Source organism: Mycobacterium sp. UNC410CL29Cvi84, assembly GCF_000686745.1.
Lineage (GTDB): Bacteria > Actinomycetota > Actinomycetes > Mycobacteriales > Mycobacteriaceae > Mycobacterium > Mycobacterium mucogenicum_B.
Genome location: NZ_JMLM01000014.1, coordinates 113904 through 169622 on the forward strand (window position 1 = coordinate 113904; position 55719 = coordinate 169622).

Below are 55719 nucleotides of genomic sequence, written 5' to 3' on the forward strand. Positions count from 1 at the left end.
GACTCCATCGGCGCGGTGCCGCCGATCAACGAGTCGCACGTCGAGATGGACGCCGCGTGGGCGCTGTACGAGGCCTACATCAAGATCCTGACGGGCGAGGTCGACACCGCGCTGGTCTACGGCTTCGGCAAGGGCAGCGCCGGCACCCTGCGCCGGGTGCTGGCCCTGCAGACCGACCCGTACACCGTCTCGCCGCTGTGGCCGGACGCCGTCTCGATGGCGGGGCTGCAGGCCCGGTTCGGCCTGGACGCCGGCAAGTGGACCGCCGAGCAGATGGCGCAGGTGGCGCTGGACTCGTTCGCCGTCGCCGAGCGCGTCGACCGCCTCGAGTCCGCAGCCAGCGTCAGCGAGCTGCTGTCCCGGCCGTTCTTCGCCGACCCGCTGCGCCGTCACGACATCGCGCCGATCACCGACGGCGCGTCCGCGATCGTGCTGGCCTCGGCCGACAAGGCGCGCGAACTGCGCGAAAACCCGGCCTGGATAACCGGTTTCGAGCACCGCATCGAGACCCCGATCCTGGGTGCCCGTGATCTCACGGTCTCGACGTCGACCGCCGCTTCGGCCGCCGCCGCCACGGGCGGGGACCCCGGTTCGATCGACATCGCCGAACTGCACGCGCCGTTCAGCCACCAGCAGCTGATCCTCACCGAGGCGATCGGGCTCAAGGACTCGACCAAGATCAACCCGTCGGGTGGCGCGTTGGCCGCCAACCCGATGTTCTCCGCCGGCCTGGAGCGCATCGGCTTCGCCGCCGAGCACATCTTCAACGGCTCGGCGAACCGCGTGCTGGCCCACGCCACGAGTGGTCCTGCGCTGCAACAGAATCTGATTGCCGTCCTGGAGGGTAAGAACTGATGGCGAACAAAGCTGCCGTCCTCGGTACGGGACAGACCAAGTACGTCGCCAAGCGTTCCGACGTCTCGATGAACGGCCTGGTGCGCGAGGCCATCGATAGAGCGCTCGCCGACTCCGGTTGCACCATGGCCGATATCGACGCCGTCGTCGTCGGTAAGGCACCGGACTTCTTCGAGGGCGTCATGATGCCCGAGCTGTTCATGGCCGACGCCACCGGCGCCACCAACAAGCCGCTGATCCGCGTGCACACCGCCGGTTCGGTGGGTGGCTCGACCGCGATCGTCGCCGCCAGCCTGGTGAAGTCCGGCAAGTACCGCCGCGTGCTGACCATGGCGTGGGAGAAGCAGTCCGAATCGAATGCCATGTGGGCACTGTCGATTCCGGTGCCGTTCACCAAGCCGGTCGGCGCGGGCGCGGGCGGCTACTTCGCCCCGCACGTGCGGGCCTACATCCGTCGCTCGGGCGCACCGGAGAACATCGGCGCCATGGTCGCGGTCAAGGACCGGCTCAATGGCGCCAAGAATCCGCTGGCGCACCTGCACCAGCCCGACATCACCGTCGAGAAGGTGATGTCGTCGCAGATGCTCTGGGACCCGATCCGTTTCGACGAGACCTGCCCGTCGTCCGACGGTGCGGCCGCGCTGGTGATCGGCAACGAGGAAGTGGCCGACGCCCGCGTCGCCGAGGGACATCCGGTGGCCTGGATCCACGCCACCGCGCTGCGCACCGAACCGCTGGCCTACTCGGGCCGCGATCAGGTGAACCCGCAGGCCGGCCGCGACGCGGCCGCCGCCCTGTGGCGCGATGCCGGGATCACCAGCCCGATCGACGAAATCGATTGCGCCGAGGTCTATGTGCCGTTCTCGTGGTACGAGCCGATGTGGCTGGAGAACCTGGGCTTCGCGCCCGAAGGTGAAGGCTGGAAGCTGACGCAGGCGGGCGAGACCGCCATCGGCGGCAAGATTCCGTTCAACGCCTCCGGCGGTGTGCTCTCGTCGAATCCCATTGGCGCATCCGGCATGATCCGCTTCGCCGAGTCGGCCATCCAGGTCATGGGTAAGGCCGGCGACCACCAGGTCGAGGGCGCCCGCAAGGCACTGGGCCACGCGTACGGCGGTGGCGCACAGTACTACTCGATGTGGGTCGTCTCGAGCGACAAGCCTGGAAAGAACTGACATGACGGTTTCCGATCCGAATCATCCCGCGCACCTGGCCGGCAAGCGGTCACGCGATGCCGTCGCCGCCCGCGACAAGGAGGCCTGGCTGGCCAACTTCGCCGACGACGCCATCGTGCAGGACCCGATCGGGCCGTCGTTCCTCGATCCCGAGGGCAAGGGACACCGCGGTAAGGAAGCCATCTCGGCCTTCTGGGACAAGGCAATCGCGCCCACCGACAGTCTCGTGTTCAACTTCGAGACCACCTACCAGTGCGGTGACGAGGAAGCCAACGTCGGCAACATCGTGACCACCATCGGCGGGCACGACTTCACCACCCACGGCGTCTTCACCTACCGCGCCAACGAAGCCGGGCAGCTACTGGCACTGCGCGCCTTCTGGGAAGCGCCGCGTACCTCGTGATTTGTGCACGATTTTCCGCGCTCGCCGCGGAAAATCGTGCACAAATCACCGGTTAGAAAGTCCAGGAACCCGACGGCTGCAGGACGAAGCCGTGGCCGCCGTCGGTGGTGTCGATACAGGCGGTGACGCCACCGGCGACCACGCCGCATGTCGTGGTCGCCAGAGTCACCTTCTCCCCGGGCGCCAGTAGTGGCGCGCCGGCCAGATCGGCCGGGACGTCGCCACGGTAGTTGCTGACCGTCCCCGCATTGGCCGCGTGCAGCTGTGCCACCCCGAAATCACGTGGCGCCTTGGCGGTGGGATCGACCGTGACGCCCAGACCCGCCATCCCCGGCACCGGCCCGTAGCACCGCACGACCGGCCCGGTGCCGGACAACGTGCTGAGCAGACACGCCAGTCCGTCGGGCGTGGAGAACTTCACCATCTGCTGATCGGTGCGCTGGTACGTCGTCAGGTGCGTGTTCGTGACGACGTTGAAGCCCGTGAAGTCGGGGAAGTTGGGTGGCGGCGCGGCGTGCGCCGACGGAGCCGTCAGCGCGATGGAGGCACCGGCCAGGACGAAGAGCGGCAGCTTCATGCGCCCAGTCTTGGCCGAACGTCGGCCGGATTGTCCGATTTCGGCGAAATCCGGGCTCTACAGCTCTTCCAGCCCCGCCAGGTAGCGCTCGGCCAGCTCGCGGTAGGCCTGCGGGTTGGTGTTGATCCACGTCTCGGCGCCGGTCCCGGCGATCGGGCCGCGAATCTTGGCCGGCGAACCCACGACCAGCACCTCGTCGGGGATCTTGGTCCCGGCGACCACCAGCGAGTGGGCCGCGACCAAGCTGCGCCTGCCGATCACCGCGCCGTCGAGGATGGTGCTGTTGTTGGCGATCAGCGCTTCGGCACCGACATGGGCGCCGTGCACGACGCACAGGTGGGCGATGGTCGCGCCGGGCCCGATGTCGACCGGAATGCCCGGCGGGGCGTGCAGCACGGACCCGTCCTGCACGTTTGCACCATTGCGGATGACGACGGGCGCGTAATCGGCGCGCAGAACCGCGTTGAACCACACCGAGGCCCCGGCTTCGACACGAACATCGCCGATCAGGACGGCGGTGGGGGCGATGAACGCCGTGGGGTCGACGACCGGGCTTCGGCCCTCGAACGAGTAAAGCGGCATGACATAGATATACCGCAGGTCGGGACGCTTGCATTGCGCTGCACCGAGGAAAAACTGTAACGTGTTCTAGTTACTAGGCACAGATTGGGAGGCCAAGGTGAGCACCGAAACCGCGGGGGTTCGCGAGATCGATACCGGCGCGCTGCCGGACCGCTTTGCCCGTGGATGGCACTGCGTGGGTCCTGTGAAGAACTTCCTGGACGGCAAGCCGCATTCTTTCGAGGCGTTCGGCACCAAATTGGTGGTGTTCGCGGACTCGAAGGGCGACCTGAAAATCCTGGACGGCTACTGCCGCCACATGGGCGGTGACCTGTCGCAGGGCACCATCAAAGGGGACGCGGTCGCCTGCCCGTTCCACGACTGGCGCTGGGGCGGGGACGGCAAATGCCAACTCGTGCCCTACGCCAAGCGCACGCCGCGCCTGGCCCGCACCCGCGCCTGGCAGACCGACGTCCGCGGCGGCCTGCTGTTCGTCTGGCACGACCACGAGGGCAACGCCCCCACCGACGAGGTCCGCATCCCGGAGATCCCCGAAGCCGCCAGCGACGAGTGGACCGACTGGCAGTGGAACTCGATGCTCATCGAAGGCAGCAACTGCCGCGAGATCATCGACAACGTCACCGACATGGCGCACTTCTTCTACATCCACTACGGCCTGCCGACGTACTTCAAGAACGTCTTCGAAGGCCACATCGCCAGCCAGTACCTGCACAACGTGGGCCGACCCGACATCGGCGGCATGGGCACCCAGTATGGCGAAGCGCACCTGGATTCGGAAGCCTCGTACTTCGGGCCGTCGTTCATGATCAACTGGCTGCACAACAACTACAGCGGCTACAAGGCCGAGTCGATCCTGATCAACTGCCACTACCCGGTCAGCCAGGACGCCTTCGTGCTGCAGTGGGGCGTCATCGTCGAAAAGCCCAAGGGCATGGACGAAAAGACCACCCAGAAGCTCGCCGACGCCATGACCGACGGGGTCAGCAAGGGCTTCATGCAGGACGTCGAAATCTGGAAGCACAAAACCCGCATCGACAACCCGCTGCTGGTCGAAGAAGACGGCGCGGTCTACCAGATGCGCCGCTGGTACCAGCAGTTCTACGTCGACGTCGCCGACATCACCCCGGACATGACCGACCGCTTCGAGTTGGAGATCGACACCACCGTCGCCAACGAGAAATGGCAAGGCGAAGTGGCCGAGAACCTGCGCCTGCAGGCCGAGGCCAAGGAATCCGCAGAGCAGACCAGCTGATGACCCAGCACGGCGGGCGGGATCAGGCTCGGAGCCCATTTGTCGGCACCGCCGACGAAGCCGAGAGCCTGGCCCGTTCGATGCTGCAGCTGATGGGTCATGGCGAAGACGACGACCACGCCCATCCCGCATCCGATGCACCGGCGAACGGATCCTGGTCCAAGGCAACGGATTTCGCCGGTGACCCGGTGCGGCTGGCCGCGGTTCGTGAAGCCACCGCGGCCGACCGTCAGCGGTACCTGACCTCGGGCCTGGTTCCGGTGGACTGCCGGTTCTGCCACTCGACGGTATCGGTGAAGAAGTTGGGTCCGGAACACACTGCGGTGCAGTGGAATTCGGAGGCGACGCAGCGATGCGCGTATTTCAGCGAGATCCGCGCCGAAGGCGGCGACCCCAGCCGCAGCCGCTCGTGCCCGAAGATGTCCGACAGCATCAAGCATGCGGTCGCCGAGGGGTGCCTGGAGGAGTTCTCCACCGCCCCCTCCCCCGGCGACGGCTGAGTTTCTCTCGCGCAGAAACGCGAAAACCCCCTGAATCGGTTTGATTCAGGGGGTTTTCGCGATCATTCGGCCGTTACAGGTTGGCGAAGCGCTCCTTGACCTGTTCCTCGGTCAGCCCGTAGTCGGACAGCGAGTAGGTGTGCTTCGGTGCGCGCGGACCCTGCTGACTCTGGGCGTGGCTCTCGCTGATGGCCTCGCGTGCGGCGTCGGTGAACTCGATGTCGAACGTGCGGTAGATGCCCTCGACGGCGCCGACCGGGTCCTTGATGAACTCGAAGTAGTCGACATCGCAGAACTGCTTGGGATCATGCTTGGCCCGTTCGGCGTTGAACAGCTCCAGGCCGCGCGACCAGGTTTCCATCGAGTCGTCGCCGATCACCTTGCCGGTGAACGTGTTCGACCAACCCTCGGTGGTGTGCTGCGCGAGCGAACACATCGACGCCATGATGGTCTCGGCCGGCCGGTGGCATTGCACCACCAGTGCGTCCGGGTACACCTTGAACAGCGCATCCAGCGCGAAAAGGTGGCTGGGATTCTTGAGCACCCAGCGCTTTTCAGGCTCGTTCAGCCCGATCAACTGTAGGTTCTTGCGGTGCCGCTGGTAGGACTTGGTCCAGTCCTGCCGGGCCAGCCACTGCGCGTACGACGGGACGTGCGCCAGCGTCTCGTAGGACACCGAGTGCAGCGACTGACGCAGCAGCTGCCAGCATTCCTCGACCTCGTCGGCTGTCATGAAGTGCAGGCCCGTGTAGTCCGGGTTCTCTTCGTGAGCCTGCTTGAACCGCGCATCGAGTGCACTGAAAACCGGGTTGTCCGCCCAGGTTTCGCGCGGCGGCCGCGGCTGCGGGAACTCGGCCAGCCACATCTCCAGGCCCTGGTGCCGGGGGTCGGCCGTCAGCAGCCGGTGGATCACCGTGGTGCCGGTGCGCGGCAGGCCGGTGACGAAGATGGGCCGCTCGATGGGCACGTCGGCGTGCTGCGGGTACTGCTTGAACGCCGCGTTGGACACCAGGCGGGCCACCAGCGCGTTGCGGGTGAAGAACCGCTGCATCTTGCTGCCGAGCTCGGTCAGGTCGGCCTCGCGCTGGTACGAATCCAGCAGCACGCCAAGAGCTTCCAGGTAGTTGTCGTCGTCGCCGCCGAAGTCGTCCAGGCCACAGGCCTTGACGGCCGAGGCGTGCAGGTCCTCGACAGTGCCGACGTTGGTCCGAAGTGCGCTCATGCCTTGTACTCCCCGCAGTTGACGTCCAGCGACTGGCCCGTGATGCCACTGGACAGGTCGCTGGCCAGGAACAGGATGGCAGAAGCCACCTCGTCCTCGGTCGGCAGCCGCTTGAGGTCGGAGCCGGCGGCCGACGCCGCGTAGATCTGCTCGACGGTGGTGCCGTACTTCTGGGCTTGATGGCTGAAGTAGCCCTCCAGGGTTTCGCCCCAGATGTAGCCCGGCATCACGGAGTTCACCCGGATGCCCTTCTCGCCCAGCTCGGTCGAGAGGGTCTGGGACATGGCCAGCAGGGCCGACTTCGCCATCTTGTAGGCGCCGTACTTGGCCTGCGAATGCCGCACGACCATCGAATTCACGTTCACCACCGAGCCTTTGGCGGTCTCGAGCGCCGGGGTGAAGCCCTGGGTCATGCGCAGCGCGCCGAACACCGTCAGCTCGATCGCATCGCGCATGTGCTCAAAGGTCGTGTTCGCGAAGGGTTTCATCGACGGCACCCGGAACGCGTTGTTGATCAACACGTCCGCCTTGCCGAACTCCTCCGTGGTGCGGGCCACCACGTTGGCAACCTGCTCCTCGTCGGTGATGTCGGCGCCCACCACCAGTGCGCGACGGCCCAGCTCCGTCACCTCCTTGGCGACGACCTCGAGCCGCTCCACCGTGCGGGCCACCAGCACCAGGTCGGCACCGTTCTCCGCACATCGGCGCGCCAGCGTCGTCCCGAGCCCAGGCCCGACGCCGCTGATCACCACCACCTTGCTCGTCAGCAGTCCGCTCACGGTCAGCCCACCATCCTCTCGCCAATAAGCTTCTGGCGCAGCGCAATCCGCGCACGCCAATCTTCTTCGGAAATCTTGTTGGTCTCGTAGAACGGCAGCTTCGACGCCACCTCATCGAGGCCCACGACCTCGCACGTCGGGCCGTCCTCGGCCGTCAGCTCGCGGGACACCCGCTGCCAGCGGAACTGCAGATAGCCCTTGGCGTGGCCCAGGGTCTCGCACCAGTTGGTCACGCCCGGGTTGCTCTCGGACACCACGATCCGGATCTTGCCGTCCGGATCCGCCTGTGCCTGAGTGCCGTTCAACGACGTCTGGTGGTTGATGTAGTCCAGCGAGATGTACCAGAGGCTGCCGAGCTGGAAGCCCAGATAGGGCGCATCCGACACCGGCAGCGTGATGACCATGGCCTGGTCGGGCGTCATATCGTAGTGCCCGACGGACGAGTACTGGGTGGCCAGCCCGCCGGGGGTCAGCCGCGGCGCGGTGAGCGTGTTGACCGGCAGGTTGTCGTAGAACCACTTCGGGAACTGCAGCCAGGTCTTGACGCGCTGTACCAGCTGCTTGCCGGCGACCGCGTACCGCTTCTCGATCAGCTCGCGGGTCAACGGCTCCGGTGCGGTGCCCGCGGTGTCGGTGCGAGAGATCGCGAACGAGCCGCGCTGCGCCGACCAGTCGTTGTAGACCTCGCGGATCACCAGCTGCGCCGGGGTGGCCGGGGTGAACCGCCACTCGAACGTGCCGTCGGCGGCGATGTCGAGCTTGCGGTCGTCGAACGCCGTCTCGCTGTCCGGCACGTTGGCGTCGGTGTACTCACCGCCGAGCAGCTGGAAGCTGACGTCGGTGGTGGTGCCGCGACGCCCGGTGACGACGTACTCGTGGCCCGGCTGCACGCGCGTCCCGAAGTACATGGTGTCGGGGTTGTCGAGGCCCATCTTCTCGAACGGGCCGGTGCCGCTGTGCAGGAACGGGTGGTCCTTGTCGAAGTCGAACGCGACGTGCGTGCACGATGCGATACAACCGGCGAGGTATTGCAGGCCTTCGAGCAGATCGGCCTCGGTTTCGATGAACGGCGCCGCGGCGACAAGGCGCTCCGCCTCGGCGACGGCGTCGACGAACGACTGCGTGAACATACGGTCAGCACCCTTCCGTTCCAATATTGGAACGCATCGGTAGATATTCCGACTGAAGAGTAGAACGTGTTGCAGTTCGTCGTCAATGCCGCGCAGGTCGGCAGGAACGGCTGAATTACCGGCCGCCGGTCCATATTTGGACCGATGTCGTACATTCCTTGCCATGACTGACACCGGCCGCGCGTCGCCGCCCACCGCCCGCGTCGTCGCGGTGCTGGATTTCCTGGCCAGTCACCCCCAGGAACAATTCGGGCTGTCCGAGTTGGCGCGCCGGCTCGACCTCAGCAAGCCCACCTGCCTGGGCATCGTCACCACGCTCGCCGATGCCGGTTATCTGGTGCGTGATGCCGCCGAGAAGACCTACCGGCTGGGCCCGCGGTTGATCACGCTGGGCCACACCGCACAGGAGTCCATGCGGATCAGCCCGGCCGCGCGGGCGGAACTGCGCCGGCTCTCGGAGGCGTTCAACGCCACGGCGGCGTTGTCGGCGGTCGTCGACGACCGCATCACCCTGCTGGAACTCGTTGCCCCGCACGGCAGTCCGGAGCCGGTGCAGGTCGGGCAGAGCTATCCGTTCGCGCCGCCGGTCGGCCTGATGTTCGTGCTGTGGGATGAGCGTGCGGTGCGCGACTGGCTGGCCAAGGAGCCGACGATCCCGCTGCGCACCGACAGTGCGCGGCTGGAACGGGTCATCACCGAGTGCCGCGAATCGGGTTATCTCGTGGAGCGGCTGACACCGGGCGGCCGGCGGCTGTACGCCATGATGGCCGGCATGTCGAGCAACCTGCCCGACGAATTACGGGTTCTGCTGGGCGAACTCGTCTCCGACATCGGTGAGCGCGTATATCTGCCCAGCGAATCGAACACGGCGGCGGGTGCCCGGGCCAAGCACGACATCAGCGTCATCGCCGCACCGGTGTTCGACCATCACCAACGCCAGGTGATGGTGCTGTCACTGCAGATCGGCCATGCCCTGACCGACGCGGAGATCAGTAAGCGAGCACGCGGGCTGGTTGCCACCGCCGCGACGCTGACGGCGCAACTCGGCGGGTCCCAGCCCGGCCGAACGTGAGCTCATGCGCGAAACCCGTTGACGGATAGACGCATTCGCTCACGTTCAGCCAGCGACGACTAGACGCCGTTGAGGACGGCCAGCGCGTCGGTCGGCGCGACCTGCAGGCCGCAGCGGTCCTTGAACGCGGCCAGCGGGGCCTGGATGCCGCGCAGCGCGTCGGCCTCGTCGGGGTGGGCCTTGAAGTAGTTGTCGAACTGGCTCATGGCGGCGAACGCCGACTGCCGGGTGGCGTCGAGCAGTGCGGCATCGGCATCCGGGTGCGCGGCGAAGTAGTCCGACAGCTGCAGCGTGACCGAGCTGATGGTCTTGGCGAGCGTCGCGGTGCTGCAGTCGGCGACCGTAGCCGCGGGGGCGACGGTGGTCGTCGTCGTGGTAGACGGTGCGGTGGCGGACGTGGTCGGCGTCGCCGAGGTCGTCGGGGTCGCGGCGGTGGTCGCGGTCGTGGTCGGCGAAGCGGTGGCCGACGTCGTCGGCGACGTCGGGCTCACGGGATCGGCCGATGCACGCGGCACGACAAGGGCGGCACAGGCGGCACCCAGGGCAATGAAGCCGAGGGTGGAACGGCCGAACGTAACGGCACGAGTCATGGAATCCTCCTTTGTTCTGGCCGCATCCGTCTTCCCCGGCCTCTGGGTATGTTTCGCTCAGCCCGGTACAGCTGTTACACAAGCGGCCAAAGTTGCAGGTCAGCATGGCCCGAAGCGGCAAATATTCGCTTTCGTGAATTAGCTCGGCTGTGCTGGTATTGGGGCATGCGCGCTTCGCCCTGGCCACTGGCGGAACTGGAGGTGATCACTCCGGTTCTGCGGCTCTGCCATGTGACCGACGAACTGGCCGACCAACTCGCCCGACTGGCCGCCCAGGGCATCCACGATCCGGCCACCATGCCGTTCTCGGTCCCGTGGACCGACGCGGTCTCCCCCGAACTGGAACGCAACACCGTCCAGTACTTCCGGCAGACCCGCGCCGAGGTGTCGACGGAGCACTGGGACGTGCCGATGGCCGTCATCGTCGGCGACGCAGCCGTGGGCGTCTGTGTGGTGACCGCCGACGGCTTCCCCGCCCGCCGGACCGTGTCCACCGGTTCTTGGCTGGGTCGTCGATATCAGGGCCGCGGCCTCGGCCGGGAGATGCGCACGGCCGCACTGCAGCTGATCTTCGCCGGATTCGACGCCGACCTGGCTACCACCCGGGCCTGGCACGACAACGCGGCGTCACTCGGCGTCACGCGGTCGCTGCCGTACGTACAGACCGGCTCGTCGCGGCAGTCGCGGCGCGGGGTCTTCGACACGATGCTGGAGTTCACCATGACGCGCGACCAGTGGAAGACCTTGCGACGCGACGACATCCAGTTGGTGGGCGTCGACGCCGTACTCGATCAGCTGGCGCTGCGCCGGAACTGAACCGATGGACACCAGAAAATTGGTGTCCGGAACCGGTGCGCCAGGCTCATAGGCTCGAGTAGTGACGTATGACGACGCGGAGTGGCACTACGACAGCGTCGGGGAACTCGACCTCGATGTGAGCGCGGCGAGCACCCACATCGGGATGTTCATGGCCTGGTTGGCGTTGCACGGCCTCACCCAACCTGATTGCAATCCAACCGAATTGCAGAGCCGGACCGTCACGCCCGGCGAGTACCTGCGGCGATACTGCGTCAATCAGATCGATCCGTCGATGCTGACCGACACCGGAAACGCCTTCGCCGCCGCCGGTTACCGGGCCTACCTCTCGCACTATCGCGACGTGCCGGCTGTCGCTCGTCATGGCGAGCGGTACGGCGAACCGGACACCTGGGAGACCTACGACGAGGTCGCCCCGATGATCGACGAGCTGTACGCCGAGTGGCGTTCCGCCGTCAGCTGACCGCCGCGATCGCGAACGGCAACACGGCGGGCGCCCCAGCGGTGCGCAGCACCTGCGTCGCCATGGTCATGGTCCAGCCGGTGTCGACGAGATCGTCGACCAGCAGCACCGGACCGCTCACGTCCAGCGTGGGCGCCTCCCACGAATCCACCAGCGCCGCAACCCGGTACGCAGAATTAGCCGCCGTCACGGGACGCCGCTGCGGCCGGTAGTACAGCGTGCCCAGGTTCTGCAGCCGGCCCAGCTCCGCCAGCCGGGTGACGAGCGAACCGATCAGCTGCGGATGCCGCTCGGAGTCCAGACCCATCACCGCCACCGGACGGTCCTTCCAGTTCCAGGCCTTGAGGACCGCCACCGCCGCCTGCACCACGGCGTCGGGGACCTCGGCGTCGGGCCCGTCGAGCAATTGGCGCAGCCGGGCGCCCCACCCCAGGTCGGTCAGTCGCCCGATGACGCGGCCCGGCTCGGCGCCACCGGATATGCGTCCGGACAACCCGATTCCCAGGGAGCCCAGCCCCGTCGGCCACTGTTTACGCGGGGCGAGCTCCACGCCGGGCCGCATCAGCTGGTCCCGCACCGTCGACGCGGCCTCCGCATCGACGTCGGCGGCGTAGCGCGCACCCGCACAGTTGTCGCACCGGCCGCAGCCCTGGCCGTCGAGCTCGGGATCGTCGAGTTGGCTGCGCAGGAACACCATTCGGCACTCGGTCGTCGCCTGGTAGTCCAGCATGGCCTGCTGCTCGCGCTGCCGCGCGGCATCCAGATTGCGGTAGCGCTCCTCGTCGTACGACCACGGCTCGCCGGTACTGATCCAGCCGCCCTTGACGCGGCGCACCGCACCGTCGACGTCGAGCACTTTGAGCACCATCTCGAGCCGGGACCGGTTGAGGTCGACCAACGGTTCCAGGGCCGCGGTCGACAGCGCCCGGTCCGGTTCGAGTTCGCCGATCACCTTGCGTACCAAGGCTTCCGACGGGAACGCGACCGACGCGAAGTACCGCCAGATGTCAGCGTCCTCTTTGCCCGGCAGCAGGATCACCTCGGCGCTCGAGGTGGCGCGGCCGGCACGGCCAACCTGCTGGTAGTACGCGATGGGTGACGACGGAGCGCCCAGGTGCACGACGAAGCCCAGGTCCGGTTTGTCGAACCCCATGCCCAGCGCCGAGGTGGCGATGAGCGCCTTGACCCGGTTGTTCAGCAGGTCGGCTTCCAGCTGTTCGCGTTCGGCGGCTTCGGTGGATCCGGTGTAGGAGGCGACGGTGTGGCCCTGTTCGCGCAGCAGCGCGGCGATGTCATGTGCCTGCGACACCGTCAGGGTGTAGACGATGCCCGAGCCGGGCAGCGAATCCAGATGCGCCGCAAGCCATGCCGCCCGCTGCGCCGGTCCCCCGGCATGCACCACCGACAGGCGCAGCGACTCCCGGTCCAGGCCTCCGCGCAGCACCAGGGTATCCCCGCCGCCGACGCCCAGCTGGGCAGCCACATCCTGCACCACGCGGTCGTTGGCAGTCGCGGTGGTGGCGAGCACCGGTATGCCCGAACCCAACTCACCGATCAGGGTGCGGATGCGCCGGTAGTCGGGCCGGAAGTCGTGGCCCCAGTCGGAGACGCAGTGCGCCTCGTCGACGACGACTAGGCCGGCGTCGGCGGCCAGTGCGGGCAGGACGGCGTCACGAAAGTCGGGGTTGTTCAAGCGTTCCGGGCTGACCAGCAGCACGTCGAGGTCTCCGGAGGTGACCCGCTGGTGCACCTCGTCCCACTCGGTGACATTGCTGGAGTTGATGGTGGCGGCGCGGACGCCCGCGCGTTCGGCCGACGCCACCTGGTTGCGCATCAGCGCCAGCAGCGGCGAGACGATGACGGTCGGGCCGCGGCCGGCGGCCCGCAGCAGCTTGGCGGCGATGAAGTACACCGCGGACTTGCCCCACCCGGTGCGCTGCACCACCAGCGCTCGGCGACCCTGGACCACCAGGGCCTCGATGGCCACCCACTGGTCGTCGCGCAGCACCGCGCCGGGGCCGGCGAGCTGTTCGAGCAGGGCCTGCGCGTCAGTACGCGTAGGTGTTGCGGGGCTTGGGGATGGGCTCGGCACTGGTCACTTCCATGGTCGGGACGAAATTCGTGGACGGATTGGACGTCCCGGGTACCACCTTGCCCTGCACCTTCAGCCAGGTGTCCTTCGGGTGCGGACCGGCCGCGCCGGTCAGGTGGATGCGGGCCAGTTGCGCGTCGGCGGCGCAACACACGATCACGACGCGGGCCAGGTCGTCGCCCATGGTGAACCCGGTGACGGTGATGGTCCGTCCCTCAAGGCTTTTCGTGGAATCCGCGGCGGCCCGCAGCACGACCTCCGGTAGCGACACCACACCGTCGGCCGGCAACGGTGGAAATGCCCGCTTCGGCGGCGCCACCGCCGCGGTGACGGTCTCGGCGCCGACGGCACTCATCGGTGGCACGGCGACGAACGCGGTGAGCGCCACCGGGATGAGCAGCAGCCACGCCAGCAGCCCGCGATGGTGATGCCCGCCGGGCGGCCCATGACGCAGGTCCCGCACCAGGCACACCACAGCGAGCGCCACCAACAGGACGGCCGCCACCACCAGCCACGGGAACAACGCCGGTTTCACGAAATTGAGGTAGGTGCCCTTCACCGCGATCAGGCCTGTGCTCAGCCCGATCAACAGCACCAGGATGTTCTGGGTCTCCCGGCTCACGACGCGCCCCCGAGCAGCAGCAGCCCGACGGCCGTCGCGCAGACCGTGGCGACCACCAGCGTCAGCGGCGCGAATCGCACGGCGAACGGCCGGCCGAACACACCGGCCTGCATCGCGAACAACTTGACGTCCACGGCCGGCCCGACCACCAGGAACACCAGCCGCGGCACCAACGGGACCATGGTCAGGCTCGCCGCGACGAAAGCGTCGGCCTCCGAACACAGCGCCAGCACGACGGCCAACAATGCCATCGTCACCACGCCGACCACCAGGTTGCCGGCCACCTGCTCGAACACCCACGGCGGCACGGCCGCACGCAGCACCGCCGCCGCGCCGGCACCAACGACGAGGTAGGCCGCGGACTGCAGGAAGTCGTGCCGGGCCGCCTCGGTGAAGACAGTGAAGCGCGACGCCCCCTCGTCGTGATGGGTGGGCAGCGTGCGGGTCACCCATTCGGTGCGGCCCCAGCGCTGCCACAACAGCCCCATCACCACCGCGGTCAGGAGCGACGCCACGCAGCGTGCCACCACCATCTGCGGCTGGCCTGGGAACGCAACCGCCGTCGCCACCAGCACCACCGGGTTGATCGCCGGTGCGGACAGCATGAAGGTCAAGGCAGCCCCCGCCGTCTCCCCGCTGAACAACCGGCGCGCCACGGGCACCGAACCACATTCGCATCCGGGCAGCGCGGCGCCGCCGACACCGGCCACCGCCACCGCGAGCGCCGGCCGGCGCGGCAGCCGGCGGGCCAGCCGCTCCGGGGTGAGGTATGCGGCGACCAGGCCGCTGACGATGACGCCCAGCACCAGGAACGGCAGGGCCTGCACGAAGACGCCGCAGAACACCGTGGCCGCGGTGGCCAGGCGGGCGTGGTCGGTCAGGACACCGCTGACCCACGAGCCCGACAGCGCCAGTGCGGTGAGGGCGATGAGCAACAGCTCCATCGACCCGGCCCGCCGCCGGCGCTCCGGCGCCAGTGTGGATTCGTCCCCGGCCATGCGCCCATCTTGCCGGGGAAGTCTGACAAGTCGCTCGCTACGTCGCTTGTGGCTGGGTGGGCACGACCGGGATCCGGCCCGCGCTCGCGCCGCCGTCGACCGCCAGGTCCGCGCCCGTCATGTACGACGACGCGTCCGACGCGAGGAACGCCACCACCTCGGCGACCTCCTCGGGCGCGCCGACGCGCGTGAGCGGCGCACCCGGGTGCCCGCCGAGCCCGCGTTCGATCGGCAGGTGCGCCACCATCGGGGTGTCGATCATGCCGGGGTAGACGGTGTTGACCCGAATTCCCATGGGGCCCAATTCGATTGCGGCGACCTTGGAGAAGCCGCGCAGGCCCCACTTGGAGGCGCCGTAGGCGCTGTAGCCGGCCAGCCCCTGCAGACCGGCCTGCGAGGACACATTGATGATCGAGCCGCCACCGACCGCCTTCATGGGTTCGACGACGGCCTTGGTGCCCAGGAACGGCCCGATCAGGTTGACGCGCAGCTGCCGCTCCCACGACTCGGCGGTGTGGTCCATGAGCGGTTCGACGGTGCAGATAGCCGCGTTGTTGACCAGCGCGTCGATGCGGCCGAACGCACTGAGCGCGAGTTCGACCGTTGCCCGCCAATCACTTTCGTTGCCGACGTCGTGCCGCTGGAAGCAGGCGGCGGCGCCGATCGACGCGGCGACCGCCTCTCCCTCGTCGACCAGGACATCGGTGAGCACCACCTGCGCGCCGAGTGCGGCGAACAACCGCGCCTCGGACTCACCCTGACCGCGCGCCGCGCCGGTGATGATCGCGACCTTGCCGGCCAGGTTCATGACTAGTCGCTGTCCTGGTCGATGCCGGTCAGCATGAGCTCGGAGACCCGGCGCGGGGTCTCGGTGAGGTACGCCATCGCCGCGATGCGCTTGGGCAGGATGACGTGCTTCTTCTCCTTCTCGACGGCATCGGCGATGGCCTCGGCGACCATGTCGGCGTCCAGCGGCTCCTGCGGGATCATCCGGAACTTGAGCGACCGTTCGATGGTGCGGCGCGCCGGGCCGAACGACCGGATGTGGTCGATCATGTCGGTCTTGACCTCACCGATCTGCACCAGCGTGGTGTTGACGGGCTTGTTGCGAAGCTCGGAGCGGATGCCGGCGGTGAAGTGGCTGAGGCCGGCCTTGGAGGCGCCGTACAGGGTGACGCCCGGTCCGGTGGAGATGGCGCCCATCGAGGACACGTTGACGATGTGGCCGCGGCCGCGCTTGATCATCCCCGGCATCACCTGGCGGCACAGCTCCATGGGCGCAATCAGGTTGACCTGCAACAGGTCTCGCACATCCGCCGACGACGCCTCGTAGAAGCGGCCGACGCGGTCCACACCGGCGTTGTTGATGATGACGTCGACGGGACCGTCGGCCTCGACGCGGCCGATCAGCTCTTCGACCGCCGCCGGATCCATCAGGTCAGCGGGATATGCCTTGCCGCCCAACTCCTTTGCGAGCTCTTCGAGCTGCTCGGCGTTGCGGGCGACGAGTGCGACGTCGGCACCGCGGCGAGCCATCGCCTGCGCGATGTTCCGGCCCAGACCACGGCTGGCACCGGTGACCAGAACCCGGCTGTTCCTCAGTTGCATATCCCTACTCCATTCAGTCAGACACCGACCCGGCGGAGCCCTCGGGCTCCGCGTCGCGACGCCGAGTCAGCTCATGGTGAGCACGCTAAACGGGGTGTGAGCCGAAATTCAGAGGTAGTTCCCGATCACCGAGACAACATGTCCGCTGGCTCACATTTTTGGCCTCATAGTGACGTATGCGACGTTTATCGGGCGAGGACAACAGCTTCCTGGCGTGGGAGAGTGCCGTCCAGCCGCAGCACACCATCAAGGCCGTCGTACTCGATCCGGCCCAGGGCCACGAGCCCATCACCTTCGAAGCCGTGCGCGCCGCGCTGCCCGGTCTCGTCGACCGCGTCGAACCCCTGCAGTGGCAGCTGATGTCGCCGCGTTTCGGCGCCGGCCGGCCGTGGTGGATCACCCGGGCCCGCGGCGACCTGAACTACCACATGAAGCGCGCCACCGCCGCCGCACCGGGAACCGATCGCGAGCTCGGCGCGGAGATCGCCAAACTCTTCGAAGAGCCGCTCGTCCGGGACCGCCCGGCCTGGCAGATGTGGTACATCGACGGCCTGGCCGACGGCCGCGTCGCCCTCGTGCTCAAGATCCACCACGCGGTGGCCGACGGTATGGCGTCGCTGAACCTGCTCGAGCAGTTCTACAGCCAGGACCCCGCCGACCGGCTGCCCGAGCCGTCGGCCCGCCCGGCGCCCGACGAGCACCGCCCGCCGACCGCCGAGTGGCTGCCGATGGTGGCGCGCCAGCAAGTCAAGTCGCTGACCAAATTCCCGAAGGTCTTGGCCCGCACGGCGAAAGTCACGCGCACCATCCAGAACCGGCAGAAGTCGGGCAAGCCCGGCTACGCCGAGGCCTTCATCCCGCCGGCCCTGCCGTTCAACGAGCCGCTGACCGCGGGCCGCGGCTTCGCGTTCGTGAACGTCGAGATGGATCAGATCAAGCGGGTGTCGAAGGCGTTCGGCGTGAGCGTCAACGACGTCTTCCTCGCCATGTGCAGCACCGTGCTTCGCGAGTACCAGGCGTCCCGCGGCCCCGTCGGGGACGACACCATGACCGCCGTGGTGCCGGTGTCGATGCGCCCGCAGGACAGCGACCGGTGGGGTAACAAGGTCGCCCGCTGGAACGTCGAACTCGCGACCAACATCGCCGATCCGGTGGCACGGCTGAAAGCCATCTCGGCGAACACCGCCACCGCGCGCGAGGTGCAGAGCGAGCGCGATGCCTGGCTGCAGCACGACTGGATGGAGTACTGGCCGCTGTTCAAGGTCTACTCGCGGGTGCTGCCGACCATCGGGGCAAAGGTCAAGAAGCGCCCGATGTTCAGCATGATCGCGTCGAACATGCGTGGCCCGCAGAAGACGTTGTACTTCGGCGGCGCCCCGGTCGAGAAGCTGATCTCGACCGGCCCGCTGGTCTTCCCGATGGGCATGAACATCACCGGCTGGAGCTACGAAGGCGGCATGCAGATCTGCGTGCTCACCTGCACTGACCAGGTCAAGGATCCGCACGCTATCGCCGACCGGCTGCCCGCGGCACTGGCCGAGCTGGTGGCCCGCTGCGAGACCGCGACGGATTCCGTCACCAGCTGATCCGGCTACGCAAAACGCCGGCCGCCCCTTTCGGGACGGCCGGCGTTTTCGCTTGCGGCAGTTAGGCTTTGCCCTCGGCACGCTCGCGCTGGATCTCGAGCGCGATGTCGATCAGCTGGTCCTCCTGGCCACCGATCAGCTTGCGCTGGCCGACACGGAGCAGCAGCTCGTGCGCAGGCACGCCGTAACGTTCGCCCTGGCGCACCGCGTGCTTGAGGAAGCTCGAGTACACGCCCGCGTAGCCCATCACCAGTGCGTTGCGGTCCAGCAGGCACTCGGCGGGCATCGCCGGGGCGACAACCTCTTCCGCGGCGTCGGCGATGTCAAAGAAGTCGATGCCGGTCTTGACACCGATCTTGTCGAAAACGCCGACCAGCGCCTCGACCGGCGCATTACCGGCACCCGCACCAAACCGGCGGCACGAGCCGTCGATCTGCTTGGCACCGGCACGCACAGCCTCGACCGAATTGGCAACGCCCAGACCGAGATTCTCGTGTCCGTGGAAACCAACCTGCGCATCCGAACCCAATTCGGCGACCAGAGCGGCCACCCGGTCGGCGACACCTTCGAGCACCAACGCACCGGCGGAGTCCACGACGTAGATGCACTGGCAGCCGGCGTCGGCCATGATGCGGGCCTGCGCGGCCAGCTTCTCGGGAGAGATGGTGTGGCTCATCATCAGGAAGCCCACGGTCTCCAGGCCCAGTTCGCGGGCGAAGCCGAAGTGCTGGATAGAGACGTCGGCCTCGGTGCAGTGGGTGGCGATGCGGCAGATGGAACCGCCGTTGCCCTGCGCGATCCGGATGTCTTCCTTGGTGCCGACACCCGGCAGCATCAGGAAGGCGATCTTGGCGTTCTTCGCGGTCTCGGCCGCGATGGTGATCAGCTCCTGCTCCGGGGTCTTGGAGAACCCGTAGTTGAAGCTCGAACCACCAAGTCCGTCACCGTGGGTCACCTCGATGACCGGGACGCCGGCGTTGTCGAGGGCGCCGACGATAGCGCGCACCTCGTCAGCGGTGAACTGGTGGCGCTTGTGGTGTGAACCGTCGCGTAGCGAGGTGTCCGTCATCCGGACGTCCCAGGCGGCATCAAAAAAAACATCGCTAGAGAAGATGCTTCCCGACTCAGGTGCGGTGCTCATGCCTTAACTCCCACGATTTCCTTGGCGATCTCCTCGCCCACCTTGGTGGCCGCGGCGGTCATGATGTCCAGGTTTCCAGCGTAGGTCGGCAGATAGTCGCCGGCACCTTCCACCTCGACGAAGATGCTGACGACGTGCTGGCCACCGTTGACCACCGACGGCTCGTCGAACTGCGGCTCGTTGAGCAGCCGGTAACCGGGCACGTACGTCTGCACCTCGGCGACGACGTCCTTGACCGACTGCGTGATCGCAGCGTGGTCGGCATCTTCGGGGATGGCGCAGAAGATGGTGTCGCGCATGATCATCGGCGGTTCGGCCGGGTTCAGGATGATGATGGCCTTGCCCGCGCGGGCGCCACCGATGTTGCGCACGCCGGCGCTGGTGGTCTTGGTGAACTCGTCGATGTTGGCCCGGGTGCCGGGGCCGGCCGAAGCCGACGACACCGACGCCACGATCTCGGCGTAGGGCACGCCGCCCTGCGCCTCGACCGCACGCGACACGGCGTAGACCATCGGGATGGTGGCCTGGCCACCGCAGGTGACCATGTTGACGTTCATCGAATCCAGGTGCGCCCGCAGGTTGGCCGGCGGGATGACGCCAGGGCCGACGGCAGCCGGGGTCAGGTCGATGGCGCGGATGCCGGCTTCTTCGTACCGCGGCGCGTACGCCTTGTGCACGTAGGCGCTGGTGGCCTCGAAGATGAAGTCCGGCTTCTCGCTCTGGGCCAGGAGCCAGTCCGCCCCTTCGGCGCTGGTCTCCAGACCCAGCTTGCGGGCGCGGGCCAGGCCCTCGCTCTCCGGGTCGATACCGATCATCCAGCGCGGCTCGAGCCAGTCCGACCGCAGCAGCTTGTACAGCAGGTCAGTACTGATATTTCCCGAGCCGACGATCGCGACGCTCGCTTTGGACGGCATGCTCACTCCTCTACAGAAACTTTGGGTATTACGCGAAAGACAGGTGGACGGAACCCAATCCGGCGAATTCGGCGACGAAGTCGTCACCCGGCTTGGCATCGAACGCCCGCATGCAGGCCCCCGGCAGCACCACGTCGCCGGCCTTGAGACGCACGCCGAACTGGTCGACCTTGCGCGCCAGCCAGGCCACCGCCGTCACCGGGTTGCCGAGCACCGCGTCGCTGCGGCCCTCGCCCAGCACCTCGCCGTTGCACTTGAGCACGGCGTCGATGTTGCGAATGTCGATGTCCTTGGGCGACACCCGCTCCTTGCCGAGAACCCAGCCGGCCGAGGACGCGTTGTCGGCGATGGTGTCGCACAACTTGACCTGCCAGTTGGTGATGCGGGTGTCGATCAGCTCGATGGCCGGCGCGAACGCGGCGGTGGCGGCCAGCACGTCGTCCTCGGTGCAGCCGGCGCCGGGCAGATCGTCGGCCAGCACGAACCCGACCTCGACCTCGACCCGCGGCAACAGGTACTTCGAGGTCAGCACGGGCTTGTCCTCGAATACCTGCATGTCGTCGAGGAGGTGCCCGTAGTCGGGTTCATCCACATTCATCATTTTCTGCATGGCCTCGCTGGACAGACCAACCTTGTGTCCCACCACGCGGGCACCTTCCGCGACCCGCTGACGAATGTTGAGCAGCTGGATCTCGTACGCGTCGACGACGTCGATGTCGGCGTAGGTGTCGGTCATCGGCGACATCGCGACCCGGCTGCGCTCGGCTTGGGCCAGCGCGGCGGCGAGCTCGGCACGCACGTTGTCGGACAGCATTCGTGAATTCCCCTAACTTCATGGACCGGCGCAGTTGTCCACAGGCCGGGCAATTCTATAACGTGTTCTACATGACTGGACAGGAGTACGACGTTGTCGTCGTCGGCAGCGGTGCAGCCGGTATGGTCGCCGCCCTCACCGCAGCCCATCAGGGCCTTTCGACAGTAGTCGTAGAAAAGGCCCCACACTATGGAGGTTCCACTGCGCGGTCAGGTGGCGGCGTCTGGATCCCGAACAATGAGATTCTGCAGCGTGCGGGGGTCAAGGACACCCCGGAAGCGGCCCGCACCTACCTGCACAAGATCGTCGGCGACGTGGTGCCCGCAGAGAAGATCGACACCTACCTGCAGCGCGGCCCCGAGATGCTGTCCTTCGTTCTGAAGAACTCGCCACTGAAGCTGTGCTGGGTGCCGAACTACTCCGACTACTACCCCGAGGTCGAGGGCGGCCGCGCCGGCGGACGGTCCGTCGAGCCCAAGCCGTTCAACGCCAAGAAGCTCGGCGTCGACGAGAAGGGCCTGGAGCCGGCGTACGGCAAGGTCCCGCTGAACATGGTTGTGATGCAACAGGATTACGTCCGGCTCAACCAGCTCAAGCGCCACCCGCGCGGCGTGCTGCGCAGCCTGAAGGTCGGCATCCGCGCCACCTGGGCCGGCGCCACCGGCAAGAACCTGGTCGGTATGGGCCGCGCCCTGATCGCCCCGCTGCGCATCGGCCTGCAGAAGGCCGGCGTCCCGGTGCAGCTGAACACCGCGCTGACCGACCTGTACTACGAGAACGGCCGCGTTGCCGGCATCTATGTCCGTGACACCAACGCTCCGGAAAGCGCTGAGCCGCAACTGATCCGGGCCCGCCGCGCGGTGATCCTGGGCAGCGGTGGCTTCGAGAAGAACCAAGAGATGCGCACCAAGTACCAGCGCCAGCCGATCACCACCGACTGGACCGTCGGCGCCAAGGCCAACACCGGCGACGGCATCCTGGCCGCCGAAAAGCTCGGCGCCGCACTGGAAATCATGGAAGACGCCTGGTGGGGCCCGACGGTGCCGCTGCCCGACAACCCGTGGTTCGCCCTGTCCGAGCGCAACTCCCCCGGCTCCATCATCGTGAACATGAACGGCAAGCGGTTCATGAACGAGTCCATGCCGTACGTCGAGGCCTGCCACCACATGTACGGCGGTCAGTACGGCCAGGGCGAGGGCCCGGGCGAGAACGTGCCGGCGTGGTTGCTCTTCGACCAGCAGTACCGCAACCGCTACATCTTCGCGGGTCTGCAGCCGGGACAACGCATTCCGAAGAAGTGGACCGAGGCCGGTGTCGTCGTCAAGGCCGACACCATCGAGGAACTGGCGGAGCTCACCAACCTGCCCGTCGATGAGCTCAAGGCCACCATCGAGCGCTTCAACGGCTTCGCCCGCAGCGGTGTCGACGAGGACTTCGGCCGCGGAAACAGCGCCTACGACCGGTACTACGGCGACCCGACCAACAAGCCGAACCCGAACCTGGGCGAGATCAAGCACGGCCCGTTCTACGCGGCCAAGATGGTGCCCGGCGACCTCGGCACCAAGGGCGGCATCGTCACCGACATCCACGGCCGCGCGCTGCGGGAAGACGGCTCGGTGATCGAGGGCCTGTACGCATCTGGCAACGTCAGTGGACCGGTGATGGGTCATACCTACCCGGGCCCCGGCGGGACCATCGGCCCCGCCATGACCTTCGGATACCTCGCGGCACTGCACGTGGCAGGAAAGGGCTGACATGCCGATCAATCTCGATGAGGCCATCGGCGCCGAATTGGCGCCCGTCGAATTCTCGTGGAGCAGCAGCGATGTGCAGCTGTACCACCTGGGCCTGGGTGCCGGCGCGGACCCGATGAGCGAGCGCGAGCTGCGCTACCTGATCGACGACAAGCCGCAGGTGCTGCCGACCTTCGGCAACGTGGCGCAGAGCTTCCACGAGACCAAGGCGCCGACGGTCAAGTTCCCGGGCATCGACATCGAGCTCAGCCGGGTGCTGCACGCCAGCGAGGCCATCTACACCGACGCGCCGATCCCGCCGTCGGGCACGGGCCGCGCCGTCACCAAGTTCACCGAGATCTGGGACAAGGGCAAGGCCGCGGTCATCTGGTCGGAGACCACCGTGACCACCCTCGACGGCGCTCCGCTGTGGAAGCAGAAGCGGTCCATCTTCGCCCGCGGCGAGGGCGGCTTCGGCGGTGACCGCGGTCCGTCGACCTCGGCTGCCGAGCCCGACCGGGCGCCGGACCTGCAGATCGCGCTGCCGACGCTGCCGCAGCAGGCACTGTTGTACCGGCTCTGCGGCGACCGCAACCCGCTGCACTCGGACCCGGCGTTCGCCAAGGCCGCCGGCTTCGACCGCCCGATCCTGCACGGTCTGTGCACCTACGGCATCGGCTGCAAGGCCATCGTCGACAACGTGCTCGACGGCGACGCCGGCCGGGTCCGGTCCTACGGCGCGCGCTTCGCGGGCACCGTGATCCCGGGTGAAACCCTGCAGGCCAACCTTTGGCGTGACGGTGAACGAATCACCGGTGTGCTGACGGCACCGAGCCGGGACAATGTCGTCGTGCTTGCTGGAATCGAGCTCACCGCGTCCTGACCAGGACGTATTCGGAAGCGGCCGCTCATTCAGCGGCCGCTTTCGGCAAACCAGGGCCGGCGGTCGGGTCGCCGTCGGCGCGTCCGCCTCTATCCACAGCAGACGCTTAACCTGCTAGCTTTCGTAGTAGTCAGTAATTATCCAATTACTCGTGACTCAACTTCCGTGGGGGAAGCCGCCCGTCGGACGACTTGGAGATAAAGGAGCCACATCAACATGAGTACCCGCAAGATCACCATCGCCATCGGCGCAGCCGCCGCATTCGGCCTGATCGCGACACCGTTTGCGGTGGCCGACCCCGCCCAGCCCGCAGGGGTGACGTCCGCACCCACCACGGTGGCGTTCGGCGCGGACGGCAAGCTCGTCGACGGGAACACCGTCGCGGAATGGCAGATCAGCAACCTCAAGCCCAGCACCGATGTGCTCTCGCAGCACCTCAACGGCACGCTGTGGGAAGCGACAGCGGAGTACACGGCCGAACGCGGCAACTCGCAGCCGTTCGTGCCGAACTTGAACGCCCGCACCGCGACCGGCGAGAACTACCGCGTGCTGTGGGGCGCTGCCACTCCGCAGGGCATCAACCCCGCCGGCCTCGCCGAAGGGCAAGAGTCCAAGGGCAAGATCTACTTCGACGTGACGGGCGCCGCGCCGACCAGCGTCGTCTACACCGACGGTGACCGCGAAGTGATCAAGTGGCAGGGCACCGAAGCCCCCGCCGCTGGCGCTCCTGCCGCCGCCCCGGCCCGTGGCACTGCTCCGGCCGCCACCACCCCGGCCCCGGCTGCCGCTCCCGCCGCCGCTCCTGCTGCCGCCCCGGCTGCTGCTCCTGCCGGTCTCGGCAGCGCCGTGCCCGGCGCCACCCCGGCCGGCGCTGTTCCGGCCGCCACGGGCACGCAGCCTCCGGCCGGCACCACCACCGGTGCGGTCCCGGCGGCGACGCCGAACGGTGAGATCCCTGCCGCGACCCCGGCCGGTACCCCGGCCCCGGCCGGCACTCCGGCAGTTGCTCCGGCTCCGGCGGGCACTCCGGCGGCTGCTCCGGCCCCGGCCGGTACTCCGGGCGCTGATGCTCCGGTCCCGGCCGGTGCCCAGGTTCCGGCAGGCACCCCGGCCGGCACCCCCGCGGGTACCCCGGCGACGGCTCCGGCCGCCGGCCCGGCTCCCGAGGCCGCTCCGGTTCCCACCGCCGCCGAAAGCGGCCCGGGCACCGCTGCCACCGCCGGTGGCGCTGTCTCGCAGGCTCCGCTGACCCCGGCACCGGCTCCGGGCCCGAGCCAGGCCATCGCCGGCCAGCCCGCCTCCAGCGCGGGTCAGGGCACCGCCACCCCGGCCGGTAACCAGCAGGCCGCTCCGGCTGCTCCGGTCACCCCGACCCCGGCCCCGGCACCGGCCTCCTAACGGTCAACCATCGAATTGGGGCCAGTCGCGAGCATCGCGACTGGCCCCAATTTCGTTGTCCGGCTTGTTGTTTCAGGAACTACATCTGACGGCCGACGTCACCGCCACGCTGCGGCGGCGGAGCCACCGGGGCGACGGGCGCCGGACCGGCGTTGTGCGAACCGGCGCTGGGACCCGCCGCCGGCGGCGCCGCCTGGGCCGGAGCGGACGTGTGCCGACGGGAGTCGCGGGTGTCCTGCTGGGCCTCCCGGCGATCCTGCTGGGACTGCCGGTTGTCCTGCTGTTGCTGACGGGCGTCCTGCTGGGACTGCCGGTCGTTCTGCTGGTTCTCCCGGGCATCCTGCTGCGCCTGGCGCTGCTCTGGCGACATGGGGGCGCCACCGCCGCCCGGCCCGCCGGGCTGGCCCTCCGGCGGTTCCCCGCCCGGCATGCCGCCTTCCTTGCCGCCGCCCTTGCCCATGGCCTGCTGGATCATCTGACCGAACTGGCCGGCCTGCTGGCCGAGTTGGCCCATGCCGCCGCCCTGGCCCGCCATCTGACCGGCCTGCTGACCCATCTGCCCGAGCTGGCCGAGCATCTGCCCCATCTGGCCGACGCCCTCGCCGCCCTTGCTGTCGGCATTGTCGTAGGCCGACTGGGCCATTCCGACCTTGCCGGAGAACATGCCCTCCTTGGCCTGCAGCGACGCCACATTGGCGGTCATGTCGGCTGCCATGGCCGGCAGGATCGCGGCGATGGTCGCGCTCATGGCGTCCTCGCCGGGCTGGATCATCGGCATGTCAGGCAGCTCGACGGAAGCCGTGTTCCAGCTGATGTTGTCCGGTGTCTGCATCATCGACATCAGATATCCCCCTACTCATTCACCAGTCGTCGTCGACGTCTTCGTCATAGGAACCGTGGTCGAGCGCTTCGGGCACCGCCAGCTGCGTGATACGGCCCCCGCCGCCGCCTTCACGGTGACCCATGCCGCCCATGGCACCCATCGCGCCACCGGCACCTGCGGCAGCTGCGACCGGAGCCAGGCCACCGGCGCCCATGCCGCCCGCGGCGCTCGCCGGCATCACGCCGGGTCCGGCCGCGCCAGGGCCGACCATCTTGGCCAGCAGCGGCGTCTGCACGGAGGCCGCACCCACACCGCCACCGCCGCCGGGCATGCCGCCCTTCATCAGGCCCGCGCCATGAGCCGCGCCGGAACCGCCGGCCAGCGGATGGTTGGAGAACGCACCGAACGGTGAGGCGCCGAGGCCGGCCTTGCCCTGCCCGCCGCCCTGGAACAGGGACGTCAACTGCTGCAGTGGCTGCGAAAGTTGTTGCAGCGGTTGCATGGCCTGCTGCGGCAGCTGCCCCAGCATCTGCGGGAGCTGACCGGCCATCTGCATCATCTGGCCCATCATCTGGCCCATCTGGTCGCCGCCCTTGCCCGCCGACTCCGCGGTCTTCTGCGCGGTCTGCGCCACCTGCGGCGGCACACCGGCCGTCGGGATGCTCGGCGGCGCACCGACGAAGTTGGCCACCTCGGTGGCACTGGCCGTTACCGCGGCGATGTTCTGGGACAGGCCCATCTTGATGCGGCTCTGAATCAGTTCCTGCACGTTGGGGAACGGCGCCGCGGACAGGGCCATGCACTCCGCCTGGACTTCCTCGGCGGTGGCGTTGACCAGGTTCTTGGTCTTGATGACCGCGGCCACCATCGACTGCAGTTTGGCGGCGATGGCCGCCGCCTGCGCGCCGTTGGCCTCATGGCCGCCGATGATGGTGCCGGCCTCGCCTGCCGCCGCCAGCGACGCCGCGCCCTGCCACTGGTCGGTGAGGTTCATCAACTGGCTGGTCTGCTGGGGCACCACTGATCCGCTGATCTTGGTGGCCAGCTTCGTGTAATGCGCAGCCGCTTCTTCGAGCTGCTCCTCATTGACGTTGGGCCACCCCGGGCCCGTCACCGTCTGCGATCCGAACGGACTGCTGTCCGGCTGAATCCCCATAGACACGGCCCCCTTCCCCAGACATACCGCGTCGGTTCGAGCCTACCGCCCCGACAGCTACCCACCCGACGCAAACTGACGGTCCGGGTTCGGCTGATCCTGCCGGGCGAGCAACCGGGCATAACCGGTCCCCATGGCCAGCAGCACGAGGCCGACGACGATGAACACCGCCACCCGGAACATCCCGTTCAGGGTCCCGAGATCGAACAGGAACAGCTTGGCCATCGCCGCCGCCACCAGCGCCAGACCGCCGCCGATGGGCAGTGACCGCTGCGCCTTCGGCCCGCGCGCCGCGTACCCGAACAACGCTGCCGCGACGGCGATCCAGCCGATGGTCGCGACCATGTGGCCCGCGAAGAACCCGCCCTTCACGCCGCCGATCAGCACGCCGGCGGTGACGGTCGCCATGGTGGACGCGTAGGCGGCGACCACGACCGCACCGGCCCACATCAGCCGCACCTCGTCGTCGTCACGCCGGCCGGCCCACGACCACACGACGGCGACCGCACTGCCCACCGCCAAGATGCTGGAGACGATGGTGGACACGGCATTGTGCGTATTGAGCTCCACCGCGCGGAACAACAGGTCCGGCGGAGAGTAGCTGAGGTAGACGGCACCGCCCACGGCCCCGAACCCGGCGGCCACCCAGCGGGCGATGGCGTCGCGACGCCCGGCGACGGCCACCACGACGGACATCGCGAGCAAAACTGCACTGCCCGTCCGGCCGTCGAAGGCCACCAATACCGCGACCAGCGCGCAGACCGCGGCCGTCGCCGCCCAGATCCGCCGCACCACGTCGACGACGCCGGGCAGCCGATTGCCGGCCAGCACGATGGCCAGGAACAGGCCAGCCACCGCAGCGATGATCGACGCGGCGATCAGCGGGCGGACCACCGCCGTGACGAACAGCACCGGCACCGCACCGCCGGCAGTGGCCAGGGCCAGCAGCGAACGGTTGGCCGTCTTGGGCAGCAGGATCAACGCACCCACAACGGCCAGCACGGCCGCCGCCGCGCAGGCAGCCGCGAGTCCCGGATTCCGGTGCGTGCCGAATGTCGCCGAGGCCAGTGCCACCAGCAACGGAAAAGTGCAGACGGCGGTCCGGGCCACGAACATCGCGACCCAGTCCTTGCCGATCTGCACCGGCAACGACGCCGCGGACAGCGCCAGCATGAACCCGATCAGCAGCAGCGAGACGCCGTCGGCCACCACCGGCGCCAGCACGGCCAGAGGTACCAGCACCAGCAGCGCGAGCTGCTGGGAGTCCCAGCGCCGCGCCAAGGTCAGCCCGCCGCCGCCGATCACTGCCGCGAGTACCAAACCGACCGGCGCAGAAAGCCATTCGTAAATCGTGGTGACCGCGACGACGTCGATGTACGCCGCGGCGATACCGGTGGCGGCCAGGGCAACCGCGCCCACTGTGCCGCCGGGCCGCGTCTTCAGGCGAGTCGCCCCGACCACCAGGCCGGCTGCCAGGACCGCCCCCGCGCCGACACGGAACTCGGGCCGCAACAGCCCGGCCTGCGCGGCGAGGACCAACAGCAGAGCGACGCCGATCAACGTCACCGCGACGCCGGCGGCGGCCAGTGCCTTGCCGATCCAACCGTCCGAGCGCTCGGGTCGCGGCTGCGGGTACGGCGCAGCCGTGGGCCGCACTGGTTGCGGTGCCGGCGGCGCGACCGGCGCGGCCTGTGGCGGCTGCCAATACTGTTGCGGCGCAGCGTATGCGACGGGCTGCGCGGCCGGCTGCTGGTACGCCATCGACCGATCGAGTTCGGTGAGGCAGGCCGACACCCACGCCAGATGATGAGAAATCGCTACGACATCCTGCGAGAGCCGGGCCACCATCGCCCGCTGCGGTTCGGTCATGCAGGTCATCATCGCGCCAGCCACCCGAATCCGGATGAGTAGGACTACCTCTATTAGCCCGAGCAGACGCAAATGTCCCCGACACGCCGGGCGTGCGGGGACATTTGCGTCTGTTCGCGAGGGAACTCAGCCCAGGATCAGACCTGACGTCGGGACGCCGGTGCCGGCGGTGACGAGCACGTGCTCGACATCGGGCACCTGGTTGACCGAGGTGCCGCGCAGCTGGCGGACGCCTTCGGCGATGCCGTTCATACCGTGGATGTAGGCCTCACCGAGTTGACCGCCGTGCGTGTTGATCGGCAGCTTGCCGCCCAGCTCGATCGCACCGTTCGCGATGAAGTCCTTGGCCTCGCCCCGGCCACAGAAACCGAGCTCTTCGAGCTGGATCAGGGTGTACGGGGTGAAATGGTCGTACAGGATCGCAGTCTGAATGTCATTGGGCGTCAAGCCACTCTGGCCCCACAGCTGCTTTCCGACCAGGCCCATCTCGGGCAGGCCGAGCTCGTCACGGTAGTACGAGTACATGGTGAACTGGTCCTCGCCTGCCGCCTGCGCCGCCGCCTCGACGACGACCGGACGCTGCTTGAGGTCCTTGGCGCGCTCCGGGGTGGTGACGACGATGGCCACACCGCCGTCGGTCTCCTGACAGCAGTCGAGCAGCCGCAGCGGCTCGGCGATCCACCGCGAGTTCTGGTGGTCCTCGATGGTGATCGGCTTGCCGTAGAAGTGCGCCTTCGGGTTGGTCGCCGCATGCTTGCGGTCGGCCACCGACACGACACCGAAATCGGCACTGGTGGCGCCGTATTCGTGCATGTAGCGCTGCGCAACCATGGCGACCGAGGCGGCCGGCGTGCTCAGCCCGTGCGGGTACGACCAGCTGTACTCGACACCCCGGGAGTCGGCGTTGACGGTCAGCCCCGTCATCACCTGGCCGAAGCGGTGCTCCGAGCGCTCATTGAAAGCGCGGTATGCGACAACGACTTCGGCGATGCCGGACGCCACCGCCAGCACGGCCTGCTGCACGGTCGCCGCGGCGGCGCCGCCGCCGTAGCCGATCTGGCTGAAGAACTTCAGCTCTCCGATGCCGGTGGAGCGGGCCACCGCGGTCTCCAGGTTGGAGTCCATGGTGAAGGTCACCAGACCGTCGACATCCTTGGGCGACAGGCCAGCGTCGTTCAGGGCGTCGGTGACGGCCTCGGCGGCCAGCCGCAGTTCACTGCGGCCGGAGTTCTTGGAGAAGTCCGTGGCGCCGATGCCGGCGATGACGGCCTTGCCGGAGATGCTCACTGCGCGGCTCCCATCGTGAGCGTCGAGGTGGCGATGACGTGGTCGCCAAGGCTGTTGCTGCCCACCACTTTCAGCGTCACGAGGTCGCCCTCGACAGCGGTCACCTCACCACGGAAGGTGATGGTGTCGTAGGCGTACCAGGGCACACCGAGGCGCAGCTTGATCGACTTGATGATGGCGTTCGGGCCGGCCCAGTCGGTGACGTAACGCCCCACCAGACCGGTGTCGGTCAGGATGTTGACGAAGATGTCCTTGGAGCCCTTGGCCTGTGCCTTGTCCCGGTCGTGGTGCACGTCCTGGTAGTCCCGGGTGGCGATGGCGGTCGAGACGATGAACGTCGGGTCGCCGTAGATCGACAGCTCGGGCAGCTTGGTGCCCACGGTGGCACTGACGGTGGCGGTCACTTCGCTGCCTCCCATGCGTACAGGCTCCAGGCCGGACTGACGTCGCTGTCCGGGAAGTCGAGGAACGTTGCGCTGACCGGCATTCCGATCTTCACGTCGTCATGCTCGACGCCGCGCAGCTCACCGAGCATGCGCACGCCCTCTTCGAGTTCGACGAGCGCGATGATGAACGGCAGGCTGCGGCCGGGCACCTTCGGCGCGTGGTGCACGACGTAGCTGAACACCGTGCCGCGGCCCGACGAGACGACGTAGTCGATCGGGGCCTCTTTGTCCTGCCAGATGGCCGGCACCGGCGGGTGCTGCAGCGAGCCGTCGGGCCGCTTCTGGATCCGCAGTTCGTGCGCGTTGACGCCGTCCCAGAAGAACTGGGTGTCGCGCGACGACGACGGTCGCATCAGCTTGTCCGGGTCCAGATCCGATAGAGCGGAACCGGTTACATCCTTCTCCTCGGCCTCCTTACCCTGCTTGTTGGCGGGCAGGAACTTCATGATGCGCCAGTCCATGTCGGCGACTTCCTCGTCGCCGACATGCCAGCGGATCTTCTGGTTGACGAAGTAGCCCTCGCCCAGCGCCGTCTGCTTCGGACCCACCACGTCGGTGACCTCGGCGCTGATGCTGACGCGCTCACCCGGCTGCAGGTAGCGGTGGTAGGTCTGGTCGCAGTTGGTGGCGACGACGCCGACGTACCCGGCCTCGTCGAACAACTTCATGATCCGGGCCAGCGGATCGTCGTCGGACCGGGTCCGGCCCAGGCCCATCATGGTCCAGACCTGGATCATGGCGGGCGGCGCCACGATGCCGGGGTGCCCCGCGGCCTTGGCCGCCTCCTCGTCGACGTAGATCGGGTTCTTGTCGCCGATCGCGTCGGTCCAGTGGTGAATCATGGGCTGGTTCACCGGATCCCGGCTCAGGGTCGGCTTGCTGCGCCCGGATGCGACGATCTCGTCGATACCGGCCTGAAGATCAGTCATCGATCGCCCTCCTACCGCGAAACCCGCGGAACCTTGAGGCCCGATGCGGCGATCATCTCGCGCATGACCTCGTTGACCCCGCCACCGAAGGTGATGACCAAGTTGCGCTTGGCCATCGTGTCCAGCCACTGCAGCAACTGGGCGGTATGCGTGTCGGCCGGGTTGCCGAAGCGCCCGACGACCTCTTCGGCCAACCGGCTCACTTCCTGAATGCGCTCGGTGGAAAAGACTTTCGTCGCGGCCGCGTCGGCGACGGCGATGTTCTCGCCGGACGAGGCAACCTGCCAGTTGAGCAGTTCGTTGAGCCGCATGATCGTCTTGATCTGCCCCAGCAGCCGCTTGGCCTCCGGATTGTCCAGCGGGACAACGCCGTCGGAGCCCGGCTGGGAGGCCCAGCTGTGCACCTGCTCGTAGATGCCGGCCACGCGACCGGCCGGGCCCAGGCCGACGCGCTCGTGATTGAGCTGCGTGGTGATGAGCTTCCAGCCGCCGTTCTCCTCACCGACCAGCATGTCGGCGGGCACCCGCACGTCGTTGTAGTACGTCGTGTTGGTGTGGTGGGCACCGTCGGACAGGATGATCGGGGTCCAGGAGTAGCCCGGGTCCTTGGTGTCGACGATCAGGATCGAGATGCCCTTGTGCTTCGCCGCGGTCGGGTCGGTGCGACAGGCCAGCCACACGTAGTCGGCGTCGTGGGCACCGGTGGTCCACATCTTCTGGCCGTTGACGATGTACTCGTCACCGTGCCGGACTGCGGTGGTCCGCAGCGACGCCAGGTCGGTGCCAGCTTCGGGCTCGGAGTAACCGATCGCGAAATGCACTTCACCGGAAAGGATTCCGGGCAGGAACTTCTTCTTCTGTTCCTCGGTGCCGAGCAGCTGCAGGGTGGGTCCCACGGTCTGCAGCGTGACCATCGGCAGCGGGATGTCGGCGCGGTTGGCCTCGTTGATGAAGATCTGCTGCTCGATGGGCCCGAAGCCCAGGCCGCCGTACTCCTTGGGCCAGCCCACACCGAGCTTGCCGTCGCTGCCCATGCGCTTGATGACGGCGCGGTAGGCCTCGTTGTGCCGGTCGGTCTCCATCGCCGCCGCCTCTTCGGGCGTGATCAGCGTCGAAAAGTACTCGCGCAGTTCGGATTGCAGCTTGCGCTGTTCCGCGGTCAGGTCGATAAACATCAGGCTCCCACCAGATCGAGACGGTGCGACGGACCCCCGAGCAGGCGGTTCAGGTCCTTGATCGAGGAGTAGTAGCGGTCCATCGGGTAGGTGATGTCCATGCCCATGCCGCCGTGCAGGTGATGGCACAGCCGCATGGCAGGTGGGGCCTGCGAGGTCAGCCAGTAGCCCAGGATCGCCAGGTCCTCGGCTGCGTCGAGTCCCTCCGACAACCGCCACACCACCGAGGTGGACACGAGATCGATTGTCCGCGAGGCGATGTAGACCTCGGACAGCTGCGCCGCCACGGTCTGGAAGGTGGACAGCGGCCGGCCGAATTGCTCGCGGGTCGCGGTGTAGTCGGCCGTCAGCCGCAGCGCACCGGCCACCAGGCCGGCACCGAACGCGCCGATCATGGCCAGCGCCAACTCGTTCACCCGCGCCACCGTGGCACCGGCCAGCACATCGTCGTCGGCCACTGCCACGTCGGCGAAGGTGACGACGTATTCGTCCGAGCCGTTGGCGGTCGGGGTCTTCTCGACCGTCACACCGGCGGCCTTCGGTGACACGACGACCACACCACTGTCGGTGGTGACCAGCAGCCACTGCGCCGTCTCGGCATACGGCACACCGATTTTGGTGCCGTTGAGCTTGCCGCCGGCGTAGCTGGTCGACGGCTTCTCAGGCAGCTGGTTGCCGGCTTCGTTCAGGGCGGCGGACAGCACCGCGCCCTGCGCGACGCCCGCCAGGTACCGGTCCTGCTGCGCTTCGGTGGCCAGGTCGACCAGCGGCACCAGGGCGAGCCCGATGGTGGCGAGTGCCGGTCCGGTGGTGCCGCGCCGACCGATCTCGGTCAGCGCGGTGGCCGCCTCCGGCAGCCCCAACCCGTCACCGCCCAAGCGGTCCGGCACTGCCAGTGCCACGACGCCACCGGAAACCAGTGCGTCCCAAGTGTTTTCCCGCTCGAGCACAGAGGTCACCACATCGGCGACAGCCTGCTGCTCGGGGCTCGGTGTGAAATCCACCCGAATCCTCCTTGATTCGTGTTACCGGACTACTGCAGTCAGTCGCCGTCAGTGCTGGACGGGGCACTTACCCGTGTAGTCAACCTGCCAGTGCTTGATGCCGTTGAGCCAGCCCGACATGAGCCGCTCGGGCTCACCGACCGAGGCCAGGTCCGGCATATGGTCGGCGATGGCGTTGAACATCAGGTTGATGGTCATGCGCGCCAGGTTGGCGCCGATGCAGTAGTGCGCGCCGGTGCCGCCGAAGCCGACGTGCTGGTTAGGCGAGCGCAGGATGTTGAAGGTGTGCGGGTCCTCGAACACCTCTTCGTCGAAGTTGGCCGAACGGTAGGACATGACGACCCGCTCGCCCTTCTTGATCTTCACGCCACCGAGCTCGGTGTCCTCCAGCGCGGTGCGCTGGAATGCGGTAACCGGTGTGGCCCAACGGACGATCTCGTCGGCGGCCGACTCCGGACGCTCCTTCTTGTACAGCTCCCACTGGTCGGGGTTCTGGGAGAAGGCGATCATGCCGTGCGTGATCGAGTTACGGGTGGTCTCGTTACCGGCCACGGCCAGCATCACCACGAAGAAGCCGAACTCGTCGTCGGACAGTTTCTCGCCGTCGAGGTCGGCCTCGATCAGCTGCGTGACAATGTCGTCGGTCGGGTTCTTGGCCCGCTCTGCGGCCATGTTCATGGCGTAGGTGATCAGCTCGAACGACGATGCGGCCGGGTCGATGTGGGCGTACTCGGGGTCCTCGCCTGCGGTCATCTCGTTGGACCAGTTGAACAGCTTGTCGCGGTCTTCCTGCGGCACACCGAGCAGTCCGGCGATGGCCTGCAGCGGCAGTTCGCACGAGACCTGCTCGACGAAGTCACCGGTGCCCGACGCGGCGGCGGTCTCGGCGATCTTCTGGGCCCGCTCGTTCAGCTCGGCCTGCAGGCGGCCGATGGCACGCGGGGTGAAGCCGCGGGAGATGATCTTGCGCAGCCGGGTGTGCTGCGGGGCGTCCATGTTCAGCAGCACGGCGCGCTGCACGTCGACGGCGTCACGCGTCATGGCCTGCGGCCACACCGGAATCGCGCCATCGGGCGCGCTGCCGAAGATGTCGTTCCGCTTCGACACCTCTTTGACGTCGTCGTAGCGGGTGACGATCCAGTAGCCCTTGTCACCGAAGCCACCGGTGCCGCCGGGCACGTCCACCCAGTGGATCGGCTCGGACTTGCGCAGCTCCGCGAGTTCCTCGACAGGCAGCCGCTCCAGGTTGAGGTTCGCGTCCAACAAGTCGAGATCGGACGGGATGGGGCAGGGCATGGTGTCTCCTTGGGGAATCCAACGCCTCAGAACAGGGTTCCGAGACAAATCCTTCTAGTTCGGCGTTGCGACCATTGAAACACGCCTTCACCGCAGATAAAAGGCACGTCCCGATGATTGCTTGTCAGAGTAATGAAACGTGTTCTAGCCTGAGGCCATGGGTAATCCTGTCATCGTTGAAGCCACTCGTAGCCCCATCGGCAAGCGAGGTGGCTGGCTGTCCGGCCTGCACGCGACCGAGCTTCTGGGCGCCACACAGAAGGCTCTCGTCGAGAAGGCCGGGCTCGACGCCGGCGACGTCGAGCAGCTCATCGGCGGCTGCGTCACGCAGTACGGCGAGCAGGGCAACAACATCACCCGGCAGTCCTGGTTGGTCGCCGGATTGCCCGAGCACGTCGGCGCCACCACCATCGACTGCCAGTGCGGCAGCGCGCAGCAGGCCAACCACCTCATCGCGGGTCTGATCGCCACCGGCGCCATCGACATCGGCATCGCCTGCGGCATCGAGGCCATGAGCCGGGTGCCGCTGGGCGCCAACGGCGGTGGCGCCCGCGCCGCTTCGTGGGACATCGACCTGCCCAACCAGTTCGAGGCCGCCGAGCGCATCGCCAAGCGCCGGGGCATCACGCGCGCCGACATCGACGCACTGGGCTTCGCCTCGCAGGCCAAGGCCAAGCAGGCCTGGGCCGAGGGCCGCTTCGACCGCGAGATCTCGCCCATCGAGGCACCGGTCATCGACGAGAACAAGCAGCCCACCGCCGAGCTCAACTGGGTCAGCCGCGACCAGGGCCTGCGCGACACCACCCTGGAGGGCCTGGGCTCGCTGAAGCCCGTCATCGAGGGCGGCATCCACACCGCCGGCACGTCATCGCAGATTTCCGACGGTGCCGCCGCGGTGCTGTGGATGGACGAGGACAAGGCCAAGGCGCTCGGCTTCACGCCCCGCGCCCGGATCATCGCGCAGGCCAACGTCGGCGCCGAGACCTACTACCACCTGGACGGCCCGGTGCAGTCGACCGCCAAGGTGCTCGAGAAGGCGCGCATGTCGATGGCCGACATCGACCTGGTCGAGATCAACGAGGCTTTCGCGTCCGTCGTGCTGTCCTGGGCTCAGGTGCACAAGGCCGACATGGATAGGGTCAACGTCAACGGCGGCGCCATCGCGCTGGGCCACCCGGTGGGTTCCACCGGCTCGCGGCTCATCACGACCGCGCTGCACGAGCTGGAACGGACCGGCAAGTCGACGGCGCTGATCACGATGTGCGCCGGCGGTGCGCTGTCCACCGGCACGATCATCGAGCGCATCTAGAGCGAGGAGCAGGGTCGCCACCATGGCCGACGGGGAAATGAGCGACAGGCAGCTGAAGATCCTGAATTCCAAGGGAATGCAGGTCGGCTTCAAGTGGATGTCGCGGATCAACACCTGGGCATTCCGGGCGACCGACGGCCGGATCGGCGCCAAGTGGCGGCTGGGCTCCAAGCCCGTCGCCACTCCCCCGCCCGTCGGGATCCTGACCACGATCGGCCGCAAATCCGGCGAGCCCCGCGACAGCCCGTTGTTGTACTTGCGTGAAGGCGACCGCATCGTCGTCGTCGCCTCGCAGGGCGGCCGCGACACCCACCCGATGTGGTACCTGAACCTGGTTGCCAACCCGAAGGTGAAGTTCCAGGTGCGCGGCGAGAAGCTGCAGCTGACCGCCCGTGAGGCCACCGATGCCGAACGCGACGAGTACTGGCCCAAGCTCGACGCCATGTACCCGGACTTCGTCGACTACCGCTCGCACACGGACCGGAAGATTCCGATCATCCTGCTCGACCCGGCCTGAGCACAGACCGAAAAAACTCCCCTGGACGCCCGTCGTTCCGGGGGAGTTTTTTGTGCGCAAAGCACCGCCAGCAAAGTTCATCCGGTAATTGACGGAAGAGACTAGACAGATTCATAGATGTGTACATAGTGTGGCCCTGCACACATCCAGGGCCAACACTATGGAGCCGTCTATGTCATCAATGGTCCGGCTGAACCACAGCCGAACATTCAAACGCGGGGCTCGAGCCGCGGCCGTTCTGGTCGCCGCCGTCTTCATGTTCCTCACCTCGGCCTTTTCGGCCTGGGCCGCAACGAACATCACCATCACGTTCGTCCGGCACGGCGAATCCGAGGGGAACGCCTCGGGCCTCATCGACACCAAGATCCCGGGCCCCAATCTGACGACGACGGGCCAGACCCAGGCCCAGACGGTGGCCGGCGTCCTCGCCAATGACGGCCTGGCACACGACGCCATCTTCGCCTCGGACATGGTGCGCACCCAGCAGACCGCAGCTCCGTACGCCACCGCGACCGGCATGCCGGTGACGGTGCTGAGCGGTCTCCATGAGGTGCAGGCCGGCATCTTCGAAGGCCAGTCGCAGGACTCCGGCTTCGCCCGCATCCTCTACGCGCTGATCCCGCTGTCGTGGGCCACGGGCAACCTCCTGATGCCGATGCCCGGTTCGCCCGATGCCAATGGCGCGGTCTTCCAGGACCGGTTCAACGGTGCGGTCGACGACATCTACAACAGCGGCGCGCAGAACCCGGTGGCCTTCGCGCACGGCATGTCGATCATGGCGTGGACCCTGATGAACGTCGAGAACCCCGACCTCACCCTGATGCTGAAGCACCCGCTGGGCAACACCGAGATCGTCACCGTGACCGGCAACCCCGAGGACGGCTGGACCCTGGAGAACTGGGGCGGTATCGCCGTCACGCAGAACCCGGCCCTGCCCACCAAGCTGTTCGTCAATGTCCGCGACGCCGTCAAGGTGCCGCAGATGGCGCTCTACAACGTCGCGAAGGCTCTGCGGACCGGCAACATCGCCAACGTCGCCAACGCCATTCGGGACGGCGTGTTCGATACCGCCAAGGCCGTCGTGAACCTCCCGATCAACGTGGTCAAGAGCGTCGTGAAGTCCGTCCAGACCGGCACCGTCTTCAAGGCGGCACCCCCGCCGGCATCGGTGCAGGCCGTCACCCCGAATACCGCCGCAGCGAAAGAAGCCGACAGCGCCGACAAGCCCGCGGTGACGCCGACGCTCGCCAAGCAGGTCTCCGCCCTGAAGCCGGCCACCACCGGCACCAAGGACAAGACCGTCAAGGCCACCAAGGCCGACGACACCCCGGCTGACACCACCAAGGCCGACGACGTCAAGGCCGGCGATACGAAGGCCGGTGATTCCAAGACCGAGGACACCCCGAAGGCCGGCACCGGCGACAAGGGCGCCGCGGACAAGGGCACCAAGGTCAAGAAGGACAAGCCGAAGAAGGACAAGTCGGACAAGGCCGACAAGCCCAAGGCCGAAAAGCCGAAGAAGGCGGAGAAGCAGCAGAAGGACAAGGCCGCCAAGGCCGACGCCGCCAAGTAACAACAGCAAAGAGGCTCCCCCAGAACGAGTTTCGTTCTGGGGGAGTTTTTCTTTCCGGGCCGGAATCGGCGGCCCGGCCCCGTCGTTGTCGTTGATATGCCGACCGGAGTTGTGCTGGACCCCGACCGTACTTCCGCCAATCATGTCGCTGCCGCGATCGACCAGGCCCGCCGCGCCTACAACGCCGGCGTCGGCCAGGTGTGGATAGCCCAGCAGTTCGACCACGACGCGATCTCGCTCGCCGGATACGTCGGTGCCGCGGTGCCGGGCCTTGGCGTCGGCACCTTTGTCGTACCGGTCAACCCGCGCCACCCGCTGACGCTCGCCTCGCAGGCGCTGACCGCCCAAGCGGCCACCGGCGGGAACTTCAGCCTCGGCCTCGGGCTGGGTGCGCATGCTCCCGAGCAGGTGGCTTTCGGGACCACGTGGCCGAACACCATCGGCCGGCTGCGCGAACACCTGCAGGTGCTCCGGTCGATCCTGGACACCGGCACCGTCGACTTCCACGGCGAAGAATTCACCGCCGCCCCAGAGTTTCCGGTGACGGTCGCCGGTGGCACGCCCCTGCCCGTCTATGTCGCGGCCATGGGGCCCAAGGCATTACGTGTGACAGGGGAATTGGCGGACGGCACCCTGCCCTATCTGGCCGGGCCGCGCACCATCGAGGAATTCATCGTGCCGACCATCACCGCGGCCGCGACCGCAGCCGGCAGGCCCGCACCCAAAGTGATTGCCGCGGTGCCCGTTCTGGTGACCGACGACGTCGACGAGGGCCGCAACCGCGCGGCGGAGGCTCTCGAGTTCTACGCGACGATCCCGTCGTACGCCAAGGTGATCGAACGCGAAGGCGTCGACTCGGTCATCGATCTCGCGGCGGTCGGCACTGCTTCGCAGGTGTCCACTCAACTGCGCCGGTACATCGCCGCAGGCGCGACCGATGTCGTACTCAGTCCGCTCGTCCGCACCGGCATCGCGGCGCTCGAACCGATCTGGGATGTCGCCGCCACGCTGTGATGCAGACCAAAAAAGCGTCCCCGCAACGTGATTCGTTGCGGGGACGCTTTCACGATCGCGGCTGTTACGAGCCGTAGACGGGCACCGCGGGACGCGCCTTGGCCAGCAGATCGGCGACCACGGGGCCCAGCTCGGCCGGGTCCCACTTGGCACCCTTGTCGATCTCGGGGCCGTGCGCCCAACCCTCGGCAACACGAATCTTGCCGCCTTCGAGCTCGAACACCTTGCCCGTGACGTCGCGCGACTCCACGCTGCCCAGCCACACCACCAGCGGGGAGATGTTCTCGGGGGCCATGGAGTCGAACGCCTGGTCCTGGGTGTTCATCGCATCCGCGAAGACGGTCTCGGTCATGCGGGTACGAGCCGACGGCGCGATGGCGTTGGCGGTGACGCCGTAGCGGCCCATCTCGGTCGCGGCGACCAGCGTCAGCGCGGCGATGCCGGCCTTGGAGGCGCTGTAGGTGGCCTGGCCGACGCTGCCCTGCAGGCCGGCGCCCGAGCTGGTGTTGATGATGCGGGCGTCGACGGTCTCGCCGGCCTTGGCCTTGGCGCGCCAGTACGCGGCGGCGTGCTTCATGGTGGCGAAGTGCCCCTTGAGATGCACCGCGGTGACAGCGTCGAATTCGTCTTCGGTGGCGTTGGCGAACATGCGGTCGCGGACGATGCCGGCGTTGTTGACCAGCACGTCGAGGGTGCCGTAGGTATCGACGGCCTGCTGGATCAGGGCCGCGGCCTGCTCCCAGTCGGCGACGTTCGAGCCGTTGGCCACGGCCTCGCCACCGGCGGCGACGATCTCGTCGACCACATTCTGCGCGGCGCTACCGCCACCGGCGGGCGAACCGTCCAGGCCGACGCCGATGTCGTTGACCACGACGCGGGCACCTTCCGCGGCGAACGCGAGCGCGTGCTCACGCCCGATGCCGCCACCGGCACCCGTCACGATGACCACGCGGCCGTCGAGCAATCCCATTGATCTCTCCTTATTTGTTGGCGCTGGACGTTTCCAGGTATCGCGGCGGCTCGCCGCCGCCGTGCACTTCGAGGGACGCACCGCTGACGTACGACGCGGCCTCGGAGGCCAAAAATGCTGCGGCCCAGCCGATGTCGGTGGGCTTGGCCAGCCGCTTGAGCGGCACGGTCGCGGCCACGGCGGCGACCGACTCGGCGTCGCCGTAGAACAGTTCGGACTGCTCGGTCTCGACCATGCCGACGATGACGGAGTTCACCCGGACCTTGGGCGACCACTCGACGGCGAGCGTCGTGGTCAGGCTGTCGATGCCGGCCTTGGCGGCGCCGTACGCACCGGTGCCCGGGGTGGGCCGGTGCGCGCTGACGCTGGAGATGTTGACGATCACGCCGCCGGTGTCCTGCTGCTGCATCACCGCATTGGCGTGCGTCGAAACCAGCAGCGGCGCAATCAGGTTGAGCTCGATGATCTTTGTGCTGAACTTGGCCGACGCATCGGCGGCCAGCGCGAACGGCGAGCCACCGGCGTTGTTGACCACGACGTCCAGCCGGCCGTGCTTGGCGACGATGGCGTCGATCATGGCCTTGACCGCCGCGTCGTCACGAACGTCGCAGGCGTGGAACTCGTAGGGCAAGCCCTCGACCTCGCGCCGCGCGCAGGTGATCACAGTGGCGCCCTGCTCGGCGAACACCGCGCTGATGCCGGCGCCGACGCCGCGCACACCGCCGGTGACCAGCACCACGCGACCGGCCAATTGCAGATTGATTCCAGCAGTCACTGTGCTAGCGTACCAAGCAAGTGCTTGCTTAGGTACCCGTCCCCCAGGAAGTGACTGATGACCATCACCACCAAGACAGTCGAACCGGGCATCGTCTCGGTCACCGTGAACTACCCGCCGGTCAACGCCATCCCGTCGGCCGGTTGGTTCGAACTGGCTGACCAGATCACCGCCGCCGGGCGCGACAAGAGCACCCACGTGGTGATCCTGCGGGCCGAGGGACGCGGCTTCAATGCCGGCGTCGACATCAAGGAAATGCAGAACACCGAGGGCTTCGGCGCCCTGATCGACGCCAACCGCGGCTGCTACGAGGCGTTCCGCGCGGTGTACGAATGCCAGGTCCCGGTCATCGCGGCCGTCAACGGCTTCTGCGTCGGCGGCGGCATCGGCCTGGTCGGCAACGCCGACGTCATCGTCGCCTCCGACGACGCGAAGTTCGGTCTGCCCGAGGTCGAGCGTGGCGCGCTGGGCGCTGCGACCCACCTGTCGCGCCTGGTCCCGCAGCACATGATGCGCCGGCTGTTCTTCACCGCCGCGACCGTGCCCGCCTCGACGCTGCAGCACTTCGGTTCGGTGCACGAGGTCGTCCCGCGCGAGGAGCTCGACGAGGCCGCGCTGCGCGTCGCCCGCGACATCGCGAGCAAGGACACCCGCGTGATCCGCGCTGCCAAGGAGGCACTGAACTTCATCGACGTGCAGCCCGTGAACGCGCGCTACCGCATGGAGCAGGGCTTCACCTTCGAACTGAATCTGTCCGGCGTGTCCGACGAGCACCGCGACGAGTTCGCGGGGACCAACAAGGGGTCGAAATAATATGGCAGACAAGACAACAACCCTCGAGGCCGCAGTAGCCGAGATCGAGAGCGGCATGACCATCGGCATCGGCGGCTGGGGTTCGCGCCGCAAGCCGATGGCATTCGTGCGCGCGCTGCTGCGCACCGATGTCACCGACCTGACCGTCGTCACCTACGGCGGCCCGGATCTCGGACTGCTCTGTGCCGCAGGCAAGGTCAAGCGCGTCTACTACGGCTTCGTGTCGCTGGACTCGCCGCCGTTCTACGACCCGTGGTTCGCGCGGCGCCGCACCGAAGGCGCCATCGAGGCCCGCGAGATGGACGAGGGCATGCTGCGCTGTGGCCTACAGGCTGCCGCACAACGTCTTCCGTTCCTGCCGATCCGCGCCGGCCTCGGCAGCGACGTCCGTGCCTTCTGGGGTGACGAGCTCAAGACCGTCAAGTCCCCGTACCCGACCGGCGACGGCTACGAGGAACTCATCGCCATGCCGGCGCTGAACCTCGATGCCGCATTCGTGCACATGAACCTGGGCGACGTGAAGGGCAATGCCGCCTACACCGGCATCGACCCCTACTTCGACGACCTGTTCCTGATGTCGGCCGAGCGCCGGCACCTGTCGGTCGAGAAGATCGTCTCCACTGAAGAGCTGGTGAAGTCGGTTGTGCCGCAGCAGCAGATCATCAACCGCATGATGGTCGACACCGTGGTCGAGGCCCCGAACGGCGCCCACTTCACCACCAACGAGCCCGACTACCGGCGCGACGAGAAGTTCCAGCGCCACTACGCCGAAGCCGCCGGCTCGGACGAGACCTGGGCCGAGTTCGTCAAGACCTACCTGTCCGGAACCGAAGCCGACTACCAGGCCGCGGTCCGTAAGTTCGCCGAGGCTCAGAAGGAGGCCAACAAGTGACGATCGAGGCGAGCGGAGCGACGGGGAATGACTCAGTAACCCGCTCCGAAATTTGTGCCGTCGCCTGCGCCGAATTGTTCCGTGACGCAGGGGAAATCATGGCCAGCCCCATGACGACCGTCGTGCAGATCGGCGCCCGCCTGGCCCGGCTGACCTTCTCCCCCGACATCGTGATCACCGACGGTGAGGCCCGCATGCTGGCCGACACCCCGGCGATCGGCGCCCCGTTCGCCGTCGAGGGCTGGATGCCGTTCAACCGCGTCTTCGAGACGCTGGCCTGGGGCCGTCGCCATGTGGTCATGGGCGCCAACCAGATCGACCGCTACGGCAACCAGAACCTGTCGGCCTTCGGCCCGATCCAGCAGCCGACCCGCCAGATGTTCGGCGTCCGCGGCGCGCCCGGCAACAGCATCAACCACGCGACGAGCTACTTCGTGGGCAACCACACCAAGCGCGTGTTCGCCGAGTCGGTCGACATCGTCTCCGGAATCGGTTGGGACAAGGTCGATCCGGCCAACCCGGCATACCGCTTCCTGAACGTGTACCAGGTGGTCTCCAACCTGGGCGTGTTCGACTTCAACGGCCCCGAGCACCAGATGCGCGCGGTGTCGCTGCACCCGGGTGTGACGGCCGACGAGGTCGCCGACAACACCTCGTTCGAGGTGCACGGCCTGGACACCGCCGGCGAGACCCGCCTGCCAACCGCCGACGAACTGCAGCTGCTGCGCGAGGTCATCGACCCGAAGTCGTTCCGCGACAAGGAAGTCAAGGCGTGAGCAAGCTCAAGACGCCGCTGACCGAGCTGGTCGGCATCGAGTACCCGGTCGTGCAGACCGGTATGGGCTGGGTGGCCGGCGCGCGACTGGTCGCGGCCACCTCCAACGCCGGTGGTCTCGGCATCCTGGCGTCGGCGACGATGACGCTGGACGAGCTGCAGACCGCCGTCACCAAGGTCAAGGCGGCCACCGACAAGCCGTTCGGCATCAACATGCGTGCCGACGCCGGCGATGCGGACGCCCGCTGCGACCTCCTGATCCGCGAAGGAGTCAAAGTCGCCTCCTTCGCCCTGGCCCCCAAGCCTGAGCTGATCGCCAAGCTCAAAGATGCCGGCGTCGTGGTGATCCCGTCGGTCGGCCTGGCCAAGCACGCCAAGAAGGTGGCGAGCTGGGGCGCCGACGCGGTGATCGTGCAGGGCGGCGAAGGCGGTGGCCACACCGGCCCGATCGCCACCACGCTGCTGCTGCCGTCGGTACTCGACGCCGTCAAGGACACCGGTATGCCGGTGATCGCCGCGGGCGGTTTCTTCGACGGCCGTGGTCTGGCAGCCGCGCTGTCCTATGGCGCCGCCGGCGTCGCGATGGGCACGCGGTTCCTGCTGACGTCGGACTCGACGGTGCCCGACGCCGTCAAGCAGCGGTACCTCGAGGCCGCGCTGGACGGCACCGTGGTGTCGACCCGCGTCGACGGCATGCCGCACCGGGTGCTGCGTACCGGGCTGGTCGAGAAGCTCGAAAGCGGTTCTCCGGTGCGCGGTTTCGTCGCCGCGGTCGGAAACGCCCAGAAGTTCAAGAAGATGTCGGGCATGACGTGGCGTTCGATGATCAAGGACGGCCTGGCCATGCGCCACGGCAAGGACCTGACCTGGTCGCAGGTCGTCATGGCGGCCAACACCCCGATGCTGCTGAAAGCCGGTCTGGTGGAAGGCAACACCGAGGCGGGCGTGCTGGCCTCGGGTCAGGTGGCCGGCATCGTGGCGGATTTGCCAGCCTGCTCCGAACTCATACCGCGGATCGCCGACGAGGCCATCGCCCACCTGCAGGCTGCGACGAGCTACATCGTCTAGGTCACGTTCTCTGCGCGAGCAGACGTAAGCCCCCCAAATCTCTTTGGATTTGGGGGGCTTACGCATGTGCGTGGCAGCGAGGTTCGCGTCGAGGGTGCGTACAGATCGTCAGATCCACTCTTGAGACGCGCTGGCGGCACAGTCGCGAGCCTCTGCATGCTGGCACCTGACAAGCAAATGCCTTGTGGGCGTCGAGTGTGCGCTTACGCAGACAAAGTTCGAGTAGCGAGGATCCTGGGCGCACGATCAACGCGAGCAGCAACATTCGCCCGGGCTGTCAACCCTGGCCGTAGACGTTGGCTTCTCGCGACAACATATCCGCGGAATTGCGCCGAATCTTCGGCCGCCGGGGATGTCGAAACTCCTCTCTGCGCTCCGTAGCGTAGCCATCGACCACAGCGGCAAGGTTCCTACCTGCTACAACAGGCTCGACAAACCGCACCAGAGAGGTAATCGGTCGGATGACTGTCATCGGTGGTGTGGCCTACATCGTCGTCACCTTGCTCCCCGTTCTGACCCTTGCCGCGATCAACGCCATAGTCCGCGCGGTCGGTAGGCGCCGCGGACGGCCCGACCCCGCAAACGAGGACTCATGACCACGCTGACCGCCGCCCCGCCTGCTCCCCCGAGCGTCCCCAACCCGACGTTCATGCGGTACGTCCAGAACCCGATCTGGAACTTCCTGTGCGACCACTATTTCCGGCTCGAGATCGACGGCTGGCACAAGGTGCCCGACGAACCGTCGCTGTTGATCGGTATCCATTCCGGCGGCTCCCTGACCATGGACGCCTGGACGCTGGTGCACTCCTGGTACCGGCACTTCGACGGGCAGCGTGTCCTGCACGGCACCGCGCACGACGTGCTGATGGGTGCCCCCGGTCTGGGTGACTACTTCCGCGCCGTCGGCGTCATCCCCGCGTCGCGTGACGGTGTGACGAGCGCGCTGGCCGCGGGGCATGACGTCGTGGTGTGGCCGGGCGGCGAGCTGGACGCGATGCGCAACTGGCGCGACCGCGACAAGGCGATCCTCGCCGGCCGTAAAGGCTTTGTGAAGCAGGCGATCCAGTCCGGTGTGCCGATCGTCCCGGTGGCCACGGTCGGTGGGCACGACACCGTCTTCGTGTTGAACGAAGGCAAGTTCCTGGCCAAGTGGAGCGGCCTCGGTAAGCGGTTGCGTGGCGCCAACATGCCGATCATCGCCGGCTTCCCGTTCCCGCTCGCCGTCGAGGTGCTGCCGATGCACCTGCCGCTGCCTGCGAAGATCCGCACCGAGCTGCTCGACCCCATCTACGTCGACACCGACCCAGAGCGCGCCAACGACGCCGCCTACGTCGACAAGGTGTACGACGAGGTGCAGTTCGCCATCCAGTCCGGCATGGACCGGCTGGCCAAGCGCCGCAGCTTCCCCGTGCTGGGCTGACGCGGTCAAGCCGCGCGCTCGATAGGCGCCGCCGATCACTTGCTCGGTATTTCCACTTTGACGGTCACTCCCCGGGTACGACAACCTGTTTGAGTAAGTCGTTCATCGATCGGAGTGGGCCCATGCGCACCGTCTATATGCGCGTGCGCCGGGCCATGACCCCGCCGACGGAAGACCACCGGCCCGCGTTGCGGGTCGCGCTGGGGTTGGCCATCCCGGGTGTCGCACTGCTGGCCGCCGGACGCCCCGACCTGATCATCTACGCGGTGTTCGGTGCGATCACCGGCATGTACGGCCGCACCGAAACCCGCTCCCGGCGGTTCGCGCATCAGACCCAGGGCGGCGTGATCCTGGTTCTGGGCGTGGCCATCGGTGTGGCACTCGCCAATTCCCATGTGCCACGGGCTGTCCTGGTTCTCGCCGCGGTGGCGTTCGCGTCCGTCGGCTCGGTGGTGACCGACTACCTCGCGCTCAAGCCCGAGGGACCGTTCTACGGCGTCTTTGCGCTCGGCGCCATCGCCACGGTGCCGGCGGGCCGGGTCGCGCCCTCTTCGGCGATATTGCTCTGTGCCGCAACGGCTTTGTTGTGCGTCCTGTTGGGTGTGCTCGACGCACCGCGGGCCGTGAGGCCGGCCGCCCGGCTTTCCCCGCCGAACCGGCGCGACGTGCTGATCCACGCGGGCCGCTACGCGCTTGCCATCACCGCCGCCGGCACCGCCGGCCTCGCTTTGGGCGTCGACCATGCCAACTGGGCCATCGCCGCGGCAGCCGGGCCGTTGGCGGCCGCCGACGCCAGCGGCCGGATCAGACGCGGAATCCATCGCCTGGGTGGCACTTTCATCGGCCTGGCCGTGGCGGCCGCACTGCTGGTGCCGGGACCCAGTGAGTATGTGCTGGCGATCTGCGTCATGGTTCTGTTGTTCCCCACCGAGTTGTTCATGGCCCACCACCACGCGGTCGCACTGGGGTTCTTCACGCCGTTGATCATGCTGATGACCGACCTCGCGGCACCAACCGAACCGCTGGTGTTGCTGACCGCTCGTGGCATCGACACCGTCATCGGCGTCACCGCCGCGATCGTGGTGTCGATGCTGTTGCCGGGTGCCCGCGACTAGTGCGAACATGAGCTTGTGTGCCAGTCCCGCGGGGAATCTGACACACAAGCTCATGTTCGGCTAAGCAGACTTCGTCACCGTGACCTTGACGTTCTTCATGATGGGCTGGTCGCTCTGCGAGCTGAAATCGCCGATGGCACAGAGCACATTCATCTCGGGCATGTAGCCGGCCGCGTTGCCGCGCGGGATGCCGTACGGCACCGCCTTGTAGCGGTGCAGCGAGCGGACGCTGCCGTCGCGCGCGGTGGCGACGATGTCGACGTCGTCGAACTCCTTGATGCCGCGGTCGGCCATGTCGTGCTCATTCATGAAGATGAGCGTGCGCAGGTTCTTGATGCCGCGGTAGCGGTCGTTGTCGGAGTAGATGGTGGTGTTCCACTGGTCGTGCGAGCGCAGCGTGGCCAGGATCAGCGTGCCTTCGCTGACGGTGTCGTCGGGCAGCTCGACGGCCGAGAACTCCGCGCGGCCCGACGGGGTCAGGAAGATCAGTTCCCGCGCAGGCTGCTTGATCCGGAAGCCCAGCGGCAACCGGACCCGGCGGTTGAAGTCCTCGAACCCGTTGAGCACCTTGGCCATCGTGTCGCGGATGCGGTCGTAGTCCTCGACGTACCAGTGCCACGGCGTCTGGCTGTTCGGCAGCGCGGCCGCGGCGATCCCCGCGATGATCGCCGGCTCGGACAGCAGGTGCGGCGAGGCCGGCTTCTTCATGCCGACCGACAGGTGCACCATGCTCATCGAGTCCTCCACCGAGGTCGACTGGATGCCCTCCTTCTGATGGTCCTTCTCGGTGCGGCCCAGACACGGCAGAATCAGCGCCTGCCGGCCGTGAATCACGTGACTGCGGTTCAGCTTTGTGCTGACCTGGACGGTGAGCTCGCACTTCTGCAGGCCCTCGAACGTGTACGCGGTATCCGGTGCGGCACTGGCGAAATTGCCGCCCATACCGATGAACACCTTGACGTCACCGCTGTGCATGCCTTCGATGGTGTGGACGGTGTCGAGGCCGTGGGCGCGCGGCGGGTCGATGCCGCAGACCTCACCCAGCCGGTCCAGGAACTCCTCGGTCGGCCGGTGGTCGATACCGCACGTGCGGTTGCCCTGCACGTTGCTGTGCCCGCGCACGGGCGACGGTCCGGCGCCTTCGCGGCCCAGATTGCCGCGCAGCAGAAGCAGATTCACGATCTCCCGGACGCTGTCGACACCGTGCTCGTGCTGGGTGACGCCGAGGCACCAGCTGATGATGCTGCGGTCTGCGTCGCGGTAAATCTTGGCGGCCCTGCGGATATCGCGCTGCGACACCCCGGATTTGTATTCGATCTCGTCCCACGACGTGGCCTCGACCGCGGCCCGGTAGGCCTCGAACCCGGTGGTGTACCGCTCGATGAACTCGATGTCGAGCGCCTTCGGATCCGTCTCTGCTTGTTCCAGAACGGCTTTGGCGATGCCACGGATCAGGGCCATGTCGCCGCCGATTCGGGGCTGCATGTTCAGCGTGCTGGTCTTGGTGGACTTGAAGGTCGCCATCCGCAGGAAGTCATGCGGGATGATCGTCTTCGTGGCACCGGCCTCGACGAGTGGGTTGATGTGCACGATCTGCGCGCCGCGGCGGTAGGCCTCCGACAGTGCGGTGAGCATGCGAGGCGCGTTGGAGGCGGCGTTGACGCCGATGACGAACAGGGCGTCCGCGGTCTCCCAGTCCTCGAGATCGACGGTGCCCTTGCCGGTACCGAGGGACGCCTGCATGGCGCGGCCGCTGGCCTCGTGGCACATGTTGGAGCAGTCGGGCAGATTGTTGGTACCCAGCTCCCGGGCCAACAGTTGGTAGAGGAACGTCGCCTCGTTACCGAGCCGGCCCGATGTGTAGTACGACGCCTGGTTCGGGTCGTCGAGTTCGGCCAGTGCCCGGCCGATGAGGTCGAAGGCGTCGCGCCAGCTGATGGGCTTGTAGCGGTCGGTCGCCGCGTCGTACACCATCGGTTCGGTGAGCCGGCCGGTGTCTTCGAGCGCGAAGTCGCTCCACTCCGCCAGTTCCGAAACCGTGTGCTGGGCAAAGAACTCCGGCCCGCAGCGCTTGTGCGTCATCTCCCACGTGACGTGCTTGATGCCGTTCTCGCAGATGTCGAGCTTGAGGCCTTTCATGTCGTCGGGCCAGGCACAGCCCGGGCAGTCGAAGCCACCGTCCTCGTGGTTCATCTTCATGATCGCGTGCGGTCCGCTGATGGGCTCACGCTCGCGCGCCAGGAACTTCGTGACGCTGATGGCCGCGCCCCAACCGGCCGCGGGATGGTGGTAGGGATGGAACTCGGGCTCGCCGTGTCCCTCGGTATCGACTCGCTGCTCAATGCTCCGGTCGGTCATGCGACAAGTCTGCTCGGCGGAGGCCTCCTGAGTCCAAGGGCAATTTCCGTGAGCCTGATAGGCATCGCCTATCAACCATGGTCGAATAGTCCATGCTGTTTCGCCAGCTCGAATACTTCGTGGCGCTCGCCCGCGAGAAGCACTTCGCGCGCGCCGCTGCCGCGTGCTACGTCTCGCAGCCGGCGTTGTCCGAGGCCATCCGCAAGCTCGAGAACGAGCTCAAGGTTCCGCTGGTGCGGCGTGGGCAGAGCTTCGAGGGGCTGACGCCCGAAGGCGAACGGCTGGTGTTGTGGGCGCGCCGGATTCTGGCCGATCACGATGCCCTCATCCACGAGGTCACCGCATTGCAGACGGGTCTGACGGGCGAGCTGCGGCTCGGCGTCATCCCGGCCGCGTCGGGCACGGTGGCCCTGCTGACCGATCCGTTCTGCCTCGAACATCCCTTGGTGCGAGTGCAGTTGGAGAGCAGCCTGCGCTCGGCGGGCATCGTCGAGCGCATCCGCCGCTTCGAACTCGACGCGGGCATCATCTACCCCGACGGCGTCGACACCACGGGCCTGACGGTCACACCGCTCTACGAAGAACGGCAGGTGCTGATCGCCGGCGCCGAACTGCTTGCCAGCCAGCCGAATCCGCTGACCTGGTCCGACGCCCTGGAACTACCGCTGTGCCTGCTGAACACGGGGATGCGGGGCCGGCAGCTGCTCGACGACGTCCTGGCGGCGCACAGCCTGACAGCGACGCCACGACTCGAAGCCGATTCGGTGGTGTCCCTGCTGACGCACGTCAGCGGTGGCCACTGGGCGAGCATCGTCCCGCAGACCTGGCTGCACACGTTGCGCCCGCCGGACGGGGTGCGGGTGGTGCCGTTGGACGAACCTCAGGTGACGGCGACAGTCGCACTGGTCAACAGCGCCGCCGAACCCGGCTCGGTGCTGGCGCGCGCGCTGGTCGCGACGGCACAGCGCGCGCCGATGAAGCCCGACTAGCGATACCACTCGGGCAGCTCGGTGGGCCGCAGATCGGTGGTGTCACCCGGCCGGGTCAGGGTCAGCACGGCCCGCACGATCTCAGGGCGGGCCGCCAGCGCGTCGGCGATGGCGTTGAGCCGCGCGGCGACGTTCGATTCGGCCGCGTCACCGATGAGGTCGACGGCGGTGACGAGATAAATCCGGTTCGCCCCAACCCATTCCATGTGCAGGTAGCTGACCCGCTCGATGTCGTGATGGTCGAGCAGCGCCAGCAGCGCGTTGTTGCGCGCGAGCGGGGTGACGGTCTCCCCCGTCAGGAAATCCATGTTCCGTCCGATGAGGAACAACGCCACGACCCCGAGCAGCAGGCCGACCAGGATCGAGCCGATGGCGTCCCAGACCGCATTCCCGGTGAGCTGGTGCGCCAAGATGCCGCACGTCGCGATCACGATGCCGATGAGGGCCGACAGGTCCTCGGCGAAGACAGCGCGCAGCATCGGGTTCGACGTGACGCGGATGTAGCGCAGTGGATGGATCCGCCGTTCGAGCGCGCCGGACTTCGTCTGCGAAAACGCTTGCAGGAACGACGATCCCTCCAAGACGAACGAGACCGCGAGCACCGCATAGGCCCAGCCGTACGACGTCGCCTCGGCTTCGCCCTTGAGGGACTGGATGCCGTGCCAGATCGACACCACGGCACCGACGGTGAACAGCCCGAAGGCCGCGAACATCGACCAGATGTAGCCGGCCCGGCCGTAGCCCAGCCGGTGTTCGGCATCGGCCGGCTTGTCCGACTGGCGGGTGCCGATCAGCAGGAACACCTCGTTGCCGGTGTCCGCCCAGGAATGCGCGGACTCGGCGAGCATCGAGGCGCTGCCCGTGACGACGGCGGCGACGGTCTTGGCCACCGCGATCAGGGCGTTGGCGCCGAGCGCGACGACGACTGTCAGAAGACTCTCGTCGCCTGAACCACTCATGCCCTGAACACTAGAGCCCGTCAGTAGGCGTCGCCGGGCTGAACCACCCGGACCGGTCCGCGCCGCGGCGCCGCTGGTTGGGGCTCCTGTACCCATTCGGCTCCGCTGGCCTCCATCAATCGGCCGATCTCGTCGATGTGCATGTCGGCCAGGTCCCACACGTCGGGCACCAGCTCGCGGTCGACGATGAAGCCGAAGTCCAGGCGGTCCAGATAGCTCACCACGGTGATGTTGAGCCCCTGTCCTTCGGTGACGATCGACACCGGGAACTGATGCACGAGTTGCGCGCCCGCGAAGTACAGCGGCTTGCGCGGACCCGGAACGTTGGAGATCACCAGGTTGAACGGCGTGGCCGCGATGCGGTGCGCCAGCCCGAAGCGCGACGCCAGCCGCATCGCGGACGTCGACAGCACGGGAGCCGAAACCTGCGCCATGTCGCCGAGTTGGCTGGCCGGCACCAGATCGAGCAGGCGCTTCGCGTCGAGCATCGCCTCGCGGCAGCGGGCCACGCGCTCGAGCGGGTCGGCGCAGTCGGTCGGCAGTTCGGGGAAGATCGCCGACACCCGGTTGGTCCACGGGTCCTCTTCGTCGCCGGTACGAATCGACACCGGCACCATGGCCCGCAGCGGTCCGTCGGGCAGCGCGTCGTGGGCCTGCAGGTAGCTGCGCAGGCCGCCGGCGCAGATCGCCATCACGATGTCGTTGACCGTGCCGCCCGTCGCGGTCTTGAGCTGCTTGACGTTCTCCAGCGACGCGGTGCGCATGGCAAACCGGCGATGCCCGGTGATGGGCTTGTTCCACGGCGTGGGCGGCGCGGCCGAGGTGGGCAACGGAATCTTCGGGCCGTCTTCTTTGCCAAGGCGCGCAATGGCTTTGATGGCCGAGCCGGCCTTGCTGGCGGCGCTGCCGATGCTGTCGATGCCGGCGGCGTCGGCGAGCTGGCCGACCAGCCGGGTCTGGAATCGTAGTGCCTTGACCGGATGGCCCGCGAGGTTGATGACGGCTTTGCGCAGCAGGTCGATGTCGCTGGGCAGCGGTTCGGCTTCCCAGGCCGGGCTGGGTCCGGGTGGCGCGGCGTCCGGTTCGGTGTTGGTCAGGATGTTGAGCATCAACTGTCCGGCGGCACCGTCGATGGTGGCGTGGTGGTACTTCGTCAGCATCGCCCAGTTGCCGTCGTCCAGGCCGTCGATGACGTAGACCTCCCACAGCGGCCGGCTCCGGTCCATCGGGCGGCCGACGATGCGGGACACCTGGTCGGCCAGCTGGTCGACCATTCCTGGCCGGGCCAAATGGATTTCGCGGATGTGGAAGTCGAGATCGAAGTTCGGGTCGTCCACCCAGTACGGGTGGTCGAGCCCCAGCGGCACTTCGACGAGCCGCCGGCGCAACGGTTCGAGTTCACCGATGAGCGACGCGTACTTCGCATGGACCGCGGTGTAGGGGTCGAACTCCTCGCTGGGCCGCTCGAAGATCATCAGCCCGGTGACGTGACCGAATGTCGTCGGCGTCTCCAGGTAGAGGAAGGTGGCGTCCATGCCGCTGAGCTGCTTCACGAGTGTTCTTCTCCTAGATGGGTTTTGGCGCTCAGGTGGTGAGCAGGCCACCCTCGACGGGCAGGGTGATTCCGGTGACATAGCTGCTGGCATCACTGGCCAGGAAGATCAGCGCCGCGCTGAGTTCCTCTGTGCGCCCGAGCCTTCCGGCCAGGGTGCGCGGCAGGACGGTGGTCTCGAAGTAGCCGTCGGCGTACTGATCGGTCATCTCGGAGGCGAAGAAGCCCGGCGCCAGGGCGTTGACGCGGATACCTTTGCGACCCGTCCACTGCTGGGCAAGGTCACGGGTCAGGCCGATCAAGCCCGCCTTCGATGACGCGTAGGCCGCCTGCGGGAGGCCGGCGGTGGTCAGGCCGAGAATGCTGCTGACGTTGATAATCGAGCTGCCCGGCTGCATGTGCGCGGCACACGCCTGCGCCATCCAGTAGCACCCGTTCAGATTCAGGTCGATGACGGACCGGAACTGCTCGGGCGTTTCGCGCGTCGCCGGGACGGCTGTGCCCACTCCCGCATTGTTCACCAGAATGTCGACGCGCCCGAAGGAATCGACGGCAGCCTGCACGAGGGCTTTGCAGTCGTCGGGATCGGTGACGTCGGTGCGCACGGCGACGGCCCGGCGACCGGCGGCTTCCACCAGCGCCTTGGTGTCGGCCAGCCGGTCTTCGCGGCGCGCACCGAGCACGACGTCGGCGCCGGCCTGCGCCAATGCCTGCGCGAATCCGACGCCGAGGCCACTCGAGGCGCCGGTGACGACCGCGACGCGGCCATCGAGACGGAAGAGATCAAGGATCGAAGCTGCGTCGCTCTGGGTCACTCGTGCATCATATCTAGATATGTTGCACAAACGAGACTGATCGAGATATATCTCACTCAGACATCAGCCGCTACCATGATGCGAAAGGCGGCGGATGAACAGGAGGTGCGCCATCAGCGAGACACCGTTGGGTCGCATGCTCGCGTCGACAGACCGACGCCCCGACCCACTCGAGGCGTTCCGCATCGCGCGCCGTTGGTTCATCGAGGGCCGTCGCATCGAAATGCAGGAATTGGCAACCGAACTCGGCATCAACCGGGCCACGCTGTTCCGCTGGGTCGGCGGCCGCGACGAACTGCTGGCCGAAATCCTGTGGTCGCTGGCCGAGCCCACACTCAAGGCCTCCATCGACGCGGCACCCGGGCACGGCGCCGCGCACATCGCACGGGCCGTCGGCCACTACGCCACCGTCATCGACGAATCCGGCTTCTTCCAGGCGTTCCTGCGGCGCGAACCCGAACGCGCCCTGCGGATTCTGGCCACCCGCGCCGGGACGTTGCAGGGCCGCCTCGTCGCCGCGATCGAAGAGCTACTCAACGACGAGATCGCCACGGGTCAACTCGATCCCCCACTGCCCCCGCGCGACCTCGCGTTCCTCATCGTCCGCATCGTGGAGTCGTTCCTCTACGCCGACATCATCACCGGCGAACCGCTGGAGGTCGGCAAGGCCGAGCAGGCCATCGGCGCACTACTGGGTCACCGACCCGCGTAGTTCCCTACCGTCCGGGGCCCATGGGCCCCGGCACAACCGGCACCGGCGGCGGATTCGGAACCGTCACACTGGGCGGCGGCACCGTGACCGTGACGGTGCTCGTGCTGGCCCGCGTCGACGGGGTCGTCGGCGGTGTCGACGGGCCGACCGGAACTCCCGGGATGATCTCCGTCGAAGTCACCGTCGTGCTCGTGCTGGAGGTGGGCTTGGACGGCGGCGGCGACTCGTCCGAGCAGGCGCTTGCACCGAGAGCAGCCGCTGCTGCCACGGACATGACGACGATGGACTTCAACATGATTGCCGAGTGCCCGTTCATTCGAACCGGTAAACCCGGACAGACACAAAACTGCCCCTCTCCATGCGGAAAGGGGCAGTTTCGGTGTGCCTGAAATCAGAGGCGCTCGATGATGGTGACGTTGGCGGTACCGCCGCCCTCGCACATCGTCTGCAGGCCGTAGCGGCCGCCCGTGCGCTCCAGCTCGTTGAGCATGGTGGCGAACAGCTTGGCACCGGTGGCGCCCAGCGGGTGGCCCAGCGCGATGCCGCCGCCGTTGGGGTTCACCTTGGCCAGGTCGACGTTGAGCTCCTTGGCCCAAGCCAGCACGACGGACGCGAACGCCTCGTTGATCTCGACGACGTCGATGTCGTCCATGGTCAGGCCGGTCTTCTCCAGCGCGTACTTGGTCGCCGGGATCGGGCCGGTGAGCATCTTCACCGGGTCGTCGCCGCGGCAGCTGATGTGGTGGATGCGGGCCCGCGGCTTGAGGCCGTGCGCCTTGACCGCGGCCTCGGAGGCCAGCAGCGTCGCCGACGCGCCATCCGAAATCTGGCTGGCCAGCGCGGCGGTCAGCCGGCCACCCTCGACCAGCACCTTCAGCGAGGCCAGCTTCTCCAGGGTGCTCT

General features: G+C 67.5%; 54 protein-coding genes and 1 pseudogene (2 of these 55 running past the window's edge). 25 read left to right on the top strand and 30 right to left on the bottom strand.

The features are described from left to right. The 3 genes in view from BR47_RS0120320 to BR47_RS0120330 are tightly spaced (at most 1 nt apart) and all read left to right on the top strand, a layout consistent with a single transcriptional unit that may run on beyond the window. Positions 1-855, top strand: the 3' portion of a protein-coding gene (locus BR47_RS0120320) for a thiolase family protein (protein ID WP_029120607.1). It extends 210 nt beyond the left edge of the window; 855 of the gene's 1065 nt are visible here — the last part of the coding sequence; its start codon lies off the left edge, out of view; it ends in the stop codon at positions 853-855. After that, positions 855-2030 (top strand): thiolase family protein, encoded by a 1176-nt coding sequence (locus tag BR47_RS0120325; RefSeq protein WP_020100769.1) that lies wholly within the window; start codon positions 855-857, stop codon positions 2028-2030. The genes BR47_RS0120320 and BR47_RS0120325 overlap by 1 nt, the downstream gene beginning before the upstream one ends. Position 2031: 1 nt before the next feature. Next, positions 2032-2433, top strand: a complete 402-nt coding sequence (locus BR47_RS0120330; RefSeq protein WP_020100770.1) for a nuclear transport factor 2 family protein — start codon at positions 2032-2034, stop codon at positions 2431-2433. 52 nt (positions 2434-2485) lie between these two features. Here BR47_RS0120330 and BR47_RS0120335 read toward each other — a convergent pair whose 3' ends face one another. Both BR47_RS0120335 and BR47_RS0120340 read right to left on the bottom strand, forming a co-directional pair. Continuing rightward, on the bottom strand, positions 2486-3010 hold the full coding sequence (locus BR47_RS0120335; RefSeq protein ID WP_029120608.1) for a hypothetical protein: 525 nt from the start codon (positions 3008-3010) through the stop codon (positions 2486-2488). A gap of 57 nt (positions 3011-3067) precedes the next feature. After that, the gene (locus tag BR47_RS0120340; protein WP_020100772.1) at positions 3068-3592 is read right to left on the bottom strand and encodes a gamma carbonic anhydrase family protein; all 525 of its coding nucleotides are present in this window, start codon (positions 3590-3592) and stop codon (positions 3068-3070) included. A gap of 97 nt (positions 3593-3689) precedes the next feature. Here BR47_RS0120340 and BR47_RS0120345 point away from each other — a divergent pair, with 97 nt between their 5' ends. Continuing rightward, on the top strand, positions 3690-4844 hold the full coding sequence (locus BR47_RS0120345; RefSeq protein WP_029105072.1) for a 3-ketosteroid-9-alpha-monooxygenase, oxygenase component: 1155 nt from the start codon (positions 3690-3692) through the stop codon (positions 4842-4844). Then, positions 4844-5344, top strand: a complete 501-nt coding sequence (locus BR47_RS0120350; RefSeq protein ID WP_029120609.1) for a hypothetical protein — start codon at positions 4844-4846, stop codon at positions 5342-5344. Before BR47_RS0120345 ends, BR47_RS0120350 begins: the two co-directional genes overlap by 1 nt. Positions 5345-5417: 73 nt before the next feature. On the opposite strand, the gene BR47_RS0120355 is transcribed toward BR47_RS0120350, so the two are convergent. The 3 genes from BR47_RS0120355 to BR47_RS0120365 are packed head-to-tail and all read right to left on the bottom strand — an operon-like array spanning position 5418 to position 8475. Continuing rightward, the gene (locus BR47_RS0120355) at positions 5418-6566 is read right to left on the bottom strand and encodes a sulfotransferase family protein (protein ID WP_029120610.1); all 1149 of its coding nucleotides are present in this window, start codon (positions 6564-6566) and stop codon (positions 5418-5420) included. After that, positions 6563-7345 carry an SDR family oxidoreductase gene (locus BR47_RS0120360; RefSeq protein WP_029120611.1) on the bottom strand — a complete coding sequence of 261 codons (783 nt, stop codon included), beginning with the start codon at positions 7343-7345 and terminating at the stop codon, positions 6563-6565. Before BR47_RS0120360 ends, BR47_RS0120355 begins: the two co-directional genes overlap by 4 nt. A 2-nt stretch (positions 7346-7347) precedes the next feature. Beyond that, positions 7348-8475, bottom strand: coding sequence for a hypothetical protein (locus tag BR47_RS0120365; protein WP_029120612.1), 1128 nt, complete (start codon positions 8473-8475; stop codon positions 7348-7350). Positions 8476-8638: 163 nt separating this feature from the next. Here BR47_RS0120365 and BR47_RS0120370 point away from each other — a divergent pair, with 163 nt between their 5' ends. Continuing rightward, positions 8639-9547, top strand: a complete 909-nt coding sequence (locus BR47_RS0120370) for an IclR family transcriptional regulator (RefSeq protein ID WP_029120613.1) — start codon at positions 8639-8641, stop codon at positions 9545-9547. A 59-nt stretch (positions 9548-9606) separates the two neighbouring features. Here the strand turns inward: BR47_RS0120370 and BR47_RS0120375 are convergent, their stop codons facing one another. Further along, positions 9607-10137, bottom strand: coding sequence for a hemophore-related protein (locus tag BR47_RS0120375; protein ID WP_141772274.1), 531 nt, complete (start codon positions 10135-10137; stop codon positions 9607-9609). A 165-nt stretch (positions 10138-10302) separates the two neighbouring features. Between BR47_RS0120375 and BR47_RS0120380 the strand changes: the two genes are divergently transcribed. Continuing rightward, positions 10303-10953 carry a GNAT family N-acetyltransferase gene (locus tag BR47_RS0120380; RefSeq protein WP_029120614.1) on the top strand — a complete coding sequence of 217 codons (651 nt, stop codon included), beginning with the start codon at positions 10303-10305 and terminating at the stop codon, positions 10951-10953. Positions 10954-11014: 61 nt separating this feature from the next. Beyond that, on the top strand, positions 11015-11416 hold the full coding sequence (locus BR47_RS0120385; RefSeq protein ID WP_029120615.1) for a DUF7832 domain-containing protein: 402 nt from the start codon (positions 11015-11017) through the stop codon (positions 11414-11416). Here the strand turns inward: BR47_RS0120385 and BR47_RS0120390 are convergent. Genes BR47_RS0120390 through BR47_RS0120410 form a run of 5 tightly spaced genes read right to left on the bottom strand, consistent with a single transcriptional unit; the run spans position 11409 to position 16736 of the window. Then, entirely contained in the window at positions 11409-13508 is a 2100-nt protein-coding gene (locus BR47_RS0120390) for a RecQ family ATP-dependent DNA helicase (RefSeq protein WP_036427611.1), read from the bottom strand. The two genes, BR47_RS0120385 and BR47_RS0120390, sit on opposite strands and share 8 nt — an antisense overlap. After that, positions 13465-14130, bottom strand: a complete 666-nt coding sequence (locus BR47_RS0120395) for a TIGR03943 family putative permease subunit (RefSeq protein ID WP_020100783.1) — start codon at positions 14128-14130, stop codon at positions 13465-13467. Before BR47_RS0120395 ends, BR47_RS0120390 begins: the two co-directional genes overlap by 44 nt. Then, complete coding sequence (locus BR47_RS0120400; RefSeq protein WP_020100784.1) at positions 14127-15128, bottom strand: permease; 1002 nt, start codon at positions 15126-15128, stop codon at positions 14127-14129. The genes BR47_RS0120395 and BR47_RS0120400 overlap by 4 nt, the downstream gene beginning before the upstream one ends. Before the next feature lie 37 nt (positions 15129-15165). Beyond that, positions 15166-15936: a glucose 1-dehydrogenase gene (locus tag BR47_RS0120405; protein WP_029120617.1), complete on the bottom strand. Its 771-nt coding sequence runs from the start codon at positions 15934-15936 to the stop codon at positions 15166-15168. Positions 15937-15938: 2 nt separating this feature from the next. Then, positions 15939-16736, bottom strand: coding sequence for an SDR family NAD(P)-dependent oxidoreductase (locus tag BR47_RS0120410; RefSeq protein WP_020100786.1), 798 nt, complete (start codon positions 16734-16736; stop codon positions 15939-15941). A 176-nt stretch (positions 16737-16912) separates the two neighbouring features. Between BR47_RS0120410 and BR47_RS0120415 the strand changes: the two genes are divergently transcribed. Beyond that, a complete protein-coding gene (locus tag BR47_RS0120415) occupies positions 16913-18322 on the top strand; it encodes a wax ester/triacylglycerol synthase family O-acyltransferase (RefSeq protein WP_029120618.1) in 1410 nt (469 codons plus the stop codon). Positions 18323-18383: 61 nt separating this feature from the next. Here BR47_RS0120415 and dmpG read toward each other — a convergent pair whose 3' ends face one another. From dmpG to BR47_RS0120430, 3 genes are read right to left on the bottom strand one after another with little or no spacing between them, the layout of a single operon-like run. Further along, positions 18384-19463 carry a 4-hydroxy-2-oxovalerate aldolase gene (gene dmpG / locus BR47_RS0120420; protein WP_036427612.1) on the bottom strand — a complete coding sequence of 360 codons (1080 nt, stop codon included), beginning with the start codon at positions 19461-19463 and terminating at the stop codon, positions 18384-18386. Beyond that, positions 19460-20377 (bottom strand): acetaldehyde dehydrogenase (acetylating), encoded by a 918-nt coding sequence (locus BR47_RS0120425; RefSeq protein WP_029120620.1) that lies wholly within the window; start codon positions 20375-20377, stop codon positions 19460-19462. Before BR47_RS0120425 ends, dmpG begins: the two co-directional genes overlap by 4 nt. A gap of 28 nt (positions 20378-20405) precedes the next feature. Continuing rightward, complete coding sequence (locus BR47_RS0120430) at positions 20406-21191, bottom strand: 2-keto-4-pentenoate hydratase (RefSeq protein WP_020100790.1); 786 nt, start codon at positions 21189-21191, stop codon at positions 20406-20408. A 71-nt stretch (positions 21192-21262) separates the two neighbouring features. Here BR47_RS0120430 and kstD point away from each other — a divergent pair, with 71 nt between their 5' ends. From kstD to BR47_RS31010, 3 genes are all read left to right on the top strand, one after another. Next, complete coding sequence (gene kstD / locus BR47_RS0120435; RefSeq protein ID WP_029120621.1) at positions 21263-22945, top strand: 3-oxosteroid 1-dehydrogenase; 1683 nt, start codon at positions 21263-21265, stop codon at positions 22943-22945. Between the two features lies 1 nt (position 22946). Next, the gene (gene chsH3 / locus BR47_RS0120440) at positions 22947-23807 is read left to right on the top strand and encodes an enoyl-CoA hydratase ChsH3 (RefSeq protein ID WP_020100792.1); all 861 of its coding nucleotides are present in this window, start codon (positions 22947-22949) and stop codon (positions 23805-23807) included. Positions 23808-24023: 216 nt separating this feature from the next. Next, positions 24024-25205 (top strand): DUF1942 domain-containing protein, encoded by a 1182-nt coding sequence (locus BR47_RS31010; RefSeq protein ID WP_051634911.1) that lies wholly within the window; start codon positions 24024-24026, stop codon positions 25203-25205. A 79-nt stretch (positions 25206-25284) separates the two neighbouring features. Here BR47_RS31010 and BR47_RS0120450 read toward each other — a convergent pair whose 3' ends face one another. From BR47_RS0120450 to BR47_RS0120490, 9 genes are all read right to left on the bottom strand, one after another. Further along, a complete protein-coding gene (locus BR47_RS0120450; protein ID WP_029120622.1) occupies positions 25285-26046 on the bottom strand; it encodes a hypothetical protein in 762 nt (253 codons plus the stop codon). A 19-nt stretch (positions 26047-26065) separates the two neighbouring features. Continuing rightward, entirely contained in the window at positions 26066-27184 is a 1119-nt protein-coding gene (locus BR47_RS0120455; protein ID WP_020100795.1) for a hypothetical protein, read from the bottom strand. A 57-nt stretch (positions 27185-27241) separates the two neighbouring features. Beyond that, positions 27242-29053, bottom strand: a complete 1812-nt coding sequence (locus BR47_RS0120460; RefSeq protein WP_036427621.1) for a DUF2339 domain-containing protein — start codon at positions 29051-29053, stop codon at positions 27242-27244. Positions 29054-29179: 126 nt separating this feature from the next. Next, positions 29180-30334 (bottom strand): 17-hydroxy-3-oxo-4-pregnene-20-carboxyl-CoA lyase, encoded by a 1155-nt coding sequence (gene ltp2 / locus BR47_RS0120465; RefSeq protein WP_029105075.1) that lies wholly within the window; start codon positions 30332-30334, stop codon positions 29180-29182. Positions 30335-30336: 2 nt separating this feature from the next. Next, positions 30337-30759 carry a MaoC family dehydratase gene (locus BR47_RS0120470; protein ID WP_064985696.1) on the bottom strand — a complete coding sequence of 141 codons (423 nt, stop codon included), beginning with the start codon at positions 30757-30759 and terminating at the stop codon, positions 30337-30339. Beyond that, positions 30741-31715, bottom strand: a complete 975-nt coding sequence (locus BR47_RS0120475) for a bifunctional MaoC family dehydratase N-terminal/OB-fold nucleic acid binding domain-containing protein (protein WP_029120625.1) — start codon at positions 31713-31715, stop codon at positions 30741-30743. Before BR47_RS0120475 ends, BR47_RS0120470 begins: the two co-directional genes overlap by 19 nt. A gap of 11 nt (positions 31716-31726) precedes the next feature. Then, positions 31727-32890, bottom strand: a complete 1164-nt coding sequence (fadE29, locus tag BR47_RS0120480) for an acyl-CoA dehydrogenase FadE29 (RefSeq protein ID WP_020100800.1) — start codon at positions 32888-32890, stop codon at positions 31727-31729. Next, positions 32890-33894, bottom strand: a complete 1005-nt coding sequence (locus tag BR47_RS0120485) for an acyl-CoA dehydrogenase family protein (protein WP_029120626.1) — start codon at positions 33892-33894, stop codon at positions 32890-32892. Before BR47_RS0120485 ends, fadE29 begins: the two co-directional genes overlap by 1 nt. 48 nt (positions 33895-33942) lie before the next feature. Next, positions 33943-35190, bottom strand: coding sequence for a cytochrome P450 (locus tag BR47_RS0120490; protein WP_020100802.1), 1248 nt, complete (start codon positions 35188-35190; stop codon positions 33943-33945). A 157-nt stretch (positions 35191-35347) separates the two neighbouring features. On the opposite strand from BR47_RS0120490, the gene BR47_RS0120495 reads away from it, so the two are divergent. The 4 genes and pseudogenes from BR47_RS0120495 (at position 35348) to BR47_RS0120510 (ending at position 39603) form a co-directional block, all read left to right on the top strand. Continuing rightward, positions 35348-36499, top strand: a complete 1152-nt coding sequence (locus BR47_RS0120495) for a steroid 3-ketoacyl-CoA thiolase (protein ID WP_029120627.1) — start codon at positions 35348-35350, stop codon at positions 36497-36499. A 22-nt stretch (positions 36500-36521) separates the two neighbouring features. After that, complete coding sequence (locus BR47_RS0120500) at positions 36522-37016, top strand: nitroreductase family deazaflavin-dependent oxidoreductase (RefSeq protein ID WP_020100804.1); 495 nt, start codon at positions 36522-36524, stop codon at positions 37014-37016. Between the two features lie 256 nt (positions 37017-37272). Continuing rightward, positions 37273-37905: pseudogene (locus BR47_RS34215) on the top strand (histidine phosphatase family protein); the annotation flags it as partial. Between the two features lie 780 nt (positions 37906-38685). Continuing rightward, positions 38686-39603: a TIGR03564 family F420-dependent LLM class oxidoreductase gene (locus tag BR47_RS0120510; RefSeq protein WP_029120628.1), complete on the top strand. Its 918-nt coding sequence runs from the start codon at positions 38686-38688 to the stop codon at positions 39601-39603. 64 nt (positions 39604-39667) lie between these two features. On the opposite strand, the gene BR47_RS0120515 is transcribed toward BR47_RS0120510, so the two are convergent. Both BR47_RS0120515 and BR47_RS0120520 read right to left on the bottom strand, forming a co-directional pair. After that, on the bottom strand, positions 39668-40573 hold the full coding sequence (locus tag BR47_RS0120515; RefSeq protein ID WP_029120629.1) for an SDR family oxidoreductase: 906 nt from the start codon (positions 40571-40573) through the stop codon (positions 39668-39670). A 10-nt stretch (positions 40574-40583) separates the two neighbouring features. Then, positions 40584-41348, bottom strand: a complete 765-nt coding sequence (locus BR47_RS0120520; protein WP_036427613.1) for an SDR family oxidoreductase — start codon at positions 41346-41348, stop codon at positions 40584-40586. A 57-nt stretch (positions 41349-41405) separates the two neighbouring features. Between BR47_RS0120520 and echA20 the strand changes: the two genes are divergently transcribed. From echA20 to BR47_RS0120555, 6 genes are all read left to right on the top strand, one after another. Further along, the gene (gene echA20, locus BR47_RS0120525; RefSeq protein WP_020100810.1) at positions 41406-42161 is read left to right on the top strand and encodes a (7aS)-7a-methyl-1,5-dioxo-2,3,5,6,7,7a-hexahydro-1H-indene-carboxyl-CoA hydrolase; all 756 of its coding nucleotides are present in this window, start codon (positions 41406-41408) and stop codon (positions 42159-42161) included. 1 nt (position 42162) lies between these two features. Beyond that, entirely contained in the window at positions 42163-43053 is an 891-nt protein-coding gene (gene ipdA / locus BR47_RS0120530) for a cholesterol ring-cleaving hydrolase subunit IpdA (RefSeq protein WP_029105077.1), read from the top strand. 2 nt (positions 43054-43055) lie between these two features. Further along, positions 43056-43829 carry a cholesterol ring-cleaving hydrolase subunit IpdB gene (ipdB, locus tag BR47_RS0120535; RefSeq protein WP_029105078.1) on the top strand — a complete coding sequence of 258 codons (774 nt, stop codon included), beginning with the start codon at positions 43056-43058 and terminating at the stop codon, positions 43827-43829. Continuing rightward, on the top strand, positions 43826-44896 hold the full coding sequence (ipdC, locus tag BR47_RS0120540; protein WP_029120631.1) for a (3aS,4S,5R,7aS)-5-hydroxy-7a-methyl-1-oxo-octahydro-1H-indene-4-carboxyl-CoA dehydrogenase: 1071 nt from the start codon (positions 43826-43828) through the stop codon (positions 44894-44896). Before ipdB ends, ipdC begins: the two co-directional genes overlap by 4 nt. A gap of 592 nt (positions 44897-45488) precedes the next feature. Then, positions 45489-46316, top strand: a complete 828-nt coding sequence (locus BR47_RS0120550; RefSeq protein WP_051634913.1) for a lysophospholipid acyltransferase family protein — start codon at positions 45489-45491, stop codon at positions 46314-46316. Positions 46317-46438: 122 nt separating this feature from the next. After that, positions 46439-47431 (top strand): FUSC family protein, encoded by a 993-nt coding sequence (locus BR47_RS0120555; RefSeq protein ID WP_051634914.1) that lies wholly within the window; start codon positions 46439-46441, stop codon positions 47429-47431. A gap of 60 nt (positions 47432-47491) precedes the next feature. On the opposite strand, the gene BR47_RS0120560 is transcribed toward BR47_RS0120555, so the two are convergent. After that, positions 47492-49789 (bottom strand): FdhF/YdeP family oxidoreductase, encoded by a 2298-nt coding sequence (locus BR47_RS0120560; protein WP_029120634.1) that lies wholly within the window; start codon positions 49787-49789, stop codon positions 47492-47494. A gap of 92 nt (positions 49790-49881) precedes the next feature. On the opposite strand from BR47_RS0120560, the gene BR47_RS0120565 reads away from it, so the two are divergent. Further along, positions 49882-50778, top strand: a complete 897-nt coding sequence (locus BR47_RS0120565) for a LysR family transcriptional regulator (protein WP_029120635.1) — start codon at positions 49882-49884, stop codon at positions 50776-50778. Here the strand turns inward: BR47_RS0120565 and BR47_RS0120570 are convergent. From BR47_RS0120570 to BR47_RS0120580, 3 genes are read right to left on the bottom strand one after another with little or no spacing between them, the layout of a single operon-like run. After that, positions 50775-51737: a cation diffusion facilitator family transporter gene (locus BR47_RS0120570; RefSeq protein ID WP_029120636.1), complete on the bottom strand. Its 963-nt coding sequence runs from the start codon at positions 51735-51737 to the stop codon at positions 50775-50777. The two genes, BR47_RS0120565 and BR47_RS0120570, sit on opposite strands and share 4 nt — an antisense overlap. Before the next feature lie 20 nt (positions 51738-51757). Beyond that, positions 51758-53290 (bottom strand): WS/DGAT/MGAT family O-acyltransferase, encoded by a 1533-nt coding sequence (locus tag BR47_RS0120575; protein ID WP_029120637.1) that lies wholly within the window; start codon positions 53288-53290, stop codon positions 51758-51760. A gap of 31 nt (positions 53291-53321) precedes the next feature. After that, positions 53322-54104 (bottom strand): SDR family NAD(P)-dependent oxidoreductase, encoded by a 783-nt coding sequence (locus BR47_RS0120580; RefSeq protein ID WP_029120638.1) that lies wholly within the window; start codon positions 54102-54104, stop codon positions 53322-53324. 136 nt (positions 54105-54240) lie between these two features. Here BR47_RS0120580 and BR47_RS0120585 point away from each other — a divergent pair, with 136 nt between their 5' ends. Both BR47_RS0120585 and BR47_RS0120590 read left to right on the top strand, forming a co-directional pair. Continuing rightward, entirely contained in the window at positions 54241-54816 is a 576-nt protein-coding gene (locus BR47_RS0120585; RefSeq protein WP_020100823.1) for a QsdR family transcriptional regulator, read from the top strand. Between the two features lie 20 nt (positions 54817-54836). Then, on the top strand, positions 54837-55205 hold the full coding sequence (locus tag BR47_RS0120590; RefSeq protein WP_029120639.1) for a hypothetical protein: 369 nt from the start codon (positions 54837-54839) through the stop codon (positions 55203-55205). Positions 55206-55207: 2 nt separating this feature from the next. On the opposite strand, the gene fadA6 is transcribed toward BR47_RS0120590, so the two are convergent. Beyond that, on the bottom strand, positions 55208-55719 hold the end of the coding sequence (gene fadA6 / locus BR47_RS0120595) for a steroid 3-ketoacyl-CoA thiolase FadA6 (protein ID WP_020100825.1). The gene runs 643 nt beyond the window's last position; the window shows 512 of its 1155 coding nt (coding positions 644-1155); the start codon falls outside the window, past its right edge — the gene reads right to left on this strand; its stop codon occupies positions 55208-55210.

What these genes read in the sequence shown, in the direction of transcription:
- BR47_RS0120325 (WP_020100769.1), top strand. Translation starts at nt 855, where the DNA reads ATGGCGAACAAAGCTGCCGTCCTCGGTACGGGACAGACCAAGTACGTC.
- BR47_RS0120330 (WP_020100770.1), top strand. Translation starts at nt 2,032, where the DNA reads ATGACGGTTTCCGATCCGAATCATCCCGCGCACCTGGCCGGCAAGCGG.
- BR47_RS0120335 (WP_029120608.1), bottom strand. Translation starts at nt 3,010, where the DNA reads ATGAAGCTGCCGCTCTTCGTCCTGGCCGGTGCCTCCATCGCGCTGACG.
- BR47_RS0120340 (WP_020100772.1), bottom strand. Translation starts at nt 3,592, where the DNA reads ATGCCGCTTTACTCGTTCGAGGGCCGAAGCCCGGTCGTCGACCCCACG.
- BR47_RS0120350 (WP_029120609.1), top strand. Translation starts at nt 4,844, where the DNA reads ATGACCCAGCACGGCGGGCGGGATCAGGCTCGGAGCCCATTTGTCGGC.
- BR47_RS0120355 (WP_029120610.1), bottom strand. Translation starts at nt 6,566, where the DNA reads ATGAGCGCACTTCGGACCAACGTCGGCACTGTCGAGGACCTGCACGCC.
- BR47_RS0120365 (WP_029120612.1), bottom strand. Translation starts at nt 8,475, where the DNA reads ATGTTCACGCAGTCGTTCGTCGACGCCGTCGCCGAGGCGGAGCGCCTT.
- BR47_RS0120370 (WP_029120613.1), top strand. Translation starts at nt 8,639, where the DNA reads ATGACTGACACCGGCCGCGCGTCGCCGCCCACCGCCCGCGTCGTCGCG.
- BR47_RS0120375 (WP_141772274.1), bottom strand. Translation starts at nt 10,137, where the DNA reads ATGACTCGTGCCGTTACGTTCGGCCGTTCCACCCTCGGCTTCATTGCC.
- BR47_RS0120380 (WP_029120614.1), top strand. Translation starts at nt 10,303, where the DNA reads ATGCGCGCTTCGCCCTGGCCACTGGCGGAACTGGAGGTGATCACTCCG.
- BR47_RS0120400 (WP_020100784.1), bottom strand. Translation starts at nt 15,128, where the DNA reads ATGGCCGGGGACGAATCCACACTGGCGCCGGAGCGCCGGCGGCGGGCC.
- BR47_RS0120405 (WP_029120617.1), bottom strand. Translation starts at nt 15,936, where the DNA reads ATGAACCTGGCCGGCAAGGTCGCGATCATCACCGGCGCGGCGCGCGGT.
- BR47_RS0120410 (WP_020100786.1), bottom strand. Translation starts at nt 16,736, where the DNA reads ATGCAACTGAGGAACAGCCGGGTTCTGGTCACCGGTGCCAGCCGTGGT.
- BR47_RS0120415 (WP_029120618.1), top strand. Translation starts at nt 16,913, where the DNA reads ATGCGACGTTTATCGGGCGAGGACAACAGCTTCCTGGCGTGGGAGAGT.
- dmpG (WP_036427612.1), bottom strand. Translation starts at nt 19,463, where the DNA reads ATGAGCACCGCACCTGAGTCGGGAAGCATCTTCTCTAGCGATGTTTTT.
- BR47_RS0120425 (WP_029120620.1), bottom strand. Translation starts at nt 20,377, where the DNA reads ATGCCGTCCAAAGCGAGCGTCGCGATCGTCGGCTCGGGAAATATCAGT.
- BR47_RS0120430 (WP_020100790.1), bottom strand. Translation starts at nt 21,191, where the DNA reads ATGCTGTCCGACAACGTGCGTGCCGAGCTCGCCGCCGCGCTGGCCCAA.
- kstD (WP_029120621.1), top strand. Translation starts at nt 21,263, where the DNA reads ATGACTGGACAGGAGTACGACGTTGTCGTCGTCGGCAGCGGTGCAGCC.
- chsH3 (WP_020100792.1), top strand. Translation starts at nt 22,947, where the DNA reads ATGCCGATCAATCTCGATGAGGCCATCGGCGCCGAATTGGCGCCCGTC.
- BR47_RS31010 (WP_051634911.1), top strand. Translation starts at nt 24,024, where the DNA reads ATGAGTACCCGCAAGATCACCATCGCCATCGGCGCAGCCGCCGCATTC.
- BR47_RS0120450 (WP_029120622.1), bottom strand. Translation starts at nt 26,046, where the DNA reads ATGTCGATGATGCAGACACCGGACAACATCAGCTGGAACACGGCTTCC.
- BR47_RS0120455 (WP_020100795.1), bottom strand. Translation starts at nt 27,184, where the DNA reads ATGGGGATTCAGCCGGACAGCAGTCCGTTCGGATCGCAGACGGTGACG.
- BR47_RS0120460 (WP_036427621.1), bottom strand. Translation starts at nt 29,053, where the DNA reads ATGACCGAACCGCAGCGGGCGATGGTGGCCCGGCTCTCGCAGGATGTC.
- BR47_RS0120470 (WP_064985696.1), bottom strand. Translation starts at nt 30,759, where the DNA reads ATGGGAGGCAGCGAAGTGACCGCCACCGTCAGTGCCACCGTGGGCACC.
- BR47_RS0120475 (WP_029120625.1), bottom strand. Translation starts at nt 31,715, where the DNA reads ATGACTGATCTTCAGGCCGGTATCGACGAGATCGTCGCATCCGGGCGC.
- fadE29 (WP_020100800.1), bottom strand. Translation starts at nt 32,890, where the DNA reads ATGTTTATCGACCTGACCGCGGAACAGCGCAAGCTGCAATCCGAACTG.
- BR47_RS0120490 (WP_020100802.1), bottom strand. Translation starts at nt 35,190, where the DNA reads ATGCCCTGCCCCATCCCGTCCGATCTCGACTTGTTGGACGCGAACCTC.
- BR47_RS0120495 (WP_029120627.1), top strand. Translation starts at nt 35,348, where the DNA reads ATGGGTAATCCTGTCATCGTTGAAGCCACTCGTAGCCCCATCGGCAAG.
- BR47_RS0120500 (WP_020100804.1), top strand. Translation starts at nt 36,522, where the DNA reads ATGGCCGACGGGGAAATGAGCGACAGGCAGCTGAAGATCCTGAATTCC.
- BR47_RS0120510 (WP_029120628.1), top strand. Translation starts at nt 38,686, where the DNA reads ATGCCGACCGGAGTTGTGCTGGACCCCGACCGTACTTCCGCCAATCAT.
- BR47_RS0120515 (WP_029120629.1), bottom strand. Translation starts at nt 40,573, where the DNA reads ATGGGATTGCTCGACGGCCGCGTGGTCATCGTGACGGGTGCCGGTGGC.
- echA20 (WP_020100810.1), top strand. Translation starts at nt 41,406, where the DNA reads ATGACCATCACCACCAAGACAGTCGAACCGGGCATCGTCTCGGTCACC.
- ipdA (WP_029105077.1), top strand. Translation starts at nt 42,163, where the DNA reads ATGGCAGACAAGACAACAACCCTCGAGGCCGCAGTAGCCGAGATCGAG.
- BR47_RS0120550 (WP_051634913.1), top strand. Translation starts at nt 45,489, where the DNA reads ATGACCACGCTGACCGCCGCCCCGCCTGCTCCCCCGAGCGTCCCCAAC.
- BR47_RS0120555 (WP_051634914.1), top strand. Translation starts at nt 46,439, where the DNA reads ATGCGCACCGTCTATATGCGCGTGCGCCGGGCCATGACCCCGCCGACG.
- BR47_RS0120560 (WP_029120634.1), bottom strand. Translation starts at nt 49,789, where the DNA reads ATGACCGACCGGAGCATTGAGCAGCGAGTCGATACCGAGGGACACGGC.
- BR47_RS0120565 (WP_029120635.1), top strand. Translation starts at nt 49,882, where the DNA reads ATGCTGTTTCGCCAGCTCGAATACTTCGTGGCGCTCGCCCGCGAGAAG.
- BR47_RS0120570 (WP_029120636.1), bottom strand. Translation starts at nt 51,737, where the DNA reads ATGAGTGGTTCAGGCGACGAGAGTCTTCTGACAGTCGTCGTCGCGCTC.
- BR47_RS0120585 (WP_020100823.1), top strand. Translation starts at nt 54,241, where the DNA reads ATGCTCGCGTCGACAGACCGACGCCCCGACCCACTCGAGGCGTTCCGC.
- BR47_RS0120590 (WP_029120639.1), top strand. Translation starts at nt 54,837, where the DNA reads ATGGGCCCCGGCACAACCGGCACCGGCGGCGGATTCGGAACCGTCACA.